Below are 55,152 nucleotides of genomic sequence, written 5' to 3' on the forward strand. Positions count from 1 at the left end.
GCTGGCCGACCTCAAGCGGACCGCTGAGGCCCCTTGCCACCGCTGAGGCACCCCAAGCGCCGAAGCACGTTGCCGCCGCCGAGCCACACCGGCCTCACGCAGACCACCGAAACCTGTTGCGGCCGCTGAACCACGCCGGCACCGAGCAGACCACCGAAACCCTGAGCACTGCTGAGCCCGCGACCTCACACAGACCGCGGAAACCTGCCACCGCCAAGTCTGCCGACCTCGCGCAGACCGCAAAAGCCCTTTGGCGCCGCTGAGCCGACCGCCGAAACCCTTGCCACCGCTGAGCCAACGAGGAGAACCCGATGACCACGACCACCGCCGACCCCGCCGTCACGCCCGCCCGCCGCACCTCGATCGCCGTGCTCGTCGCGGCGTGGGCCGTTCCCGTCATGGTGCTCGGCCAGTTCGCGTTCCTGGCCGTCATCCCCATCGCCGTCGTGCTGGTCGGCGCCCTGCGCGCGAAGAATTCCCTGCGCTGGTGGGCCTTCGGCCTCACCGCGGGCTACGCCGCACTGGTCGCGGCCTGGCTGCTGGGACCGAGCAGCGCGCCGAGCTTGTCGAAGTTCCTGAGTCCCGTCGCGACCGGGATCTTCGCCGCGGCCGGAGCCGCCGTGGCGATCGCCGCCCTGGTCAGCCGCCGGCGGACGCGCTGAGGTCGAGCCGCATCAGCCACCGGATCCGGCGGTCGGCCGCGTCACGAATGAAGACCACGCTCCAAGCCCAGGACGGGCGATATGTCGACTGTGGCACGGGTCACGGAATGCCCGTCGATCTTCGGCGCTACACCCCAAGAGAACCCGTTCGACCCCGAGGGAGCGCCATGTCCACCACCACCCCGGAAGAAGTCACCGCGCCGGCCGTGCCCGCGCTGGACGACTTCGACTTCGAGCTCACCGACGGCGCCGCCTGCCGGATCGACGACCCGGACTGCGAAGCCTGCCAGTGAGCCCGCGGCGCCGGCCGGGACGACCCGGCCGGCGCCGAACTCGTCACAGGTGCATGGCCAGCCACAACGCCATCCAGGCGAGGCACGCCAGCGCGCCGCCGACGCCGAACGCCAGCAGCACGCGTCGCAACCCCGCGATGACCCCGGCGCGGCCCGTCATTTCGGTGATTCCCGCATCAGCCATGGCCCACTGATGCCCCCGTCCCGGCGCGGCAAACATCGGCGCTACCCCGCGTCCCCCATGACCAGCCCTTCGATCGTGTGCTTCTGGGTGATCGGCCGCAGCTCGTCGACGACCGGGCAGTGCAGGTGCGCGCGCACGGATTCCGGCAGCGACGCCCGGAACCCCGGCGTCACGGCGGTGTCGTGGCGGGCGTCGTTGCCCGCGCCCGGCGCGTCGAGCCCGAGCACCAGCACCGGGCGGGACTTGGCCGAGTGGTTGGCCGTGCCGCGGTGGACGGTCAGCGCCGAGCGGATCGAGATGTCCCCCATCCGCGGGAACTTGCGCGCCGCGAGCTCCCGGTAACGCGGGTAGGCCTCGCGCGGCGGGAACATGCCGTGCTCGAAGGCGGCGCCGTCGTCCCAGTGCGTGCCGGGCGCGATTTCGAACGGTCCCATGTCCGCCTCGGTGTCGACCGCGGTCACGTTGACCGCCAGCGACGTCAGCCTGCGCTCGTGCGCGGTTTCCCGCGGCATCGGGAAGTCCCGGTGCCACGGCTGGTCGACCGCGCCGGCCAGCGGGACGTCGAACCCGACCTCGACGATCCGGTAGTCCGGCCCCAGCACCGCTTCGGCGACGGCGGTGATCCAGGGGTGGCCCGCCAGCTCGGCGAACCCGCGCAGCTGCTCCGGGTGGATCTCGACGTAGAAGCGGTTCGGCCCGCGGCCGACGGCACCGTCCGGCCGGGCGCGGGCCTCGGCGAACGCCGTGTCGATGTCCTCGCCGAGGCGGGCGACCCAGTCGCGGGAAAAGGCCTGCGGCAGGCCGATGATGCCGTCCCTCCGCAGGCGCTCGGTCAGCTCCGCGAGCTCGGTCTCGGACAGCGGGGCGGCGGTGGTCTGGTGCGCGGTCATCCTGGCCTCCTCGGGCACGACGGCGTGGCACCTCAGTTTGCAACGTGGCATGCCACGTTGCAAGAGGTACGCTGCGCGGGTGAACCCGAAACTGCGCGACGTGGCCGAACACGCCGGCGTGTCCGTGCGGACGGTGTCCAACGTGGTCAACGGGTTCCGCTACGTGGCCCCGGCGACCCGCGAGCGGGTGCAGGCGAGCATCGACGCGCTCGGCTACCGGCCCAACCTGGCCGCCCGGACGCTGCGGCGCGGCCGGACCGGGCTGATCGCGCTGGTGATCCCCGAGATCGACTCGCCGTACTTCGCCGAGCTCGCCGCGCGGACGGTGCGCATCGCCGAAGCCCGGGGCCTGACGGTGCTCATCGACCAGACCGACGGCGACGCCGAGCGCGAGAAGCAGCTGCTGCACGGGCAGCGCAGCCAGCTGGTCGACGGCGTCCTGTTCAGCCCGTGGGCGGTGGCGCCCGCGGAGCTGACCGCGCGCACCGACCCGGTCCCGCTGGTGCTGCTCGGCGAGCACGACGGCACGGCGGGCGTCGACCACGTCGCGATCGACAACGTCGCGGCGGCACGCGAAGCCACCGGCCACCTGCTGAGCGCGGGCCGCCGCCGCGTCGCGGCACTGGGCATCCAGCCGCGCTCCCTGAACGCGACGGCCCGCCAGCGCCTCACCGGCTACCGCGAGGCACTGGCGGCGGCGGGCCTGCCGGCCGTCCCCGAGCTGGAGATCCCGGTCCGGCGCCTGCACCGCGCCGACGGCCACGCGGCGATGCTGGACCTGCTGGAGCTGCCCGAACCACCGGACGCGGTCTTCTGCTTCACCGACGAGCTGGCCCTGGGCGCGCTGCGTGCGGCGGCCGACCGCGGGATCGCGGTACCGGACGAGCTGGCGCTGGTGGGCTTCGACGACATCGAGGACGGCCGCTACAGCGTCCCGGCGCTCACGACGGTGTCACCGGACAAGGACCGCATCGCGGAACTCGCCCTGGACCGGCTGACGCAGCCGACGACGGAACCACGCTCGATCGTCGCCCCGCACCGGCTGATCGTGCGCGGCACCAGTCCGAGCTAAGGCGCGAGGATCGCCTGGGCGTGCGCGGCGCCGACCCAGGACGCAAGCCCCCGCACCTCCCGGTCGCGCCGAGCGTGGCCGCCACCAGCCCGACCTGGACCGCGAGCGCCGCACCGCCTTGGTCGAGCACCGCGAGCACGGCACCGCCTGGCCGAGCACGGCACCGCCTGGCCGAGCACCGCACCAGACCGGAGCGCGAGCCCCGCACCGCCTGGCCGTCCACCGCACCGGCCTGCCTCAGAGCGCGAGCGCCACCCGGTCCCGGCCCGCTTTCTTGCCCTCGTACAGGGCGTCGTCGGCCGCGCGGATGATGCCGTCCAGGCCCGCTTCGAGCTCCGCCGGGTGCAGGGCCGCGCCGATGGTCGCCGACAGCGCGACCGGCTCCCCCGTCGGCGCGGTGATGCGCAGCGCCCGGATCCGCACGCGGATCCGCTCGGCGACGGCGCGCACCTCGGCTTCGTCGACGTCGGGCAGCAGCACGGCGAACTCCTCCCCGCCGTAACGTCCGACGGTGTCCCCGCGCCGGACGGTCTTCGCGAGCACAGTCGCCACCTCGGCGAGGACGTCGTCGCCGACCGGGTGGCCGTGGGTGTCGTTGATGCGCTTGAACCAGTCGAGGTCGATCATCAGCACCCCGGTCCGGCCGCCGGTGGCGCGGGCGCGCTCGAGCGCGCGTTCGGCCTGCTGGTGCCACGCGATCGCGTTGAGCAGCCCGGTGCGCTGGTCGGTGCGCGCGGCGAGCTTGAGCTGGTCGAGCTGGACGCACTGGTGCAGCGCGAACGTCGGGATGATCATCAGCAGCGCCGCGGGCGGCCACCACAGCAGGGCGAGCGCGACGAACACGCCGAGCGCCAGCTGGCTGACCTCGAGAAGGTTGTCGGAAGCGCTGCCCAGGAGCCGGCGGGGGTGGTCGACGGTGACCGTCCAGGCGATGACCGCGCCGACGAGCGCCGTGTTGACCGTCCACTGCACGGCACCCGCGCCGACCACGGCGGCGAGGTCGCCCCAGCCGGGCCGGGCGCCGTCGCCGAGGTGGGCCAGGTGCTCGTGGGCGCCGGTCGCCCGCAGCACCCCGGCCGCGGCGGCCGCCGCGAGGGCGAGCGTGGCGGCGGTGAACACCGTGCGGTGCGGCGGGCGGACCGGGTCGAAGCGGTTGACCAGCAGCCAGCGGTGGCCGTAGATCACCGCGACCAGCGCCAGCTCGAGCACCAGCGGCAAGGCCAGCACGCCGGCGAAGATCCAGACGCTGCAGAGGTCGACGTACGGCGAGCCGGAGCGGTCGCGACGCCGTTGCTCGATCAGGTGCGAAGCGTGCAGGTGCGGCAGCGCGGCCGCGGCGAGCCAGCCCGCCGTCGCCCAGTGCTGGGGTGTCGGCCCCGCCCGCGCCGACAGCACGAGGACGACGAGCGCCGCCACATCGACCGCCAGCACGAAGAAGCGCACCCGCCCGGGCAACGACCACAGCTTCCACCGCGGTGGTGCCCAGCCCCCTGGATCGCTCGTGCCTCCGCTCATCGCAGCGCCTCCCCGCCCTGCTCCGCCCCGGTGAACACCTGCTCGCCCAGGGTAGTCGCGTTGCGGTCGGGTGTCAGCCGTTTCCCCACGGCGCGACCCGACCGGGCCCCTGGGAGCATTCCGGGTATCCGAGACCGGACGAACCGCACGGAAAGGCGAGCCGATGAGCGACAAGGGCTGGTGAACCCGCACCGCGACCCCCATTCCCCCGGCGACCGAGAAGAGGAGCGCGTGATGAGCGACAAGGGCTGGTGAACCCCCACGACCGCACGCCCGTCCCCGACCACCGGAAAGGAGCAAGCGATGAGCGACAAAGGCTGGTGAACCCCACCACCACTCCCCCTGCCCGCCACCACCGACGAGGAGCACGCAATGCGCGACAAGGGCTGGTGAAACCCCAGGTCCGACCCCGCAACCCGGAGCACCGACGAGGAGCGCCCGATGAGCGACAAAGGCTGGTGAACCCGAGTCAGGCTTCGGCCGGCAGCGCGGCCGAGACCGCGTCCGGCCGCCGGCGTGACCACGCGGCGGCCGCGGCGAGCGCGACCAGCGCTCCCGCGGTGCCCGCCACGGCGATCGCCGTCGCCGCCCCGGCCAGCTGCGCGAGCACGCCGCCGAGCACGATCCCGAGCCCCTGCCCGGCGATCATCCCCGTCCGCGCGAAACCGAGGGCCCGTCCCCGCAGCGGCGGCGGGGACAGCTGGACGAACGTCGCGCCCGCGGTGACCTGGTACGCCGAGCAGATCCCGGACAGGAACAGCAGCGCCAGCGCCGTGCTCAGCGCGGGCTGGGCCCAGTAGGCCACGAGCGGCGCCGACGTCCCGACCGCGAGCACGCCCAGCGCGCGCACCCGCACCCGGCGCGCGACCAGCCGCAACAGCAGCGCACCGGCGACCGCGCCCGCAGGTTCCGCGGCGAGGAGCACGCCGATCCAACCGCCGCCCGCGCCGACTTCCCTGGCGAACGGCACCGCGAGCCCTTCGGGGACGACGGTGAACAACGCCAGCCAGCCCAGCCACACCAGCGTCGCGAGCGTCCGGTCGCGGCGGACGGCGAGCGCGCCCGCGGCGACCTGCCGCCACCACGACGTCCCGCTCCGGACCCGGCCACCCGGCGGCGGGTGGACGCCCAGCCCCGCGCGGATCAGCAGCGCGGAAACGGCGAAGGTGGCGGCGTCGATCGCCAGCGCGGTGTGCGCGCCGACCCCGGCGACCACGAACGCGGCCACCGCGAACCCCAGCACCAGACAGAGTTGCGTGGTCACCTGCTGCACCGCCTGGCCCGCTTCGTACCGCGCCCCCAGCAGCTCCGGCAGCACCGCGCCCTGCGCCGCGGAAAACGGCGCTTCGGCCAGTTGGACGAGCACCAGCAACCCGGCCATCAACGGCAGCGGTGTCGAAGGCACGGCCATCACGGCCACGAGCAGCGCCCGCACGACGTCGCACACCACCATGACCTGGCGCCGGGGAAACCGGTCGGCCAGCCACGAAAGCAGCGCACCCGAGACGAGCGCGGGCAGCATCGAAAGCGCGTACGTCGCCGCGCTCAACGCCGCCGATCCGGTGCGCTGGTACACGAGGATCGACAGCGCGACGCGCGCGAGCTGGTCCCCGGCCACCGAAAGCAGGCCCGCGAGCCACACCACCCGGAACCCGCGCACTGCGAACGCCGACCACGTTCCGGCCATCCCCCACCCCCAGGCTGTCACGGAGAGCGCCGCCTGAAACGCTCAGCGTAGTGCCTGGAGCCGTCTCTACGCCACCGGCGGAGTTCCGTGTGTGTGGAACGACTCGATCGTCTTCAGTCCCCACGCCTGCCCCTTGGCCCGCTCGGCTTCGGTCCAGGTGACCGGTTCCCAGTCCGGCGCGAAGATCAGCCGTCCGGTCGGGTTGCACAGCTCGATCCGGTTGCCGCCCGGTTCGTGGACGTAGAGGAAGAACGTCTGCTGGATCGCGTGCTTGTGCGGCCCGGTTTCGATGTGCACGCCGCTGTCGAGCGCGATGTCCGCCGCGCGCAGGATGTCTTCGCGGGTGTCGGTCGCGAAGGCGATGTGGTGCAGGCGCCCGCGCGAGCCCGTCCAGTCGGTGGTGTAGACGATGTCGTAGGACTTCTGCGCGAAGTGCGTCCACTGCCCGGAAATCACGCCGCTGTCCAGCTGGATCTGTTCGGTGACCCGGCCGCCGAGCGCGTCGCAGACGAAGCGCCCGTTGGCTTCCGCTTCCTTCGCCAGGTAGTTGACGTGGTCGAGGCGGCGGACCCCGACCCCGCGCCCGGGGTACGCCTGCGCCTGGTTCTTCAACGCGGGGCGCAGGTGTTCCGGCGGGGCGTAGCGCTCGGTTTCCCAGTACAGCTCGAGTTCGTGGCCGTCCGGGTCGCGGAACAGGTACGTCGGGCCGATCCCGGTGTCGCCGTCGACCCAGCCGACGCCGAGTCCGCGTTCCTCCAGCGCGACCACGCGGCGCTTGAGGGCTTCTTCGCTCGACGCGCGCAACGCCGTCCGGCCGACCCCGGACGTCTTCGCCGCGGTGAGCTTCAGGCTGTGGTGCTCGTAGTCGTCCCAGGTGCGCAGGTAGACCGAGTCGCCGTCGGCGCCGTTCTCGGTCAGGCCCAGCACGCGGACGAAGAAGTCGAGGCTCTTTTCCGGCTCCGGCGTGCGCAGCTCGACGTGGCCGAGGTGCGCGATTTCGTGGCGCAGCGAGGGGTCGGGCATGGCCGGCTCCTCAGGAACGCGGGAAAACGGTGCCGTCGAACAACTTCCGCGCGGTCCGGATGACCGTCGAGCGGCGGACGCGGGACCCGTCGAACTCGATCGCCACGGCGAGCTTGCCGCTCGGGTGCTCGATCTCGACCGGTCCATCGCCGGTTTCGAGCAGCTCGTGGCCGACGGCGCCGTCGAGCAGCAACGCCGTGACGACGCTGACGCCACCGAGCACGCCGATCGACGGGTGCGGCTTGACCGGGATGAACGTCCGGGTGCAGACGGCGCCACCGTCGCGGGGCGCGGCGACCAGCGTCGTCTTCGGGACCGAGCTGCCGCGGACGTCGCCGAGGCCCATCAGCTTCCCGGCTTCGACGCGCAGGGCGTCGATCCGCCCGGCGAGTTCGGCGCCGGCGAGCTCCTCGACCGGCTCGTACCCGGTGATGCCGAAGTCTTCGGCGCGTGCGACGACGACCGGCATCCCGTTGTCCACACAGGACACCGCGATGCCACCGACGTCGTCGCGGACGTTGCCGGTCGGCAGCAGGCTGCCGCAGACGGACCCTTCGGTTTCGGTGAAGTCCAGCTCGACCGGGGCGGCGGTGCCGGGGACGCCGGAAATGGCCGTGTCACCGCGGTAGTCGACCGCACCGCCGGGAGTGGCGAACGTCGAGACGGCAATGGTGCCGGTGTTGACCAGCCGCACGCGCACGGTGGTGCGTTCGTCGCCGGCGGGTACCAGACCCCGCTCGACGGCGAACTGCCCGACCCCGGCCAGGAGGTTGCCGCAGGTCTGCCGGTCGGAGACGGTCGCTTCTTCGACGCCGAGCTGCAGGAACAAGTAGTCGATGTCGTGCCCGGGATCGTCGGCGGCGGAGACGATCGCGACCTTGCTGGTGACCGGCTGGGCGCCGCCGAGCCCGTCGATCTGGCGCGGGTCGGGGGTGCCCATGATCCGCAGCAGCAGGTCGTCGCGGGCGGCGGGGTCGGCGGGCAGGTCGCCGGCGAGGAAGTAGGCGCCTTTCGACGTCCCGCCGCGCATGAGCATGCAGCGCACGCCGGTCATGCCTGCTCCTTTTCGTACTCCTCGGCGGTCAGGTACCGGACGCCGAGGGCGTCGAGCTTTTCGCGCAGGCCATAGCGATCCAGGCCGAGCTGACCGGTCGCGAAGGCCTCGCGGGCGGCGGCTTCCTTTTCCAGCCTTGCTTTCGCGGTGTCGAGTCCGGTTTGGACATCCTCGCGACGGACGCGCATGACGCCGTCGTCGTCGGCCAGGATGGCGTCCCCGGGGCGGATGAGCTGACCGCCGATGGCGACGGGGACGTTGACCGCACCGGCGGTGGCCTTGACGGTCCCCTGCGCACTGATGGCGGCCGACCACACGGGGAAGCCGAGGGCGCGCAGGTCGGCGACGTCACGGACGCCGGTGGTGGTGACCAGGCCGCGCACCCCGCGGTGGCGCAGCGCGGTCGCGAAGAGTTCGCCGAAGAGCCCGTCGCCGCAAGGTGAAGTGGTGGTGACGACGAGGACGTCGCCTTCACGGCACTGCTCGACGGCCGCGTGGATCATGAGGTTGTCCCCGGGCCAGCAGAGCGCGGTGACGGCGGTACCGCCGACGCGCACGCCGTCTTGGATGGGCCGCAGCCCGGGCCCGAGAAGCCCGGAGCGGCCGAGGGCCTCGTGCACGGTGGCGACACCGTAGTCAGCCAGGCGCGTCACTTGTTCGAGGTCGGCGCGCGGCGGGTCGGTGACGATGACGGGCTTCATGCTTGCCACCGTACGTTTCGGTCGCCAAGATTGTCAACAATTTTGGCGACGGTCTGTGTGGGGGTTTTGTGCAGGGCCTCGGTCGCGACTTCGGCGGAGGTATCCGGTCCACGGCTCAGTCGATAGCCCGGTCAGGGGCTCGGTTGTTGGCCTTGGCCAGCGACCTCGGCCAGGAGCCGCCGCCAGCGGCTCAGGCCGAAGCTTCGACCGGCGGACTCGATCAGCACCCCGGCGGCTGCCTCGGCCAGCGGCCCGGTCGAGCACCTCGATCGGCAGCCCCGGGTCAGGGGTGCAGCAGGGACACCTCGGCATCGGCCGCCTTGAGCGCTTCGATCACGCTGCCCAAGTGCACCCGCGCGGCTTCGGCGGCCCGCTCGGGATGGTGCGCGCAGATGGCGTCGATGATCGCGAGGTGCTCCGGCAACGAAACCTGCGGCCGCCCCGGTCGCATCGCCAGCCGGAACTGGTGCCGGACGCTCTGCCCGCGCAGCCGTTCGAGCACCTGCGCCGCGGTCCGCTGCCCGCTGATCTCGCGGACCCGCCGGTGCAGGCGCTGGTTGAGGCCGGAGTACCCGACGACATCCCCGCTTGCGACGGCCTGGTGCATGAGCTCGCCGAGTTCGCGCAGCTCCCCGACCTCGGCATCGGAAACGCGCTCGGCCGCCTTCGCCGCGCACAGCGATTCCAGCATCATCCGGACCTCGGAGATCTCGACAGCCTCTTCGAGCGAAACCGCCCGCACCCGGGCCCCGCGGTTCTGCACGCGTTCGACGAGCCCCTCGTTGGTGAGCTCGATCAACGCGGCCCGCACGGTCGCGCGGCTCGCGGCGAACTGTGCGGACAGGTCGGCCTCGACCAGCCGCTGGTTGGGCACGAACTCGCCGCGGACGATGGCGTCCCGAATGGCCGCCACCACCGAACGCTCCCCCGGCTGCCGGTCCGCAGCACTCTCGGTCATACCCTCGACTCCGATTTTGTTGACAATTTTGTCGAGCACATCGTGTACTCGATCGTAGCTGGCGAGGAGGATTCTGCTATGCCCGGAACCATCGCGGTACTCGGATTGGGTGAAGCGGGCGGCCATCTGGCCCGCGACCTGGCGGCCGCCGGAGCGGTGGTGCGCGCATACGACCCGGCGGTCACTGTCGCCTCGGCAGGCACCGCCACCAGCGGGTCGAGCGACACGGCCGCCCCCGAGCTGGGCACCACGGCCGCCGTCCCGGGTGCCATCGCCGACGCGACAGGGTCTGTCACCGACCCAGCGGTCGCCACCGCCAGTAGGCCGGGTGCCGCCGCACTTACCGGCGCTAGCGAACCAGGAGCCACCGTCAGTGGAGTGGCTGCCGCTACCGCTCCGCGGACCAGCAGGCCCGGCGCCACCACCGACACGACAGGTGCCACCGCCAGCGGAGCGGAGGCCAGTACCGCCCCGGCGAGCACCACCAGCAAGCCGGGCGCCACCACGGCCCCGGCAGGTGCCACTGCCGGTGGAGTGGGTGCCACCACCGCTCCGCCGGACATCACCCCCAGCAGGCCCAGCGCCACTACCGACACGACAGGTGCAACTGCCAGCGGAGCAGGTGCCAGTGCTGCCCCGGCAGGCATCACCACCAGCCGACTGGGCGCCGCTGCCGGCGAGGCGGGCGCCGGCGCCGCCATTGCGGGCGTCATCCTCACCGGGTCGGAAGCTGAAGCTGCCGATGGGGCCGATCTCGTCCTGAGCGTCAACAGCGCGTCCGCAGCGCTCGACGCCCTGCGTGCCGGGCTCGCCGGACTTAGGCCCGGCGCGGTCTGGGCCGATCTGAACACCGCCTCCCCCGGTACCAAACGCCGGCTGGCCGCCCTCGCCGCCGAGCATGGCGTCCCCTTCGCCGACGTTGCGATCATGGCTCCGGTCCCCGGCCGAGGCTTGAGCGTTCCCATGCTGACCAGTGGAAATGCCGCCGAAGCCGTCGCCGCCGCCTTGAACGGGTTCGGGGCCGCGGTCGACGTGCTCCCCGGGGAGGCCGGGGTCGCCGCCGAGCGGAAGCTGCTCCGCAGCGTCTTCTTCAAAGGCATGTCCGCCGCCGTGGTCGAAGCGCTTCAGGCCGCGCGGGCCGCCGGCTGTGAGGACTGGCTGCGTGACGTCATCGTCGGGGAACTGACCGCCGCCGGAGCCGGCACCGTGGATCGGCTCGTCACCGGCTCCTACCGGCACGCCGTCCGTCGCACAGCCGAGATGGCCGCCGCTGCCGAGATGCTCGGGGAACTCGATGTCCGGGCCGACGTTGCCGCCGCGGCTCGGGACCAGCTTCGGTTCATAGCTGGTTCACAGGATTGTTGACAGGTTCGGACGCCTTCGCTGCCGACCGCCGCCTCGGTGCGGCGTTCGGTCCCTGGCTCGGCGGCGTCCTGGTCACGAGTGGACTGTCCACTTCGGACTTCCTGGTCTTCGCGGTGGCGGGCCTGCTGAACACGGCGATGGTCGCGCTGGTCCGGCGGACGGCGCTGGTACCGACGGTCCCGCAGGCCGCCTGACCTGCGCTGACGCTCCCGCCGGACCGCACGGTGGAAGGTCGCCCCAGCCTGTCAGACGCCGGCGGGTTCGGCGGCGGTCGACTTGAGCCGGGCCTGGCGTGTCCGCGGCCCGAACAGCGCCAGCACCACCGCGCCGACCAGCCACGTTCCCGCGATGAAGAAGAACACGCTCTGGTAGCCGCTGCCGTTGTACAGCGACGCCACGATCAGCGGGCCGGCCGCGTTGGACAGGCGACCGAGGCCGTACGACACGCCTGTGCCCAGCGACCGGCCGCGGGTATCGAACAGCTCCGGCGAATACGCGTACCCGAGTGCCGTGTAGCCGCGCTCGAACATGTTGACCAGGAAGCCGAAGACCACGATCAGGACCGGGTTGAACGTCAGCCCGTAGAACAGGCCGCACAGCGCGATGATCCCGCCGAACGCGACCAGGCACCACTTGCGCTCGAAGCGGTCGGTGACGAGAGCCGCCAGGTACGACCCCAGCGGCGCGCCGATCGTCGTCAGCGCCACGTAAAACACCGACTTCTCGACGCTGAAGCCTTCCTTGGCCAGCAACGTCGGCGCCCAGCTCGAATACCCGAAGAACCCGATCGTCTGCGTGACCCACAGGACCGTGAGCAGCAGCGTCGGCAGCAGGTACTTCTTGCGCAGCAGCAACCGCAGCGGCGCCTTGGCCACCGGGGCTTCCTCGATCGGCGGCGCCGGCTCCGGCAGCGGGCCCTTCTCGGCCGCGACGAGCGTCTCGATCTCGCGCAGCACCGCGTCGGCCTTCGCGTGCTCGCCCCGGCTTTCGTACCAGCGCGGCGATTCCTTCAGCTGCCGGGTGAACAGCACGAGCAGGACGCCGAGCGCGCCCCACAGGTAGACCAGCCGCCACTCCCAGTTCCCGAGCGGCACGACGACGCTCGCGATCAGGTTGGTCACCGGCGTGCCGCAGATGCCGATCACGATCGCGTACGCCTGGTACTTGCCGCGGTTGGCCGCCGGGTAGAGCTCGTTGACGTAGATGACCGCGACGACGGTCATCGCCGAGAGGCCGGCCGAAGTGAGGACGCGGAACACGCCCAGCGACACGATGTCCCAGGAAAAAACTGCGGCAAAAGAGAAAATCCCGAACCAGACGGTCGTCCACATGAGAGCGTTCTTCCGGCCCCAGCGGTCGGCGAGCGTGCTCGCGACGATCGAGCCGAAGAACATCCCCACGAACGACAGCGAGGTCACGTAGGCGACCTGGTTGACCGTCACACCCCAGAGCTTGATGAGCTTGGGCGCGGTCGTGGCGAAGCTGTTGATGTCCGCGAACTCGAAGAAGTACGCGAACGAGACGGCGATCAGGGTGAGCTTGTGGAAGCGCGAGATCGGCAGGCGGTTCAGCCGGTTGAGCGCGTTGGCGTGCTGCATTGCATGCCCTTCAGGGGTTTCAGGCGGTTTCGCCGGGCCAGTAGAGGCGCATCGGGTTGTCGACGAGCAGCTTCCGCCGCGCTTCCGCGGTTTCCGCGATCAGCGGGACGTGGTCGACGAGGAGCCCGTCGTCGGGCATGTGGTTCTTGAGGTTCGGGTGCGGCCAGTCGGTCCCCCACAGCACCCGGTCGGGAAACTCGGTCACGACGCGGCGGGCGAACGGGACGACGTCGGTGTAGGCGTACCGTTCGCCGTCGAGTGCCGGGGGTCCGGTCACCGTGAGCCGTTCGGGGCAGCTCACCTTCACCCAGACGTCGTTGCGCTCGGCGAACTCCAGGAACCGGCCGAACTCTTTGCCCTGCAGAGGTTTTGCGACGTCCGGCCGTCCCATGTGGTCGATCACCAGCGGGACGGGCAGCGTGCCGAAGAAGTCTTCCAGTTCGGGCAGGTCGGCGGCTTCGAAGTACAGCACGACGTGCCAGCCGAGCGGGGCGATCTTCTTCGCGATCGCGGTGAGGTCTGCCGTCGGCGCGGCGTCCACCAGCCGTTTGACGAAGTTGAAGCGCACGCCCCGGACGCCCGCCGCGTGGAGCTCGCGCAGTTTTGCTTCCCCGATGTCCGGCCGCACGGTCGCGACGCCGCGTGCCCGCCCGCCGGCCGCCCGGACCGCGTCGAGCATCGCGGAGTTGTCGGCGCCGTGACAGGTGGCCTGCACGATGACGTTGCGGGACACGCCGAGGTGGTCGCGCAGCGCGAAGAGCTGGTCCCTGCTCGCGTCGCACGGGGTGTACTTGCGCTCGGGCGCGAACGGGAACTTCGCCTGCGGGCCGAAAACGTGGCAGTGCGCGTCGACCGTGCCCGGCGGCAGCGTGAAGTCCGGTGTGGACGGATCGGCGTACCAGTCCAGCCAGCCCGGCGTCTTCGGCGCGGTCACCGGCCTTGCCCCTTCAGCAGGGCGTCCAGGCGCGGGTAGACGGTGCGGGCGTTGTGCTCCCGGATCGCCGCCCAGTCCGTTTCGGACAGTCGCGAGGCTTCGGCGTAGCGGCGGGTGTCGTCGAAGTGGTGGCCGGTGCGCGGGTCGACGCTGCGGACCGCACCGATCATCTCGGACGCGAAGAGGATGTTGCGTGCCGGGATGACGTCGAAGAGCAGGTCCGACCCCGGCTGGTGGTAGACGCAGGTGTCGAAGAAGACGTTGCCCAGCACGTGTTCCTCGAGCTCCGGCTTGCCCAGCGCCATCGCGAGGCCGCGGAACCGGCCCCAGTGGTAGGGCACCGCGCCGCCGCCGTGCGGGATGATCAGCCGCAGCGTCGGGAAGTCGGTGAACAGGTCGCCCTGCACGAGCTGCATGAACGCGGTCGTGTCGGCGTTGAGGTAGTGCGCGCCGGTCGTGTGGAACGCCGGGTTGACGCTGGTGGAGACGTGCACCATGGCCGGGATGTCGTATTCGACCATCTTTTCGTAGACGGGGTACCACGACCGGTCGGTGAGCGGCGGGGCCGTCCAGTGGCCGCCACTGGGGTCGGGGTTGAGGTTCAGCGCGACAGCGCCGTACTCCTCGACGCAGCGGGTCAGCTCGGGGAGGCAGGTGGCCGGGTCGACGCCCGGGGACTGCGGGAGCATCGCCGCGGGGGCGAAGCGGTCCGGGTAGAGCGCGCTGACGCGGTGGCAGAGCTCGTTGCAGATGGCGGCCCACTCCGCCGACGTCTCGAAGCCGCCGACGTGGTGGGCCATGAACGACGCGCGGGGCGAGAAGATCGTCAGGTCGATCCCGCGCTCGTCCATCAGCTTCAGCTGGTTCGGCTCGATGGTCTCGCGCAGCTCGTCGTCGCTGATCCGCAAATCGGCGCGCAGGGGCGCGGTCGCGGAGCCGTCCAGTGCGGCGATCTGCTGGTCGCGCCACGCCGCGAGCGCGGGCGGTGCGGTGGTGTAGTGGCCGTGGCAGTCGATGATCAAGGTCAGTCCTCGTCGCTTCGCATGCTTGATGGTCGCACACTAATCGTCGATGAAATTGTTGACAATATCTGCGACGAAGTCGTGACCGTGGGCTGAGCACTGAGAACCGCTCGTGACGACCCACGAGAGCCACGCTGCTCGGCGCCCCGTCAAGCGAACCCGACCCGGCCTAGAAATTACCAAAGGTAAGTTCCGTCACCGTATTGACATGACCAATGGTCAAGAGGAAGGTACTGGCCACCCGATTCGTCTAGACCAATCGGCCTCCCCGCGGACGGCATCCCAGGAGGAGACCCATGTCCCGTACCACCCGGACCACCACCGCAGCCCTCACCAGCCTGGCCACCGTGGCCGCGACCGCCCTCATCCTCTCCGGTGGGGCCGACGCCGCCCCTGCGGCCGCCGCGGCAGCTGATTGTGGTGTGCTCTTCGACGACTTCCACTACGCCTCGCCCACCGACTCCGCCTTCAGCGGGGCCGGGTGGACGACCCGCAACGACGTCGGCAGCCCCGGTGTGCCCGGCGCGCGGTGGCTGACCGGCAACGTCAGCTTTCCCACCGTCAACGGCGAACGCGTCGCGCAGCTCAACGCCTCCACCGACGGCTCCGCGAACGGCACCACGCACGCCGAGATGTACCAGAACCAGTTGCGGTTCTTCGAAGGTACGTACGCCAGCCGGGTTCGCTTCACCGATACGCCGGACAGCGGTACCGACGGCGACCACGTCAACGAAACCTACTTCACGATCTCGCCGCTGCGGTACGACCGCGACCCGCTCTACAGCGAGCTGGACTTCTCCGAATACCTCCCCAACGGCGGCTGGGGCGGCTCGCAGGCGAACTACCAGACCAGCTGGTACACCTACTGGAACAACCCGACCTGGGACGGCCTGCGCACGTCCACCGCGCAGAACCGCAGCCTGGCCGGCTGGCACGACATCGTCACACAGGTCTCCGGCGGGCACGTCAAGTACTACATCGACGGCGTCCTGACCGCCGACCACACCACCGACGCCCAAGGGAACCCCGTCTACCCGCGCACGCCGATGTCGATCAACTACAACATGTGGTTCATCGACACCGCGGGCCACACGAGCGGGAACAGCGTCTACACCGAGCAGGTGGACTGGACCTACTACGCGGGCAACCAGGTCGTCGCGCCTTCCGACGCCACCGCGAAAGCCGCGCAGTACCGGACCGCCGGAACGTCCCATGTGGACACCGTCACCGGGTGCACCACCCCGACCGGCCCGCCGGCGACCACGACCACCAAGCCGACCACCCCGACGACGCCCACGACCCCGACCACGCCGTCGCAGCCCGCCGACTGCTCGACGGCGCCGGAATGGGCCTGGGGCACGGTGTACCTCGGCGGGCAGCGCGTGAAGCACAGCGCCCACCTCTGGCAGGCGAACTGGTGGACCCAGGGCTCCGAGCCCGGCCTCACCGCCCAGTGGGCCGACCTCGGCCACTGCTGACCCCCACCCCGTCGTGAGTGTTCAGGGCGGTCAGAACCGCCCTGAACACTCACGACGACCTGCACCGCACCCACCCACGCCTCCCGGGAATCCCCATGCGCAGACGCATCCTCGCCGCCGCACTGGCCGTCACCGCCCTGACCGCCGGCGCCTGCGGCACCGATACCCCCGCTCCCGCCGCCGGCGGGGGCACCCTGACCGTCTGGCTGATGAACGGCGACCTGAGCGACAAGGCCACCGCGGCGATCACCGCCGCGTTCGAGAAGGCCACCGGCGCGAAGGTCACCGTTCAGATCCAGGAATGGGACAACATCAACACCAAGATCAGCACCGCGCTGGCGCAGGACACCACGCCGGACGTCATCGAGATCGGCAACACGAACGTCCCGCTGTTCGCCGCCAACGGCGCGCTGACCGACCTCACCCCGCACCGCGCCGAGCTCTCCCAGGGCCAGACCTGGCTGCCCGGCTTGATCGGTCCGGCCACTGTGGACGATCACGTCTACGGCGCGCCCTTGTTCGCGGGCAACCGGTCGGTGATCTACGACAAGCAGGTCTGGGCCGACGCCGGCGTCACCGCCCCGCCCAAGACCTACGCCGAACTCACGGCCGCGCTCGACAAGATCAAGGCCAAGCACCCCGCGCCGGACTACTCGGTCTTCCACTTCCCCGGCAAGTACTGGTTCGGCGCGCTGCAGTTCGTCTGGGACGCCGGCGGCCAGATCGCCGTGCAGAAGGACGGCAAGTGGGCCGGTGCCCTCGAAAGCCCCGAGGCTCAGCGGGGATTGCAGGCCTGGAAGGACTTCCAGAACGCCTACTCCTCCGCCGCGTCCCGCAACGTCGACACCAAGGCACCCGACCAGGCCGCGATCTTCTCCGCCGGCGGCGCGGCGGCCATCCTCGACACGAGCGTCAACACCGTGGTCAAGAACAAGCCGGAGCTCAAGGACCGGCTGGGCACGTTCCCCTTCCCCAGCGCCACGCCCGGCAAGACGCAGCCGGTGTTCCTCGGCGGGTCCGACCTGGCGATCGCGGCCAAGAGCCGCAACCAGGACCTCGCGCTCGCCTACGTCAAGGCGGCCACCGACCCGGCCGTGCAGCGCGAAGCGATCTCCGGCATCGACGGCTGGACCCCGATCTCGACCGAGCTGATCGACCAGGTCACGCCGGCGCTCCCGCCGCTCAACGCCGCGTTCGCCACCGCGGCCAAGACGAGCGTCGCGACGCCGGCCGCGCCGGGCTGGGCGACCATCTAGAGCGACAAGTCGATCAACACGTTCTTCGCCGACATCGCGACCGGGCGCAAGCCGATCGCCCAGGCCGCCAAGGACTTCGACGCCCACCTCACCGAAGCGCTGAACGCCCATTGACCGGCGGGGTGGCCCGGCCGACCGCCGTCCCCGCCGGGCCGCCCCGCCCCTTTTCCGCTTCCGACAAGGAGTCCCCGTGTTGCTCGTGAAAGCGCGGCCGCGCGCGCCGGAAAGACCGGCGGCGCCCCGGCGGCGCCGGTCCCTGCTGCCGTACGGCCTGCTCCTGCCCGCGACCGCGCTGCTCGGGCTGGTGCTCGGCTACCCGCTGCTGCGGCTGGTCGTCATCTCCCTTCAGCAGTACGGTCTGCGGTCGCTGTTCACCGGCACGACGGGCTTCGCGGGCTGGGACAACTACGCCGCCGTCCTCGGCGACGACCAGCTGCTCCCGGTGCTCGCCCGCAGCATCGGGTTCTGCGTCGCACTGGTGCTCGGCACGCTCCTCATCGGCTTCGGGGTCGCGCTCATGCTGCGCAAACTGGGCCGCGGGATGCGCACGGCGGTGACGCTGTGCCTGATCGCCGCGTGGGCCCTGCCGAACGTGGCGTCCACTTTGGTCTGGCAGTGGCTCTTCCAGCCCGGGTACGGCGTGGTGAACTGGCTGCTGACCCGGCTCGGCTTCGGGGACTTCACCCAGCACGACTGGACGACGTCGCCGGCGTCGGCGTTCACCCTGGTGTGGCTGCTCGTCGTCTGGCAGTCGGTGCCGTTCGTCGCGCTCACGCTCTACGCCGGGCTTTCGCAGATCCCGCAGTCCTACTACGAAGCCGCCGCGCTCGACGGCGCCGGGGCGTGGCGGGCGCACCGCACGATCACGCTGCCGTTCCTGCAGCCGATCCTCGGCCTGGTCACCATCCTCTCGGTCATCTGGGACTTCACCGTGTTCAACCAGATCTGGATCCTCACCCAGGGCGGCCCGGACAGCGGCACCACGACGCTCGGCATCTGGACGTTCACCCGTGCCTTCAGCCGCAACGACTTCGGCCAGGGCGCGGCGATCGCCGTCGTCTCCGTCGCGCTGCTCGTCGGGATGACCGCGGTGTACGTGCGCCGGCTCGTCCGGTCCGGGGAGGACCTGTGATCCGCCGGGTGGGCCGAAACGCCGCAGCCGCCGTCTTCTGCCTCGTCTGGATCTTCCCGGTGTACTGGATGGTGCTCACGGCGTTCAAGCCGGCGGGCAAGATCCTCAGCCCCACGCCGGAGTTCCTGCCCTTCGACGTCACCTTCGACAACTTCGCCGGCGCGCTCGCCAAGCCGGGGTTCGTCCAGGACCTCCTCAACAGCGTCGTGGTCGTCGTCGCCGTCGTCGCGCTGTCCATCGTGGTCGCCTTCCTCGCGGCGACGGCGTTGACGCGGTTCCGGTTCTTCGGCCGCCGCAGCTTCCTCATCGGCGTGCTGGTGCTGCAGATGGTCCCGGTGCCCGCGCTGGTCATCCCGCTGTTCCTCAGCCTCAAGAGCGCGCACCTGCTCGACACGCTGTTCGGCCTCGTGCTGACGTACGTGGCGCTCGTGCTGCCGTTCACCATCTGGACGCTGCGCGGGTTCCTGCACGGCATCCCCGTCGAACTGGAGGAAGCGGCGATGGTCGACGGCGCGACGCGCGGGCGCGTCATGCGCTCGGTCCTGCTGCCGCTCGTGCTGCCCGGGCTGATCGCGACCAGCGTGTTCGCGTTCATCACCGCGTGGAACGACTTCCTGTTCGCCTACGTGATCATGAAGGACAGCTCGGGCTACACTCTGCCGGTCTGGCTGGTCTCGTTCAGCACCAGCACGGGCACCGACTACGGCGGCCTCATCGCCGCGTCGACGCTGTTCGCCCTGCCCGTCGTCGTCTTCTTCGCGCTGGTGCAGCGCCACCTGGTCGAGGGCATGACCGCGGGGGCGGTGAAGGGCTGATGGTCATCCCCCACCCCGCGCGGCTGACCCGCCACGCCGGTTCCTTCACACCCACCGGCGTCCAAATCGGACCGGGCACGCACGGACCCGCCCGGCTGCTCGCCGAGTACGCGGACCTCCCCGTCGTCCACAGTGGACCCGCCATCCGGCTCGCGCTGGAGCCCGGTTTCGGGTCCGAGGAATACGCGCTCGACGTCACCACGCGAGAAGCGAACCTCACCGCGTCCACCGAAGCGGGCCTGCTCGCCGGGGTGCAGACGGTCCGCCAGCTGCTCCCCCGGCTCGAGTGCCTGACGATCCGCGACGCGCCGCGGCTGCCGTGGCGCGGGGTGCTGCTCGACGTCGCCCGGCACTTCCTGCCCCTGGAGTTCCTGCGCGAGTTCGTCGACCTCCTGGCGCTGCACAAGTACAACGTCCTGCACCTGCACCTCACCGACGACCAGGGCTGGCGGATCGAGATCGACGGGTGGCCGCGGCTGACCGAGGTCGGGGCCTGGCGCGCGGAATCGATGGTCGGGGCCGCGGGCAGCGGCGTCTTCGACGGCGTTCCCCACGGCGGCTTCTACACCCGGCGGGAGCTGCGGGAACTCGTCGCCTTCGCCGCCGCGCGCGGAGTGCGGGTCGTGCCGGAGATCGATCTGCCCGGCCACGTCCGCGCGGCACTGGCCGCCTACCCCGAGCTGGGCAACCGGCCCGGCGTGCGGCTCCCGGTGTGGACGGAGTGGGGCATCAGCCCGGACATCCTCGGCGTCCACGACGGCGCGTTCGCCTTCTGCGAGGACGTGCTCACGCAGGTCGCCGACGTCTTCCCGGCCCCGTACCTGCACATCGGCGGCGACGAATGCCCGACGACGCAGTGGGCGGAAAGCCCGGTCGCCCGGGCGAAAGCCGCGGCGCTCGGGCTGGGCAGCACCGCCGAGCTGCACCCGTGGTTCCTCGGCGAGCTGCACCGCGTGGTCGCCGGGCTCGGCAGGCAGGCGGTGTGCTGGGACGAGACCGGCCACGCCGCCGGCCGGCTGCCCGCCGACCTGGTCGTCACCGCGTGGCGCGACGCCGCACACGGTGAGCTCGCCGTCGCCCGCGGCCACCAGGTCGTGATGGCCCCGCACCTGTCCACGTACTTCGACTACCGGCAGACCGAGGAGCCGGGCGAGCCGCCGCGCGAACCCATCACGACGCTGGAAGACGTCTACCGCTTCGACCCGCTGGCCGGCGGGCTCCCGGTCAGCGACGGCACCCGGCCGGGCGTGCTCGGGACGCAGGCTCAGCTGTGGACCGAGCACGCGCCGACCCCCGACCACGTGCGGCACCTCGCCTTCCCGCGGCTGTGCGCGCTCGCCGAGCGGGCGTGGTCGCCACCGGGCCGCGGTTATGCTGATTTCCACCAGCGGCTGGCCGGCCACCTCACCCGGCTGCGCGCGCTGGGTGCCCTGCCGAAGGAGCGCGTCCGGTTCGCCGGCGCGGTCCCCGTACCCGAAAAGACGGTGCCTTGACCGCTGAGCCATCCGGGGCTTCACCCCAGGCCGGGGGCTCCGCCACCCGGGGCCCCCGAAACGATGGTGGCGAGCCGGCGGACCGGCCGCCCACCGTGAAGCGCGACCGCGTCCGACGGCACCTGCTGAAGGTGATCGAGAACGTGGGCCCCGGTACCGGCCTGGCCTCCGAGCGGGATCTCGCCGCGGAGCTGGGCGTCTCGCGCCCGACCGTCCGGGCGGCGATCGACGAGCTGACCCGCACCGGGCTGCTGGTGCGCCAGCGCGGCCGCGGCACGTTCACCAGCCCGCAGAAGGTCACCCAGGAACTGGCCACCGGGCTCGCCGTCCCGCCCGCGGAAGGGCACTGGACCAGCCGGGTCGTCGCGTTCACCACGGCACCGGCGGCCCGCTCGCTCGCCGCCGAACTGGCGTGCGAGCCGGGCACGCCGGTCCTGCGCGTCACCCGGGTCCGGTACGTCGACGACGAGCCGATCGCGATCGAAAGCCTGGCGCTGCCCGCCGATCTCGTGCCCGGTCTGCTGCCCGCCGACCTCGAGACCGGAAACTTCTACCGGCTGCTGCGGGAGCGCTTCGGGATCGCCGTGCAGGACGCGGTGCAGACGATCGAGCCGGCCGTGACCAACCCGGACCAGGCCGAGCTGCTGGAAATCGCGGTGTACGCCCCGATCCTGCACATCGAACGGCTGACCCGCGACACGACCGGCCGCGTGGTCGAACTGACCCGCTCGGTCTACCGCGGCGACCGGTACCGCATCACGTCGAAACTCCGCTTCGACGCCGAATCCGGTTGATCGCGCATCCGGAAAATAAATCTTCGCCATCTGACGGAAACCGCGTTTCTTAGCGTGCCCTCGTTACCCGAACGAGTGACGCCGTGCCGACATCCGGGTGAGCACGCGTCGTGAAGAACCTTTTCACACCATGTACACACGAGTGCGCCGTGGCCACGAATTGCGCTGTTGGCATCGCCTTTTCGGCGCCCGGGTGAGAGCGCTTCAACGCACCGTGGCCGCGGCATAGGCTTTTCCTTCGGCCAGGAAAACGATTCCTGGAACCTCCACCGCGAAAGAATCGAGGACAGTTCATGCGAAGACGCATGCTGGGAGCGTTCCTGCCGCTGGTGCTCGTGGCGGCGACCGCCGCCCCGCTGCCCGCGGCCGCCGATCCCGCGCCCGCCGCGGTTTCCGCGCTGACGAAGTCCGTGCAGGGCACCGGTTCCCCCGCCGACCACGGCGCGACGGCGAACTGGGTCATCGGGTACGACGACCACGCGACGACGACGGGCGCCGCGACCGTCACCGACGCCGTCGGGGCGGGCCAGGCGTTCCAGTCCGGTTCCCTGCACGTCCCGCCCGGCTGGACCCCGCAGTGGTCCACCGACGGCAGCACCTTCACCGGCACCGAACCCGCGTCCGGGGTGACGGCCGTGCGCGCCACGAACCCGGACGCCGGGCCCGACGCGACCCAGCTGTCCGGCGCTCTCACCCCGCCCGTGCAGGCGGTCACGACGGCGACCGGCGGCGACGGCTTCTCGCCGATCCTGTACCGCACGCCGGGTGGCGTGCTGCAGGCGTGGAACATCTACCACCACCTGGGCGCCACTTCCCCGAAGGTGGTCTGCACCGACCTCGCCACCGGGCAGCGCTGCCCGGGCGGCCCGTGGCCGAAGGTGCTCAACACCGCACCCGGCCCGCTCGGCACCCTGGGCGCCGGCGACATCGCCAGCACCATGGTCGAGCAGTACGTGCGCGACCCCGCCGCGCCCGCGAAGGTCTACTACCCCGCGGTGACGGCGTCGTCGGTCGGCGTCGGCTGCCTCGACCTGGCCGCCGCGGCCAACTGCGGCTACTCGGCTTTGGCCAGCGTGGGTGGCTCGCCGCCGGTCAGCAGCATCACCGGGCTCGTCGAGAGCGGCGGCAACGTCTACGGCCTGATCAGCTCCGGCGCGGTGGTCTGCTGGACCATCGCCACGCAGAGCGCCTGCGGCGGCCAGCCGTACGCGCCGATCGTCCCGGCCGCCAACCAGCCCTACGTCTACGGCGCGCTGACCCTGGTGGGGAACAAGATCTTCGCGTCGACCTCGAACCCCGGCACCGCGCAGCAGCCTTCGCTGGGCTGCTTCGACCCGGCGACGGCCACGGCGTGCGCGAACTGGGCGTCGTCGCGGCCCACCGGACCGGCGGGCAGCTACAACTACAACTCCTACACGGCGTTCGGCACGAACGGTGCCCCGGTGGGCGCGTGCGCGACGACGACCGGCGGTACCGGCGGCACGACGTGCTACGCCCTCGACGGTTCCGCGCTCGCGGCCCCGCCGGGACCGGCCGCGCTGGGCGGTGGTGTCTACGCCTTCCCGCCGGAGGTCGTCACCGATCCGAACGGTCACGTGCGCAGCTACCTCCCGGTCTGGAACGGCGGCATCGCGGGCGCGGCGGTCTGCCACGACTGGACGACGGGGGCGGCGTGCGCGGGGCTGCCGGCCCTGATCACGCACCCCTCGGCGAACGGCGGGGCCACGCGGGACTACGGCTACTCCTACGACGCGCCGTCGGGCTGCCTGATCGGCCTCGGCGACGCGGGCGTGCTGTTCTCGATGGACCCGGCCACCGGCGCCACGCCGTGCGTCCGGTCCGGCGGGCAGGTCACGCTGAAACCGGGAGACTTCTACTGCGACGGCGGAAGTCACGTCCAGGGCTACACGGCGGCGCGGCTGACCGGCGTCGACCCGGCGAACGTCGACTTCGCCGCGTCCCGGGTGACGGTGACCGATCAGGACAACGCGGTCGTGCCGACGCCCGGCTTCGCCCCGGACGGTTCGGTCGACCTCACCGGCGTCTCCGTGGCGGCGCACCCGTCGATCACGGTGACGACGACGCTCGTGCTGCACAGCGCGGCGGGCTTCACCGGCTCTCTGGTGGTCGACTACGCCGGCGACGCGCCGCAGCTGTGCTTCCGCACGACGATCGCGGCGGACTGCGCGGTGTCGTCGGTGGCGAACACGGCCACCGGCACCGACTCGACGGGCTCGTTCACGTCGAACACCGTGACGCTGCCGGTCGCGCCGGGTGCGTCGTGCACGCCGAAGGTCAAGGTGGAGAAGGAGATCTGCACCTCGGCCACGGCGGCCAAGTGCGGGCCGGGCGGCTCCGGCCCGTGGGCGAAACAGGCCGGCGTCGGTCTGCTGGGCCTGCTGTTCGCGACCGCGTACTGGCGGATCACGGTGACGAACGAAGGTCCGGTCGGCATCACCTCGGCGCAGGTGGTGGACAGCGTGGAACCGTCGTGCCAGACGGGTCCGTTCACCCTCGCCCCCGGGCAGTCGCAGCAGGTCCACTGCTCGACGTACGCGCTGCTGAACCTGTTCCCGATCACCAACCAGGCGAAGGTGAGCTACGTGCCGGTGAACGTTCCGCCGGGGACGCCGCCTTCGCACACGAACTGGTCGTCGGCGAAGGCCTGTTCACTGCTGTGCGTTCTCTAGGATGACCGCCCGCGGGAGGCGTTCCGGCGTCTCCCGCGGGCCTTCCGGCGCGACCGCGGGGGCCATCAGGACCGCGCAGAGCGGGACCGCCATCGCGATCGCGGCGAGCACGAACACCGGGAACAGGAAGGAGAACACCTCGACACCCGCCGGGTCCGGGGCGGACATGTCCATGTTCATCCGCACCGCGGCCATGCCCGTGTAGTGCATGCCGGTGACCGCCGCGCCCATCACGAACCCGGCGAGCAGGCGCAGGGACAGCCGGTCGAGGAAGACGGCGAACCACAGCGCCGCCGTCGCCGCGACGATCGCGATCACCACCGACAGCGCGACGAGGAGGCCGTCGTAGCCGAAGTCACCCTTCACGCGCAGGGCCGACATCCCGGTGTAGTGCATGACGTTGACGGCGAGGCCGGTGATCACGCCGCCGAGCGCGAGCCGCCACCAGCCGAACTTCGCGCGGCCGCCGACGACCACCAGCCCGGCGAACACCGCGGCGATCGACAGCAGCGCCGACAGCACCGTGCGGAAGACGTCGTAGCGCACCGGCATCCCCGGCGTGCTGAAGCCCAGCATGGCCACGAAGTGCATGAGCCAGATGCCGACGCCGCCGATCGAGATCGCCGCCAGCACGAGCCACCGCAGGCGGTGCCTGCTGCTCACCGCGTGGCGGGCCTGCACCGCACAGGCGAGGCCGAGCGCGCAGCCGACCACCGAGGTCAGGTAGGCGAGCACGAGCAGCCAGTGCCCGAGCGCGAAGTGTTCCATGGTCGGTTCCTCTCTACAGGTCACGCAGACCGTGCAGCACGCGTTCCATCAAGTCGTGGCGCTCGTCCCAGCCGGCGTGCTCGCCGAGGGTGTCGCGGACGATCACCATGCCGTCTTCCACCAGGTCCGAGACGAGCACCCGGACCACCCCCAGCGGCAGCCGCAGCAGCGCGGCGACCTCCATCAGCGACCGCGGCCGCAGGCACAGCTCGGTGACCTGGTCGAACGCGCTGCTCGACTGGTAGCCGGCCGCCGCGCGACCCGCCGCCGTCGTCTCGACGAGCGCTTCCACCGCGAAGTCGACCGACGGCGCCGTCCGGCCCTCGGTCCAGGCGTAGGGGCGGGCCAGCGCCGGGCTCCGGCGTGGCTCCCCTTCGCCTGCGTAGCCGGTCACCGCCGGTCCTGGCCCACCGGCATCTCGCGCGCGGGCACGTCGACCTGTCGCCCCACCCGCTCGACCAGCATCGTCATCTCGTAGCCGACGAGCCCGATGTCGCAGCCGGTGGACGCGAGGACGACGAGGTTCGAGCCGTCGCCGACGCTCATCAGCAGCAGGAACCCCTGCTCCATCTCGATGACCGACTGGACGACCCGCCCCGCGGTGAACAGCTCCGCGGTCCCGAGCGAAAGGCTCGACAACCCGGCGGCGATGGCCGCGAGCTGGTCGGCGCGCTCCCGGGGCAGCGACTCGTCGGCCGCGACGAGCAGCCCGTCGGCGGAGACGAGCACCGCGTGCGCGACCCCCGAGACGTCCTGGACGAAGCCGTGGACGAGCCAGTTCAACGTAGCGGTCCGTTCGGGCGCCGTCACGGTGCCGGGAAAAGCTGCCAAGGTCCGCGCCGACGGTTCGGCGCCGGGCACGCGCCGCTGGTGCACGTCGGGGAGTTCGGTCATCGGGGTTCCACTCCGTCCTTTCCGGATTCGTCCGCGCTCGCGGCGGTCTGCCGCCGGGCCGCGCGCATGCCCTGGTAGTGCCGGGACAAGCTGTTGCGGACGGCGGTGGCGTCCCGGAACGCCGCCCCGTCCGGCTCCCGCACCCGCGGCAGGGCCGCCCCGGGGGCGAGCTGCGCACCGGGCCGCCGGGTCGGCAGGCCGGCGGAGCTGAGGTTCTGCACGGCGGCGGGCTGGAGAGCGCTTTCCGCAGCGTGCCGCGCTTCGTCGGCGGGGCTGGACCAGTCCGGCAGGGGTTGGGCGGCCGGGGGCCGCTCGCCGGAGCGCTCGGGCGGGGTGGCCGCGATCGTGGGCCGTTCGCCGGAGCGGTCGGCCGGGGTGGCCGGTTCCGCGCCCGAGCGCTCCGTTCGCGCCGCGGTTCCCGCGGCCGGAGTCGCGGAGCGGTCCGCTGAAGCGGCCGCGGCCGCGGGCCATTCGCCGGAGCCGGTGCGGTCGGCCCGTCCCGCGGTCTCGGCGGGGCGCTTGCCCGGACCGGAGTGGTCCGCGTGCCGGGCCCCGCCTGCCTCGCCGGCGCGATCCGCCCGCGCGGCCGTTTCCGCGGCCGCGCTCGCGGGCCACTGGCCACTTCCGGACCGATCGGCGCCACCCTGCTCGCCCGAACCGGAGCGGCCCGCCGAACCGGAGCGGCCCGCGGCCGGGATCGCCGGCCCAGCACCCGGACCGTGCCGGTCCGCCGAACCGGCGCGGTCCGCGGTCCGGGTCGCCGGCCGCTCGCCCGAGCCGGGCACGTCGGCCGCCGGGACCACCGGCCACTCGCCGGTTCCGGAGCGATCGGCCCGTGCTCCGGTCTCCGCGTCCGGGACCACCGGCCACTCGCCGGTGCCGGCGGTGCCGTTCGTGGCCGCGTCCGCCTCGGTGGGCCAGCCGGCCGGGACCGCCGGGGGTTCCGTGCGCGGCGTGCGGCGGTTCACCGGTTTCGCCACCGGCTCGGTGAACCAGCTCGTCACCACCTGCTCGAAGATCGGCGTCGACGCCTGTGCCGGCACCACCGCCACCGGGCGGGCGTGGCCGTTCTGCCTCGCCGCCCCCGTGCGGCCCGCGCCGATCGGGCGGGCCAGGTCCGCGATCACCAGTGCGCCCGGGACGTGGACGCTCGCCGTCACACCCGCGTGGCGGACGCCCGGGGCCGTCGCGCGCAAGCGGACCGTCACGCCGTGGAGGGCCGCCAGGCGGCCGACCACGAACAGGCCCATCCGCCGGGTCGTTTCCGGGCCGACCGTGGCCGCCGCGGCGAGGCGGGCGTTGGCCGTCGTCAGTTCCTCCGGGCTCATGCCGAGGCCCTGGTCGACCACCTCGATGAGGAGGCCGCCGTCGGCGCCGCGGTCCGCGGTCAGGGCGACCTTGTGCTCCGGCGGGGAGAAGCGGGTCGCGTTTTCCAGCAGCTCGGCCAGGATGTGGACGACGTCCGCGGCCGCCTCCGGCTGGACCGAACCACGCGGGGCGTTGCCCAGCGCGACGCGGCGGTAGTCCTTGACCTCCGAGGTCGCCGCGCGCAGCAGGTCGCGCGTCGGCACCGGCTCGCGGCCGTGGCGCACCGGGCGGCCGCCGGCCAGGACGTGCAGGTTCTCGCCGTTGCGGCGCAGCCGGGTCGCGATGTGGTCGATGCGGAACAGCTCGTCGAGCCGGCGCGGGTCCTGCTCGCCGGACTCGAGGTCCTCGATGATCGTCAGCTGCTGCTCCACCAGCGACTGGCTCCGCCGCGACAGCGTCATGAACATTTCGCTGACCTGCTTGCGGAGGTCGGCCTGCTCGACCGCCAGCCGCACGGCCTCGCGGTGCATGTCGTCGAACGCGCTGGCCAGCTGGCCGATCTCCTCGTTCGTCCGGACGCCGACCTCGGGTACCGCGCGCCAGTCGACCTCCGTGCCCTCGCGGACCTGCCGGACGGTTTCCGGGAGCGCCTCGTTCGCCGCGTGCAGCGCCGCCGCCCGCAGCCGGCGCACCGGCGTGACCAGCGAACGCACCACCAGCAACGCGATGGCGAGTGCGCCGAGCAGTGCGCCGAGCACCAGCGCGGTGTCGCGCAGCGAGTCCGACCGGGCGTCGTCGGCGGCCGCCGAAACATCCGAAGCCAGCTTCGCCGTGACGTCGTTCAGCACGGCCGTCACGCCAGTCGTCTCCTTGGCGATCGACGAGAGCGACGCCGCGGTGGGGTCGAGCCGGTCTTCGGCGCCCTCCGTCGCGGTCTTGAACCGCGCCAGCAGCGTGCCGGTGAGCTGGTGTTCGGCCTGTTCCGCGAGCACTTCCTGCTCCGCGGCGGTCTGGATGGCGGCCGGGCGCAGCGACGCGTCGGCGGGGCTGTTCAGCGCCGCCCGCACGTACGTCTCCTCGGTCGCCAGCTCGGCGCGCAGGTGCACCAGCACCCGGGCGACCTCCGCGGTGCCGGCGACGTCGTCCGGGACGGTCTCGGGCACGAGGTCGCCGAGCGTGGCGATGATGTCGTTGTAGCCGGCGGCTTTCGTGCGGGTGTCGCCGTTCGCGGCGCCGGCCGCGCGGATGCCGGCGAGCTTGCCCAGCGCGGTGTTCAGCGCGCGGCCGCTGTCGCCGGGCAGCGGCGCGAAGCCGGTGTCTCGCTGGATCGCGGCCACCTTCGCGTCCACCGCGGCGGTGATCGCGCTCGGCGCCCCGGCCGGGACGGCCACCGCGGCGACCATCTCCTGGCCCAGCGACTCGGTGAGGCCGATCGTGTCGTGCAGCACCGGCAGCCGGTCGCGGGCCGCGCTCAGCTGCGTGGCGCGATCGAGCTCGCCCTGGATCCGGATTTCCGCCAGCGCCACCGCGACCAGCACCGGCAGCAGCAGCACGACGCTGATCTTGGTGCGCACGCTCCAGTGCGCCGGCCACCACGCGGCGTCCGCCAGCCGGCGGGGCGTGGGTGTTCTTTCGTGCATGGCGGAACCGCTCGATTCCCAGCCGCGCGCGGCCGACGTCGAACTCGGACAGGAGAGGACCCCAGGGCCGGTCACCGACGTCCCGGGCCAACGGTGGAAATGCCTCTCTCCCGGCCGGGCGAGGACGTGACGATGATCGAGCCGACCAGCAGGGAACATCACGTCCGGCACCCGTGTCAACCCCGCGCACGGCGTTTCGCGAGGGACGGTGTCGAATTATTTCCCGGCTAACGCTTGGTGTTTCACCGGTCGCTGCTTGTACATCGTACAAGCTGTATTCGCGCAGTTCCAGCCGTTGCTGAGCTACGCGAACTGATGTCGGCAGATTTACCCACGCACGGCCGGTCAATGTCGTTCGTGGCGAACTCGGCCATTGTTCCAATGGTTTGTTATTCATTCTCACCCCCTCCGGGTGGGGCGCCCCGCACCGGACCCGGCAGAATCGCCGCCGTGACCGATGTGGACGACAGCGCCGGGGCCGCGGCGGGGCACGGCAAGCGGGTCGGCTGGGTCGAGCTGTACTTCGACCTGGTCTTCGTGTTCGCGGTGGGCCAGGTGGCGCACGGCATCGTGGCCGAGCCGCACTGGTCGCGGGTCGCCACCGCGCTCGGCCTGTTCGCGACGCTGTGGTGGACGTGGATCGGCTTCGCCGTGCTCTACAACCGCCGTGGCGACGACGGGCGCGCCGCCGACCGGCTCTTCGTGCTCGCCGGCACCATCCCGTGCGCGATCGCGGCCACGCAGGCGCACCACGTCTTCGAGGGGCACCCGGCGATCTTCGCGCTGGCCATGGCCGGGGTCCGGGTGATCCTGGCGGCCGCGCACCGCTGGCCCGCGCGAGAGGGGCTCGACCAGCGCCGGATCACCTGGGGCTACACGGCTTCGGCGGTGCTGTTCGCGGTTTCGGCGTTCGCGCCCCACACGTGGGCGTTCTGGGTGTTCGCCCTGCTCCAGGAGGCGGGGTTCCTGCTGCTCGGCGACCGGCCCCGCCGCCGGCGCGGCGAACGGCCCTCGCGCGCGACCCGCTGGCGTGAGCTGATCTCGTCCCCGCACGACCCCAACCTCGCGGTCGACTCGGCGCACCTCGCCGAACGCTTCGGGCTCTTCATGATCCTGCTGCTGGGCGAGCTGGTGTTCACGGTCGGCACGGCGGCGCTCGACCGCCCGGCCGACGACTTCGCGTACTGGCTGGCGATGGTCGGCGGCCTGGTGCTGGCCGGTGCGCTGTGGTGGCTGTACTTCACGTCGGCGGCGCGGATCTACGAGCGGATGCTCGACCTGTCGGGCGGCAACCCGGCGCTCGCGTATTCGCTGTACGCGGGGGGCCACCTGCCCCCGGCGTTCGCGCTGGTGCTCATCGCGGCGGGGGTGAACCTGTCGCTGCACGAGTCCCCACCGCACGCGGCGGCGTGGTTCACGACGGCGGGCCTGACGATCTACCTGCTCGGCACCCGGGTCTTCGCGGCCGGCTCCCACCGCTGGTACTTCGGCCTGGCCCGCACGGCAGCACTGGTGGCCACGGTGAACCTGGCCTTCCTGGACCGGCTCCTCCCGGCCCCGGCGGTGGTGGTGGCGATCGCGGTATGGGGCGTCGGGGCGGCGGCGATCGCATCGACGATCCGGCACCGGGCCCTGGACCGCATGGGCGACGACCCGCTGACCTTCCTGCGCGAGCGGGCCTGGCGGGGTGGCGACGACGGGTAGCGCGGGCTCAGCTGGTCAGGATCTGCGGTGAGAGCACCTTCAGCATCGCGTTCGTCCACTTGAGCTGCCGCAGCGTCCGCGGGTGGCCAGCAGCGGCAAACCCGGGCCGGACAACGCCGTCCTCGGCCAGGCCCAAGCCGTGGTCACGACCCGCGCGGGCCACCTCGCGGACGTGCGCGGCCGGCCGCCGCAGCCGAAGGACTCCTTCAGCGCGGTCGCCGTGCACAGCCGCGGGTTGCCGTCGAGGTGGTTGCGCCCGGGCCCCGCTCGGCCAGGAACTCCTTACCGCGCCGGACGATCAGCTCCATCGCCTCGTCCCGGCTCGCGAGGAGGTGGCCTGACCGGCGAAGAGCTCCTTCGGGTCGGGGCGCCCGTGGTGACGCAGTCGTCGGCGAGGCGGCTGCCCGCCCGAACCGGCCACGGCACCCCTGGCTCGTACGGCGTCCCAGTCACCCAGGGCACTTGATCCGGTGCCGGGTACCCGCCACGGGATCGGGCAAACGCCGTCGGCGCCGTTTTAAGTTGCGCGACGCAATGGTGACCGCGCATCCGATTCCTCCGCTTCGACCGCCGCGGCGAACCTCTCGAAAGCCTCGATCGCCGCATCGCGGGCGCCCGGGCCGAGGCGGTGCAGGACGCCCGCCAGCACGCGGCGGCGGTCGCGGTCGACGCGGTCCACGAGCTGGCGGCCCGCGCCGGTCGGCGCCAGCAGCGTCTCGCGGCGGTTCAGCGGGTTCGGGGCCTTTTCCAGCAGCGCGAGCGTGCCCAGCCGATCACACGCCCGGGTGACCGACGAGGGGTTGAGCGCCAGTTCGCGGGCGACCTTGCCCATCGTCACCGGCGTCCGGTCCACCACCACCCTCAGCGCGCGGAACTGGGTGAGCGTCAGCTGCTCGGTGTTCCGCTCGACGGTCGAATCCGCGATGGTCACCATCGCCCGCAGCACCGCCAGTGCCGCTTCGGTGCCATCGTCCGCCTGCCACGTTTGCGTCACGCAAGCATGATAGCCGCCGAAAGCGGGTACGCGCTCACCGAAGCGAAGCAAGGGAGTGCTCATGAGCCAGACAGTCGGCGACTACCTGCTCCAGCGCCTGCGCGAATGGGGCGTGGAGCAGGTTTTCGCCTACCCGGGTGACGGCATCAACGGCATCGTCGCCTCGTTCGGGAAAGCGGACAACCAGCCGCGGTTCGTCCAGACCCGGCACGAGGAGATGGCCGCGTTCGCGGCCGTCGGCTACGCGAAGTTCAGCGGCCGGCCGGGCGTGTGCCTGGCGACGTCCGGCCCGGGCGCGATCCACCTGCTCAACGGGCTGTACGACGCGAAGCTCGACCACGTGCCCGTGGTGGCGATCGTCGGGCAGACCGCGCGCAGCGCGATGGGCGGCAGCTACCAGCAGGAAGTCGACCTGCAGGCGCTGTTCAAGGACGTCGCGAGCGAGTACCTCGTCGAGGTCAACGTCGCCGAGCAGCTGCCGAACGCCCTCGACCGCGCGATCCGGACGGCCGAGTCGTCCCGCTGCCCGACCGCCCTGATCATTCCCGCGGACCTGCAGGAAGAGCCGTACTCGCCGCCGCAGCACGCGTTCAAGCAGGTGCCCTCCAGCCCGCCGAGCACGTCGTGGCCGCGCCCGGTGCCGCCCGAGGCCGACCTCGACGCCGCGGCCGAGGTGCTCAACGCCGGCGAGAAGGTCGCCGTCCTCGTCGGGCAGGGCGCGCGCGGCGCCGCCGAAGAGGTCCGTCAGCTCGCCGAGGTCACCGGCGCCGGGGTCGCGAAGGCGTTGCTGGGCAAGGACGTCCTGCCCGACGACCTGCCGTGGGTGACCGGCGCGATCGGGCTGCTCGGCACCCGGCCGAGCTACGAGCTGATGCGCGACTGCGACACGCTGCTGATCGTCGGCTCGAACTTCCCGTACAGCCAGTTCCTGCCGGACTTCGGCCAGGCGCGCGCGGTGCAGATCGACCTGGACGGCCGGTTCATCGGGATGCGCTACCCGACCGAGGTCAACCTCGTCGGCGACAGCGCGGCGACGTTGCGGGCGCTGCTGCCCAAGCTGGCGAGCAAGCCGGACCGGGCGTGGCGCGAGACGATCGAGAAGAACGTCGCTTCCTGGTGGGACACCGTCGAAAAGGAAGCCGCGGTCGAAGCGGACCCGGTCAACCCGATGGCCATCGTGTCCGAGCTGTCGCGGCGGATCCCGGAGAACGCGATCGTCACCGCGGACTCCGGGTCCTCGACCAACTGGTACGCCCGCAACCTCCGCATCCGCGGAGACATCCGCGGGTCCCTGTCCGGCACGCTCGCCACGATGGGCCCCGGCGTCCCGTACGCGATCGGCGCGAAGTTCGCCCACCCCGACCGGCCGGTGATCGCACTGGTCGGCGACGGCGCCATGCAGATGAACGGCCTGGCCGAGCTGATCACGATCGCGCGGTACCAGAGCCTGTGGAGCGACCCCACCTGCGTGATCTGCGTGTTCCACAACAACGACCTGAACCAGGTTACGTGGGAGCTGCGCGCGATGGGCGGCGCACCGAAGTTCGAGGAGTCCCAGAGCCTGCCCGACGTCGACTACGCGGGGTTCGCGCTGTCGCTCGGGCTCACGGCGGTCACGGTCGACAAGCCGGACCAGCTGGCCACGGCCTGGGACACGGTGCTGACCGCCGGCAAGCCCGCGGTGCTCGACGTCCGCTGCGACCCGGAGGTGCCGCCGATCCCGCCGCACGCCACCTTCGAGCAGATGAAGTCCGCCGCCCAGTCGGTGCTCAAGGGCGACCCGGACGCGTTCCACCTCGTGGTGCAGGGGGTCAAGACGAAGCTCCAGGAGTTCCTGCCGGGGAGCCGGTGACCCGGCCGGCGATGCAGTGATCCCGGAATTCCACGAGGGCATCAGCTGTGCGCCCCGGTCCCGCCGCGCGGGACCGGGGTTCGTCGTGCTCGGGCGAAGGCGGGCCTCAGCTCTGGCTGGGGATCTCCGTGGCCCGTTCCCAGCCCGACGGCAGGCGGCTGACGTTCAGGGCGTGGTCGAGGCCGCTGGCCGACAAGGCGCGGCGGACCACCCGGTTGTCGCCGGTGACGATGCGCAGGGTCGAGTTCTCGCGGACCGTCCTGGCCTGGATGCCGCCGAGGGCGGCGAGGCCGGCCGAGTCGAGGAGGTCGACCTCGGAGAGGTCGAGCACCAGGATCGGGAAGCGGCGGTGCGCCCACGTGCTCAGCGCCGAGCGGAGCTGAGCGGCGCTGTCTTCGTCGAGGGCGCCGCGGATCTTCACCATGACCGCGCCGAAGTACGGGCGGACGACCTGGATGTCGAAGGGGCTGCGCGCCTGGCGCGCCGACGGCACCACGGAGATCGCCGTCGCGGGGGGCTGGACGACTAACATTTCTCCACGCCTCATTCGAAGATGACGTGACGAACGGGTCTCACCGGCCCGCTCGAACGGCTGACAAATCGGGGGGCGGCTGTACTTTCTGAACCGCACTTCGCAGCGTAGCCCTTGATCCAAACGGCGCAACCCCGCCAACGGCCGAACCGGGCACCCCCGCATGCGACGGCCGTCTTCGCAGCTCAAACCACCCATCCGGGTGAAGTTTTCGTCGTGCCGCCGCACTCTTGACAGCGGTGCGTGTACTCCGCATCCTAGGTGCATATCAGGTTTCCTTACATCCAACGCCGAGGCATCTACGCAGAGCGCCACACTTAGCCACCGTCCGTAGCAGGAACCCTGTCACCGGTGACAAGGAGACGAACGCCGTGACCCGATCCCCCGGCCCGGCCGATTTCGGCCTGGGCAGCTGGCCCGCGCGGCGGGCGCGGATCTCGCCGGACCGCACCGCGCTCGACGGCGGCGGCGGGCAAGACCGCACGCTGACGTACGCCGGCCTCGCCGAGCGCGTCGAGCGGCTGGCCGGCGCGCTGACCCGGCTGGGGGTGCGCCCCGGCGACCGGGTGGCCTACCTCGGCGTCAACGCCACCACCGTCTTCGAGGCGCTCTTCGCCACCGCCCGCTGCGGCGCGCTCTTCGTCCCGCTCAACTACCGGCTCTCCGGCACGGAAATCCGGTACATGCTCGACGACAGCGGCGCCTCGGTCCTGGTGCACAGCCCCGACACCGACGCGCTCGTCGCCGCGGCCGGCCCGCTGCCGGTGCGGCACGTGCTGGCGACGGACCCGGCGTCGTGCCCGGCGGGCGGGCTGGACTTCGAGGCCGAGCTCGCCGCGGGCGGTCCCCCGCCGGGCACCGGGATCGCGCTCGACGACCCGTGCCTGCTGCTCTACACCTCCGGCACCACCGGCCGCCCGAAGGCCGCCGTCCTCACCCACGGCAACCTCACCTGGAACACCGTCAACCAGCTGGCCCACCTCGACGTCCCGGGCACCGACAAGGCGCTGTGCATCGCGCCGCTGTTCCATTGCGTCGGGCTGGGCCAGATCACGCTGCCGACGCTGTTCAAGGGCGGCAGCGTGGAACCGGTCGCGAAGTTCGACGCGGGCGCGATTCTCGGCCGGATCGGCGCGGCCGGCATCACGAGCTTCTCCGCCGTCCCCACGATGCTGGAAATGCTCTGCCGCCACGAAAGCTGGGCGAGCACCGACCTCAGCTCCCTCACCTGCGTCCTCTACGGCGGCTCGCCGGTGGCCGAGCGGGTGGCCCGCGCGTGGCTCGACCGCGGCGTGCAGCTCCTGCAGGGCTACGGCATGACCGAAGCCGCGCCGGGGGTCTCGATGGCCACCCACGAGGGCACCCCCGCCCACCCGGTCGCCGCCGGGGTGCCGCACTTCTTCACCGACGTCGCCGCGCTCGGCCCGGACCTCGCCCCGGCGCCGCTGGGGGCCGAGCCCGCCGAGCTGCTGGTGCGCGGCCCGCACGTCTTCGCCGGCTACTGGAACCGGCCCGAAGAGTCGAAGGCGAGCTTCGTCGAGGATGACTGGTTCCGGACCGGCGACGTCGTCCGCGTCGACGACGACGGCTGGGCCCACGTCGTCGACCGGGTCAAGGACGTGATCATCTCCGGCGGCGAGAACGTCTACCCCGCCGAGGTCGAGGCGGTCGCCACGCAGCTGGACGACGTCGAGGCGTGCGCCGTGGTCGGCGTGCCCGACGCGCGCTGGGGCGAGGTCGGCGCCGCCTTCGTCGTCCCGCGCCCCGGGTCCCGGCTCGACGAAGCGGCCTTCCGCGCCCACCTCGAACAACACCTCGCCCGCTACAAGATCCCCAAGCACGTCGAGTTCACCGAAGCCCTGCCCCGCAACGCCACCGGCAAGATCCGCCGCGTCGAACTGCGCGCGCGAGCCGCCGGCGCCTTCCCGAACGGACCCGCATGACCACCGCCCTGCTGCCCCCTTCCCTGCGCGTCGACCGGCACGACGAGGTCGCCGTGCTGCGGCTGTGCCGCCCGGAGAAGCGCAACGCCCTCGACGACGCCACCGTGCTCGGCCTCGAAGCCTTCTTCGGCGCGCCGCCGTCCGGGGTCAAGGCGGTCGTGCTCGACGCCGCGGGCGACCACTTCTCGGCCGGGCTGGACCTGGCCGAGCTCACCGAGCGCGACGCGTTCGAGGGCCTGGAGCACTCGATGATGTGGCACCGCGCGTTCGAGCGGCTCGAACGCGGGCGCGTGCCGGTGGTCGCCGTGCTCAAGGGCGCGGTCGTCGGCGGCGGCCTGGAACTGGCGGCCGCCGCGCACATCCGCGTCGCCGAGCCCTCCGCGTTCTACGCGCTGCCGGAGGGCCAGCGCGGCCTGTTCGTCGGCGGTGGCGCGTCGGTGCGGGTGCCGCGGCTGATCGGCGCGCACCGGATGGCCGACATGATGCTCACCGGCCGCGTGCTCGACGCCGACGAAGGCCACGCCGCCGGGCTTTCGCACTACCGCGCCGAAAACGGCTTCGAGCACGCCATGGACCTGGCCCGCAAGATCGCCGCGAACTCGCCGATCACGAACTTCGCCGTCCTCCAGGCGCTGCCGCGCATCGCCGAGGCCAACCCGGCGGAGGGCTACCTGATGGAAGCGCTGATGGCGGCGGTCGCGAGCGGCAGCGCCGAGGCGAAGGAGCGGATGCAGGCGTTCCTCGAGAAGCGCGCGGGGAAGGTCGGCCGATGACCGAGATCGGCCGGTACCTGGCGTGGCTGGCCGGCCGCGGCCACGCGTTCGACGACTACGCCGCACTGCACCGCTGGTCCGTCACCGACCTCGACGGCTTCTGGTCGTCGATCAAGGACTTCTTCGGCGTCCGCTTCCACTCCCCCGCGACGGCCGTCGTGCCCGACCGGCGGATGCCCGGCACCGCGTGGTTCCCCGGCGCGACCCTGAACTACGCCGAGCACGCGCTCGGCGGTCCGGCGGACGAGATCGCCGTCATCGCGTACTCCCAGACGCGCGAACGCGCCGAGCTGACCTGGGACGAGCTGCGCGACCAGGTCGCCCGGGCCCGCGCCGGGCTGCGCCGGCTCGGGGTCCGAAGCGGTGACCGGGTCGTCGCGTACCTGCCGAACACCCCGGAGACCGTGGTCGCCTACCTCGCCGTCGCGAGCCTCGGCGCGGTCTGGGCGTCCTGCGCCCCGGAGTTCGGCGCCCGCTCGGTGGTCGACCGGTTCGGCCAGATCGAGCCGCGGGTGCTGCTCACCGTGTCCGGCTACCGCTACGGCGCCAAGGACGTCGACCGCCGCGGCGAAGTCGCCGAAATCCGCGCCGGCCTGCCGACCGTGGAGCACGTCGTGCACGTCCCCTACGGCGAGCACGGCCTCCCCGGCACGACCGCCTGGGCCGAGCTGCTCGCCGAGCCCGAGCCCGGGTTCGAGCCCGTCGGGTTCGCGCACCCCCTGTGCGTGCTGTTCTCCTCGGGCACCACCGGGAAGCCGAAGGCGATCGTGCACGGCCACGGCGGGCTCCTGCTCGAACACCTCAAGAACCACGGCCTCAGCTGGGACCTGCGCCCCGGCGACCGGATGCTGTGGTTCTCCACCACCGCGTGGATGATGTGGAACGCGCTCGTCTCCGGGCTGCTCACCGGCACGTCGATCGTGCTCGTCGACGGCAACCCGCTGCACCCGGACCTCGCGTGGCAGTGGCGGCTGGCCGCCGAAACCCGCGCGACGCTGATGGGCGCGAGCCCGGGTTTCCTGATGGCGTGCCGGAAAGCGGGCCTGAACCCGGCGACGGAGTACGACCTGTCGGCGTTGCGGCAGCTCGGCGCGGCGGGCAGTCCGTTGCCGGCCGAGGGCTACCACTGGGTGCGGGACGTCTTCGGGCCGGACGTGCTGCTCAACGTCGGCAGCGGCGGCACCGACGTCTGCAGCGGAATCGTCCAGGGTGGCCCGCTGCAGCCCGTCATCGCCGGCGAGATCTCCGGGCCCTGTCTCGGCGTCGACGCGAAGGCGTTCGACGAGCACGGGAAGCCGGTGGTCGGCGAGCTGGGCGAACTGGTCATCACCGCGCCGATGCCGTCCATGCCGGTCGGGTTCTGGGGCGACGACACCGGTGAGCGCTACCGCGAGACGTACTTCGGCACCTACCCCGGCGTCTGGCGCCACGGCGACTGGATCCGGTTCTCGCCCGGGGGCAGCTGCGTGATCGCCGGCCGCTCGGACGCCACCCTCAACCGCGGCGGCGTCCGGCTCGGCACGGCCGAGTTCTACGCCGTCGTCGAGGAACTACCGGAGGTCGAGGACTCGCTCGTCGTGCACCTCGAAGACCCAGCGGGCGGCAACGGCGACCTCCGGCTCTACGTCGTCCTCCGTGACGGCGTCCTGAACGCCCCGCTGCGCACGAAGATCGCGACGGCGTTGAAGAGCGCGCTGTCGCCGCGGCACGTGCCGGACGCGATCACCGCCGTGCCGGCGATCCCCCGCAACCGCACCGGGAAGAAACTGGAGGTGCCCGTGAAGAAGCTCCTGCTCGGCGCCCGCGCCGAAGACGTCGTCGGCCGGGACGTCCTGGCCGATCCCACCGCGCTGGACCACTTCGGGGCGCTCGCATGAGCGAGCTCGCGAGCGAATCATCCAACACTGCGTTTCCGGCTCAGGCGGCACCGAGCGCCAGCGAGGTGTGCGCATGAGTACCGTCGCGGTCGTCGGCACCGGCGTGATCGGCGCGAGCTGGGCCGCCCTCTTCCTCGCCAACGGCCTCGACGTCGTCGCCACCGATCCGGCGCCCGGCGCCGAAGAGCGGCTGCGGAGCGTCCTCGAAGGCACGCCGACGGACCGGCTGCGGTTCGTCACCGACGCCGGCGAAGCCGCGGCCGCCGCGGACTTCGTGCAGGAGAACGGCCCCGAGCGCGAAGACGTGAAGCACGCCCTGTTCGCCGTCCTCGACGAGGCCGCGCGCCCGGACGTGATCCTGGCCAGCAGCTCGTCCGGGCTGCTGCCGAGCGTCATCGCGCGCGGCTGCCCGCAGCACCCGGAGCGCGTCGTCGTCGGGCACCCCTTCAACCCGCCGCACCTGATCCCGCTGGTCGAGGTCGTGCCCGGGCAGGACACCGCGCCCGAGGTCGTCGACCGGGCCGTGGCGTTCTACGCCTCGGTCGGGAAGCGGCCGATCCGGCTGACGCGGGAAGTGCCCGGCCATCTCGCGAACCGGCTGCAGGCCGCGCTGTGGCAGGAGGCGTATTCGCTGGTGGAGCGCGGCATCGCGACCGTCGCCGACATCGACACCGCCATCGCGTACGGCCCCGGCCTGCGCTGGGCCGTGCTCGGGCCGTTCCTCAACCAGCACCTCTCCGGCGGCGCGGGCGGCCTGGCCCACGTCCTCGAACACCTCGGCCCGCCCACCGAGCGGTGGTGGCGCGACCTCGGCCGCGTCCACCTCACGCCCGAGCTCGCCGAGACGCTGGTCGCCGGCGTCGACGCCGAGCTGGCCGGCACCGATCGGCAGTCCCTCGTCGCCGCGCGCGACGCCGTCCTCGAGCGCCTGCTGGCCGCCAAGGCCGCCCAGCCCGACCTGCCCTGAGTGGAGTTTTCCGTGGACCTTTCCGCACTGACCGCCATCGACGTGCACACCCACGTCGAACAAGACGGCCACGGCTGTTTCGCCCTCGACCAGGAGCTCCTGGACGCGTCCGCGAAGTACTTCCGGGCCGGCCAGGACCGCACCCCGACGGTGACCGCGATCGCCGAACACTACCGGGCGCGGAACATGGCCGCCGTCGTCTTCACGGTCGAGGCGCCCTCCGCCACCGGGCACCCGGCGCTCTCGAGCGAGGAGATCGCCGACGCGGCCCGCGAACACCCGGACGTGCTCATCCCGTTCGGCTCGGTCGACCCGCACGCCGGCAAGGCCGCGGTCACCCGCGCGCGGCGGCTGGTCGGCGAGCACGGGGTGCGCGGGTTCAAGTTCCACCCGAGCCTGCAGGCGTTCGAGCCGAACGACGTGCGGTTCTACCCGCTGTACGAGGCGATCGGGGAGCTGGGCGTGCCGGCGCTGTTCCACACCGGCCAGACGGGGATCGGCGCGGGACTGCCCGGCGGGCACGGCATCAAGCTGCGCTACTCGAACCCGATGCTGCTCGACGACGTCGCCGCGGACTTCCCGGACCTGACGATCATCCTGGCCCACCCGTCGGTGCCGTGGCAGGACGAGGCGATCTCGATCGCGACGCACAAGGCGAACGTGTACATCGACCTGTCGGGCTGGTCGCCGAAGTACTTCCCGCCGCAGCTGGTGCGCGCGGCGAATTCGCTGCTGAAGCGGAAGGTCCTGTTCGGCTCGGACTTCCCGGTGCTCACCCCGGACCGCTGGCTCGCCGACTTCGCCGCCCTCGACCTCAAGGACGAAGTCCGGCCGCTGATCCTCAAGGACAACGCGATCAGGGTGCTCGGCCTGGCCTGACGTTTGCCGGCGCCGCACCGGGGCACCCGTTCCGTCCGGACTCTTTCGATCGGAGGGCGTCGTGGCGGTCGGGGACGTGCACACCTACTTCGAGGACGGCCTGTGGAAGAACCGGATCGAAGGGGGTGCGCGGGCGTCCAACACGTCCCCCCGCCGGGTCGACGCCGTGCTGGCCGGACGGCAGATCGCGAAGAAGCGCCGCGTCGGCCACGTCGTGCACACACCACAGGGTGAAGTGGAGACCGAACGCGACTACCGGCCCCGGCCCTGACCGTCCACAACGGACTGATCAGCGTCGGGCCAGCACCGCCCAAACGACCTTGCCGCCGGAGCGCAGCCGGCTGCTCCCCCACCGCTTCGCGACTTTGGACACCAGCCGCAGGCCGAGCCCGGTCTCGAGGACGTCCAGTCCCTCGCGCAGCACGGCGGGCCGCTCGCTCCCGTCGGAGACCGAGACACCCAGCCCGTCGCGGCGCAGCTCGATCCGCAGCCGGAGCGCGGAATCGGTGTGCCGGAGCGCGTTCTCCACGAATTCCGTGGCGACCAGGACGGCGTCCTCGGCCAGTTCGGGCACCAGCCACTCCGCGCACACGCCCTCCACGAACCCGCGCGCCCGCACCGAAGTGCGCGGCGACCGGTCGAGCGCCTTCCCCGCCCGCCGCCGCGACGGTCGTGCCAGCGCGGCTTGGGCGGCGGCGTGATCGCGGTACACGGGCACGTTCCGGTCGGCTCGCGCGGTCAGCACCGCGCGCTGCTCCGGCCGGTCGGTCACCAGCGCGAAGGGAACCGCCGGCCAGTCACCGGCCCGGAGGGCGACGAGCGCGAACACGCGCACCAGCGCCGGGTCACGCAGTTCGAGGCGGTCGATGTCGATCACCACGCCGTCGCGAGCGTCGGCCGCGAACTCCAGCAGCCGGTCGCGCAACCTCGAATAGGTCGTGCAGTCGAGCACCCCGCCGACCGAAGCTGTGGCGACCGTGCCGTGCCGCGGGATGAGCCACACCGATGAATGGCGGGCGAGCATCGCGGACCACCTCCTCGCCATCGTCTCGACTGATCGGGTAACCGCTGCGGAACCCGTCAAACGCGACGATCCCGTTCCACCCGGCGTGTAGATCGAACCGGGCGGGGGTACCCGGAGGAACTCATCGACGTGAGGAGCCTGCCATCGCCACCGCGGTCCTGTTCGACGTCGACGGCACGCTCGTCGACTCCAATTACCTGCACGTCCACGCCTGGCACCGCGCGTTCGCCGAGCTCGACCGCGCCGTCGACTCGTGGCGCGTGCACCGGGCGATCGGCAAGGGGTCCGGCAAGCTGCTGAGCACGCTGCTGGGCGAGGAGGACGCCGACCGCATCGGCGACCGGGCGAAGGAGCTCCACAGTCGCTTCTACCTGGAGACGGCGGAGCTGCTGCGCCCGTTCGACCGCGCCCCCGAGCTGCTCCGCACCCTGGCCGGCCGCGGCGTGCGCGTGGTGCTGGCGACGTCGGCGGGCTCGGACGAACTGTCGGTGCTGCGCAAGGTCCTCGACGTCGACGACGTGGTCACGGGCATCGTCTCCGGCGCGGACGTCGACGCGACGAAACCCGACCCGGAGCCGGTGTTCGCGGCCCTCGAGCGCGCCGGAACCCGCCCGGAGGAGACGGTGTTCGTCGGCGACGCGGTGTGGGACGTCCACGCGGCCACGAAGGCGGGCGTGCGCACGGTCTCGGTCCGCTCGGGCGGCGTGAGCGCGGCGGAACTGACGGAGGCCGGCGCAGTCGCGGTCTACGACGACGCTGCTGCGCTGTTGGAGGAGCTGGAGGAGAGCGTGCTGCTCGGCTGAGCTTGCGGGCGGCGCGTTACGAAAGTGGGGTAGGACACCACGTCCTGCCCCCTCGGCTTCCCGACCAGAGCAGAACCTGCACGACTCAGCCGTTTTCGCTGTGCTAATCTGGTCGCAGTTCGGGCATTGGTGTGCCCACCAGCCCCGGCCGATCCGGCCGGGGCTTTTTTTCTGCCCATTTCCGCCGGGTGAGTCCGGCGATTTCGTCGTGCCCGGAGGTCGCCATGCTGACGCTGCTCATCTACCTGTCACCGATGCTGCTGCTCATCGCGATCTTCGGCGTGGTGTCGATCGTGGCCCTGTGCCAGGCACGATCTGAAGACGTGCCGAAGATCTTCACCGAGGCGACCCAGGTTTTCCGCAGGCTGAACAGCCGCCGTGCGCCTCGGCTCAGAAGCGATGCTGAAGACGACGAGCAGGAGGCACAGCCATGACGCGCCGACGGGTGACCGTGGTCGACGGGAGCCGCCGCCTCGACGCGGTCCTCGCTCTGGAGCAGCTCAAGTCCGCCCTGGCCACGTTGTCGGCAAGGCAGGCCGAAATCATCGTTCTGCGGTTCGGCCTGCGCGACAACATTCCCCGTTCCCGTGCCGAGGCAGCGGCGATCCTTTCCCTGCGCCTGGCCGACGTGTCGCGCCTTGAAGCAGCAGCCCTCCGGCAACTGCGCCACCCGTCGCGCTCCGGCGTTCTCCGTGACTACCTCGACTCGGATCAAGCTGTCGTTCCGGACCGGGTGCGAGGGGAGATCATGGGAGGGACCGAAGCCGTGGAGCTCGGTCACTGTGCGCGTCACGGCTACTTCGAGCTGGCCCCGGGGTCGATGCTCTGCTCGATGTGCCCGTGCCCCGTCACGCCGACACGTTCAGCGACGTCCGACCTCGGCCGGCCGCGCCACTACTGCTCCAACGCGTGCCGCCAGGCCTCGTACCGCCTGCGGAAGGCGATCAGCTGACCTTCCTCGCCACCAGCCGCTCCACCAAGCCCAGCTTGAACCGCTCCTGCCGCTCCACCGTCAGCCCGGCCGCCGCCACCAGCACCAGCGGCCGCCGCCGGAAGTGCTCGCCTGCCAAGGGAACGCTCGCCAGCTCCAGGAGCCACTGCACCACCCGCACCGGCCACGACGTCGACACCACGTGGTCGGCCAGGATCAGCCGGCCTCCCGGGCGCAGGACCCGCGTCATCTCCGCCACCGCCGCCGCGGGGTCGGGGATCGCGCAGAGGCCGAACGTGCAGACCACCGTGTCGAAAGACGCCTCGGCGAACGGCAGCCGGTGGGCGTCACCCTGGCGCAGCGTCACCGGGCGGGCCGGTTCGCGGGCGCGGGCCATCGCGAGCATGCCCACGCTGAGGTCGAGGCCGGTGAGCCGCACCCCCGCCGGGTAGTGCGGGAGGTTGAGGCCGGTGCCGACGGCGACCTCCAGCACGTCGCCGCCAGCCTGGCCGCACGCCCACTCGCGCGAGTCGCCGAAGAGGCGGCGGTCCCAGCCGGCCATCTCCGCGTCGTACGTCGCGGACTTCCGGTCCCAGTACCGCCGCCACCGCTGCGTCTTCGCCATGCCCCTCAGCGAAGCACGAACGCGTCAGCCGAACATGCCGGGCTCGTACGAGCCGCCCTTCCGGTGCACGATCACGGCGAGCCGGTTGGCCGAGTTCATCTGCGCGATGAGGGCGACCAGCGCGGCGGTCCGGTCGTCGTCGTAGTGCTTGCGCACCCGTTCCCAGGTGTCGTCGGAGACGCCGGGCGCGCCGTCGGCGATCCGGGTGCCCTCCTCGGCCAGCGCCAGTGCCGCCTGCTCGGCCTCGGTGAACACGGTGGCTTCGCGCCAGGCGGCGACCAGGTTGACCCGGACCGCCTCCTCGCCGGCGGCGGCGAGCTCCTTGGTGTGGACGTCGACGCACCACCCGCAGCCGTTGATCTGGCTGACGCGCAGCGACACCAGCTCCTGGGTGGTCTTCGGCAGCGGCGACCGGAGGATCGCCTGGCTCGCGGCGCCGAACCGCCGGGCGAACTCGGCGCCGATCTCGTTGTCGGTCAGGCTGAAGCGGGGTTCCATGGTCTCGTCCTTCCGTCGGAACCGGACGACCAGGAGATGCCGGGGCCGCCGGTCCCGTGACAGTGACGACCGTCACGGTCACACCTCGGCCCCGGCGAGCATCCGGTGGGAAAGCGAGCGAAAGGAGGAGCCGCATGGCCGACGCCGCCACCGAGGCGTTCCTCGCCCACCGGAACCTGCTGTTCACCGTCGCCTACCAGCTGCTGGGGTCGGCGGCCGACGCCGAAGACGTGCTGCAGGAGACGTGGCTGCGCTGGGCGGGCGTGGACCTGGCCGGGGTGCGCGACCGGCGCGCGTACCTGGTGCGCGTCACCACCCGCCAGGCCCTGATGCGGCTGCGGACGCTCGGCCGGCGCAAGGAGTCCTACGTCGGCCCGTGGCTGCCGGAGCCGCTGCTGACCGCGCCCGACGTCGCCGAAGACGTCGAACTCGCCGACAGCGTCTCGATGGCGATGCTGATGGTCCTGGAGACGCTGACGCCGGCCGAGCGCGCGGTGTTCGTTTTGCGCGAGGTGTTCGACCTGGGCTACGAGGAGATCGCCGCAGCCGTCGGCAAGACCGCGCCGGCGGTCCGCCAGATCGCGCACCGCGCCCGCGCGCACGTCGCCGCCCGCCGGCCGCGCGGCCCGGTCTCCCCCACGACGTCCCGCGACGCCCTCGACGCGTTCCGGCACGCGGTCGAGACGGGCGACCTCCGGCGGCTGCTGGAGATCCTGGCCCCGGACGTGGTCTTCCTCGGCGACGGCGGCGGCGTCGTCCAGGCCGTCCCGGCCCCGGTGACGGGTGCGGCCGCGGTGGCCAGCCTGCTCACGGCGGAGATCGGCAACTTCGCGACAGGAACGCTGAGCGCGGCGCAGGTCAACGGCCACCCGGCCCTGGTCCTGCGCCGCGCCGGCGAAGTCGACACGGTCCTGGCCCTGCGCATCGACGACGGCCTGATCACGGGCCTGTACGCGGTGCGCAACCCGGCGAAACTGTCCCGTTTGGACGAAGAGACCACGTTGCGCCGCTAGCGGTGCTTCTCCTTGAGGTCCGCGGCCTTCACCCCGGCCAGCAGCACCCCGACCGCCAGCAGCACGATCCCCGAGCTGATCACCAGCCCCAGCGACAGGCTCCCCGTCGCCGACTGGATGAAGCCCAGCAACGACGGCGAAGCCGCGGCCGCGAACGAGCCCATCGACGTCACCACCGCGATGCCCGTCGCGGCCGCGCGGTCGGTCAGGTAGATCGACGGGATCGAGTAGAACACCGTCAGGCCCGAGTAGTGGGCCGCCGCCATCACCGCGAGCAGGATGACCACCACCAGGACGCTGCCGCCGGAGAACGCGAGCGCCAGCATCGCCACCGCCGCCACCAGCCAGCTGACCGCCGCGTGCCAGCGGCGTTCCAGTGTCCGGTCGGAGTGGCGGCCGACCAGCAGCATCACCGCGATGCCGAGCAGCGGCGGGATCGCCGAAAAGAAGCCGAGGTTCAGCACGTCGCCGACGCCGGCCTCGGCGATGATCCGCGGCGTCCAGTACGAGACGGCGTTGGCCAGCGTGTAGGCCCCGCAGGCGCACAGCCCGAGGATCCAGACCTTCGGGTCGCGCAACGCCGAGAGCATGCCGCCGTGCCGTTCCGCCGTGTCCGCCTTCGCGGTCCGCTCGGCTTCGAGGTCGGCCTGCACGAGCGCCTTCTGCGCCGGCGTCAGCCACTTCGCCCGCTCGGGCCCGTCGGCGAGGAAGAACGCGACCGCGACGGCCAGCAGGATCGGCGGGATGCCCTCGATCAGGAACAGCCACTGCCAGTCGGCCAGGCCGCCGACGCCGCCGAGCGAGTGCATGATCCAGCCGGAGACGAGCGAGCCGAGCACCCCGGAAACCGGGACGCCGATGAAGAACACAGCGGTCATCCGGGTCCGGCGCGCGGACGGGAACCACCGCGACAGCAGGTAGAGCGCGCCCGGGAAGAAGCCCGCTTCGGCCACGCCGAGCAGGAACCGCGCGAGGTAGAACGTCAGCTCGTCCTGGACGAACAGGGTCGCGATCGTGACCACGCCCCAGGTGGCCATGATCCGGACCAGCGTCTTGCGGGCGCCGATCTTCGCCAGCAGCGCGTTGCTGGGGACCTCGAAGAGGATTAACCCGACGAAGAACAGCGTGACGCCGAGCCCGTAGACCGCCGAGCCGAAGCCGAGGTCGCGCTTGAGGCCCTGCTGCGCGATGCCGATGTTCGTCCGGTCGATGAAGCTGACCACGTAGCAGACCACGAGCAGCGGCATGACCCGCAGGGCGATGGTCCGGTAGGTCGACGCGCGTTCGGCGTCACCCACCGCGGGGGGCCGTCCGGTGACGGCGGGTTGTTCGGCCATCGCTACTCGACTCCTTCGTCAGGCGGGGCGTGCGGCAGCAGTGTCGGCATCCAGTGTTGAGTTTGTCAACACCTGGTCGGCAACGGCTACGATGACCGGCATGGCGGAACGCGCGGACGGCCGAGACCTCGTGCCCATTTCGGGACTCCTTTCCTACCGGCTCTCCCGCACGTCGTCGGCGATGTCGCGCAGCGCCGCGCTGCGCTACCGGCGGGAGTTCGACGTCAGCCTCGGCGAATGGCGGGCGATCTCACTCATCGCCGCCGACCCCACCCTCACACTCAACCGGCTCGCCCGCCGCGCCGGGCTCGACAAAGCGCAGATGAGCCGGGTGGTCAGCCGCCTGACCGAGCGCGGCCTGGTGGACCGGACGGCCGGGTCGGGCCGCACGTCGCAGCTGGCCCTGACCACCGAAGGCACCCGCGTCTACCGCGGCCTGATCACCGCGGCCAACGAGCGCGACGCCGAGTTCCTGGCCGCGCTGACCCCGGAAGAGGCGGCGACGCTGAGCGGCGCGCTGGACAAGCTCGCCGACCTCGCACTGGCCGTCGAGGAGCGTGAGCGCGCCCACCCCGGCGACACCAACTGTTGACTTTGTCAACACGGCCGCGTAGATCTGGGGCCACCGAACGAAAGGTGGCCCGATGTCCGACGCCGTCACGCTCTGCGAGTGCTTCGCCCGCGACGGGCTGCAGCACGAGCCGGAGTTCGTGCCGACCGCGACGAAGGTCGCGCTGCTCGATTCCTTCGCGGACGCGGGGTTCCGGCGCATCGAGGCGACCAGCTACAGCCATCCCGGGCGGGTGCCCGGCTTTTCCGACGCTTCCGAGGTCCTGACGCGGATCCGGCGCCGCCCCGGCGTCCGGTTCAAGGCGACCTGCCCCAACCCGCGCGCGGTGCGGCGCGCGCTGGCCGACCTCGACGCCGGGCACGGCGCCGAGGAGCTGAGCCTGCTGGTCTCGGCCAGCGAAAGCCACACCGAACGCAACCTGCGCACGTCGAGAGCCGGGCAGTGGGAGCGCGTCACCGAGATGGTCGAACTGGCCGGCGGCCGCTTCAAGCTGGTCGGCGTGGTGTCGGTGGCGTTCGGCTGCCCGTTCGAGGGCGCGGTCGACCCCGGCCGCGTCGCCGAGGACGTCGCCCGGTTCGCCGACCTCGGCGCCGGCCTGGTCACCTTGGGCGACACGACCGGCGTCGCGACCCCGCCGTCGGTCCGCGCGCTGTTCGCCCGGCTGGACCCCGCGGTGCCGGTGGTCGCGCACTTCCACAACACGCGCGGCACCGGCATCGCCAACGCCGTCGCGGCCCTCGACGCCGGCTGCCGGAACTTCGACACCGCGATGGGCGGCGTCGGCGGCCACCCGTCGGCCATCTCCTACGGCGCCGGCCTCACCGGGAACGTCTGCACCGAGGACCTGGTGAGCCTGTTCGACGCGATGGGCGTAGACACCGGCATCGACCTCGACCAGCTCGCCAAGGCGTCCGCCGCCTGCGAAGAAGCTCTCGGCCGTCCCCTGCACAGCATGGTCGCCCGCGCCGGCTTCACCCCGACCCCGAACCAGGAGACCCCGTGACCGTCATCGCCGAGGACCACGGCGCCGTCCGCGTCCTGACACTGAACCGGCCCGAGAAGCTCAACGCCCTCAACACGGCCCTCACCCGTTCGCTGAGCGAAGCCTTCTCAGCGGCCGACGCCGACCGCGACATCCGCGCACTGGTGCTCACCGGCGCCGGCCGCGGCTTCTGCGCGGGCGCCGACCTCGGCGAGTTCTCGGAGCTGACGCCCGAGCACGCCGACGCCGTCCTGGAACGCGCCGCGCTCACCGCGAAGCTGCAGGTGCAGGCGCGACAGCTGCGGATCCCGGTGGTCGCGGCCGTGCGCGGTGCCGCGGTCGGCGGCGGCGCCGGGCTCGCCATCGGGGCCGACATGGTCGTCGCCGGCACCGACCTCAAGTTCGGCTACCCCGAGCTGAAGCACTCGATCGTCCCGGCGCTGGTGATGACCGGGCTCGTGCACCACCTCGGCCGCAAGCTCGCGTTCGAGCTGGTCAGCACCGGGCGCCTGCTCGCCGCCGCCGAAGCCTTCGAGCACGGCCTGGTCAACCGGGTCGTCGACCCCGCCGAAGTGCTGCCCGCCGCGCTGGCGATCGCCGAGCACTGGGCGAAGGTCGAACCGCGGGCGATCGCCGCCGCGAAGGACCTCTTCTACCGCGTCGCCGACCTGCCGGCCGACGCCGCCATGCGCGCCGGGCAGGACGTCAACGCGCTGATGCGGGGGTTCCGCCGATGACCGGCCCGCTGGCCGGGATCACCGTCCTCGACTTCTCCCGCGTCCTCGCCGCGCCGCTGGCCACGCAGATCCTCGCCGAGCTCGGCGCGACCGTCGTCAAGGTCGAACGCCCGGGCACCGGCGACGAGACCCGCGGCTTCGAACCCCGGCTGCCGCACGGTGAAAGCGCGTACTTCTTCGCCTTCAACCGGGGCAAGAAGTCCGTGACGCTCGACCTCAAGGACCCGCGCGGCCAGGAGGTCGCGCGGAAGCTGGCGGCCGAAGCCGACGTCGTCGTCGAGAACTTCCTGCCTGGCGCGATGGACCGCATGGGCCTCGGGTACGCGGACCTGGCGCGCCCGGACCTGGTCTACGTGTCCGCGACCGGGTTCGGGCAGACCGGCCCGGACCGCGACCGCAAGGGCTACGACACCGTCTTCCAGGCGCTGTCCGGCGTGATGGCGATGACCGGCGAGCCCGACGGGCCGCCGTCGAAGACCGGGATCCCGGTGGCGGACCTGACTTCGGGGCTCTGGGTGGTCATCGCCGTGCTGTCCGGGCTGGCCGGGCGCGCGGCGACCGGGCGGGGCCGGCACCTCGACGTGTCCATGATGGACGTCCAATTGAGCCTGCACGCGCTCAACGCCGCCCGGCTCTTCGCGCTCGGCGAGGACCCGGTGCGCACCGGCACCGAGCACCCGGGCCGCGTGCCGTCGGCGGCGTTCCAGGCCGGGGACGGGGAATGGCTGCACATCAGCGGCAGCGACCAGCACTGGGGTCCACTGTGCACGGTCCTCGGGCTCGACGACCTGGCCGCGGATCCGGTGCTGCGGGGCAACTCCGGCCGCGTCGAACAGCGCGCCCGCGTGATGAAGGCCCTGCGTGGCGCGATCGCCCGGCACGACCGGGACGCGCTCGTGAAGGAGCTGCGCGCGGCCGAGGTCCCGGCCGGTGCGGTCCGCTCGGTGCGGGAAGCGCTCGCCGATCCGCACGCCGTCGCGCGGGGCGTCGTCGGCGAGTTCACCCACCCGGCGGAGGGGACGTTCCCGGCGCTGCGGACGCCCCTGCGTGAGACTGGCGGTGAGCCGACGTCGGTGGGCACGCCGCCCCGGCTCGGCGCCGACACCGACGACGTCCTGGCCGGCCTGGGGCTCGCCCCGGCCGAAATCGAGGGCCTGCGGGCCGCGGGGGTGATCCGATGACCGAGCGCGTGCGCGTCACCGTCGAAGACGGGATCGCGCGGGTCGAGCTGACCCGGCCCGAGGCCCGCAACGCCGTGGACCTGCCGATGTGCCACCAATTGCGCGAGGCCTTCGAGGCGCTCGACGACGACGTCCGGGTGGTGCTCCTGAGCGGGCGCGGGCCGGTGTTCTGCGCGGGAGCCGATCTCAAGGAACGCACCGGCAAGGACGCCGCCTGGGTGCGGCGGCGCCGCGTCGCTTCCTTCGCCGCGTACGCCGCCATCGAGCAGTGCCGGGTGCCGGTCGTGGCCCTGGTGCAGGGCGCGGTCGTCGGCTCGGGCGGCGAAATCACGCTCGCCGCCGACTTCGCGCTGGCCGCGTCGGGGACGGTTTTCCGGTTCCCGGAGCCGCACTGGGGTACCGTCGGCGCGACCCAGCGCCTGCAGCGCGCCATCGGCAAGCGCCGGGCCAAGGAACTGCTGTTCACCAACCGCCCGCTCGGTGCGGAAGAGGCCGCCGACCTGGGCGTCGTCACCCGCGTCGTCCCGGCGGACGCGCTCGCCGAGACCGGCGACGAAACGGCCGCGAGCATCGCGAAAGCGCCGCCGCTGGCCATCTCGCTCACCAAGCGCGCGGTCGACCTCGGCTCGGAAACCGACCTCGACCGCGGGATCCGCATCGAGCTGGCGGCGATCGAACAGTGCCTCGCCGACGGCGGCTGGCGCGACGGCGTCGCCCGCTTCACCGCCGGGAACGGAGAACCGCGATGACCGACCTGCGCACCGCCTGCCCGCTGACCACGCACGAGGTGCTGGCGCGCGCGGCCCTGCTCGCGCCGGACGTCGAAGCCGTCGTCATGGACACCGAGCGGATCACCTACGGCGAGCTGGCCGAGCGGGTCACGCGGGTCCGCGCCGGGCTTGCCGCCGCCGGGATCGGCCGCGGCGACCGCGTCGGCATCTGCCTCGGCAACGGCCCGGACTGGGTGGCGCTGTTCCTGGCGATCGGGGCGGCGGGCGCGGTCGCGGTGCCGGTCAACACCCGGTTCACCGCCGGCGAAGTGCGCTACACGCTCGAGCACGCCCGTGTCCGGATGCTGTTCGTGGCGTCCCGGGTGCTCAACGTGGACTTCGCCGCGATGCTGCGGGAAATCGGCGTCGAGTCCCTCCCCGCGCTCGAGAAGGTCGTCGTGCTCGGCGACGACGTTCCTCCCTTCGCTTCTTCGTGGGACGAGTTCCTGGCCGCGGCTTCGGCGGCTCCCGCACCGGTCGGCTCTCCCGACGACGTCCTGCTGGTGCAGTACACGTCCGGCACGACGTCGCGGCCGAAGGGCGTCCTGCTCACCCACCGCAGCATGTGCGCGGACGCGTTCTTCTCCGGCGCGCGGATGGGCCTGCGCCCCGGCGACCGGTTCCACTCCGCGCGGCCGTTCTTCCACGTCGCCGGCAGCACGCTGTCCGTGCTGGCGTCGATCCAGCACGCGACGACGCTGGTGACGATGCCGAAGTTCGAGCCGGAAGAAGCCTTGCGGCTGCTGGAAGCCGAGCGCTGCACGCACTTCTCGGGCAACGACACCATCGCGCTGCTGCTGCTCAACCACCCCTCGCGGCCATCGCGGGAGTTGTGCTTGCGCGGCGCGTGGGTGGCCGCGTCGCCGACCGTGATCCGGCGGGTCATCGACGAGCTCGGCGCGCGCGAATGCGTTGCGGGGTATGGGCTTTCGGAGGCGTCGCCGAACGTCGCCCAGTCGGCCTGGTGGGAGCCGGAAGAGCTCCGCGCGTCCGGCGCGATGGCCGTCGAACCCGGCGTCGAGGTGCGGATCCGCGACTTCGCCGGCGACCGCGACTGCGCGCCCGGCGAACCCGGTGCGGTGCTGGTGCGCGGCTGGAACGTGATGGTCGGCTACCTGGACGACCCGGTGAAGACGGCCGAGACGATCGACGCCGACGGCTGGCTCGCCACCGGCGACGTCGGGCTGCTCGACGAGACCGGGCGGTTCCACTTCACCGGCCGCACCAAGGACATCATCCGCGTCGGCGGCGAGAACGTGGCCCCGGCCGACATCGAAGACACCCTGCACCGGCACCCGATGGTGCGCCAGGCGGCCGTCGTCGGCGTGCCGGACGCGCGGCTGGTCGAGGTGCCGTTCGCGTTCGTCGTGCTGACCGGCCCCGGCGTCTCCGAGGAGGAATTGCTGGGGTGGGCGCGGGCGCGGATGGCGGGCTTCAAGGTGCCGCGGCACCTGCGGATCGTCGAGGGCTTCGAGGGGATCGGGATGACCGCGAGTTCGAAGGTGCAGAAGAACCGGCTCGCCGCGCACGCGCGTTCCCTGCTGGAGCGGGCATGACCCGCATCTCGACGTCGGTCACCGGACTGCTGGGGATCGACCTGCCGATCGTGCAGGCCGGGATGTCGTGGGCGTCGTCGTCTTCGGCGCTCCCGGTGGCGGTTTCGAACGCGGGCGGGCTCGGCGTGGTGGCGGCGGGGCCGATGCGGCTGCCCGACCTGGCCCGGGTGCTGACCGAGGTGGCCGCGGGCACGCCCCGGCCGTGGGCGGTCAACCTGCCGCTGTACCGCGCGGGCGTCGACGAGGTCATCGAACTGGTGCTGCGGCACCGGCCGCCGGTGCTGATCGCGTCGCAGGGCGGGCCGCGCCGGTACCTCGAACGGTTCCACGGGATCGGGACGCGCTGCCTGCACGTGGTGGCCGGGGTGCCGCACGCGCTGAAGGCGGCCGCCGCCGGCGTCGACGGCCTGGTCGTCGTCGGCGCCGAGGCCGGCGGCCACCCGCCGCCCGCGATGGTGACGACGTCGGTGCTGGTCCGCGCGGTCGCCGCGGCGGTGCCCTCGACGCCGGTGATCGCGTCCGGCGGGATCGCGGACGGTGCCGGGCTGGCCGCGGTGCTCGCCCTCGGCGCCGGCGCCGCCCAGTTCGGCACGCGGTTCCTGGCCAGCACGGAGGCGTCGGTGCACCCCGCGTACAAGGAGGCGGTGGTCGCGGCCGGGGTGGACGGCACCCGCACGGTCGGGCACGGGCTGGGCGTGATCCGCGCCCTGGACAACGACTTCACGGCACGGATGCTGGCCCTGGAGGAGTCCGGCGCCGAGGAAGACTCGCGGCGCAAGGCTTTCCAGGCGGCCACGCTGCGCGATGCGGCGTTGCACGGCGAGGTCGCCGAGGGGAAGCTCGAAGCGGGCCAGTCGGCCGGGCTGGTGGATTCCGTGCTGCCCGCGGCCGACATCGTGGCCCGGATCGTGCGGGAGTACCGGGCGGCGCGCGCCGGACTCCCGCCGATCACCTGAGCGTCACTCGGCGGCGGCCGCCAGGATGACCTCGGCGACGACACCGGGCTGCGACACCGCGACGGCGTGCGAGGCGTCGATCCGCCGGACCGTCGACTTCGCGCGCTCGGCCATGAACTCCTGAGCGGCGGCCGGGATGGCGTTGTCCTGGTTGGCGATCAGCGTCCACGAAGGCAGCTTCGACCAGGCCGGGGTGCCCTCGAACGGCGCGGCGAGCGCCTGCTGCGCGACGGCCCGCTGGGTGACGGCCAGTACCGCGGCGGTCTCGGCGGGTACGTCGCCGGCGAAGACCTCGGCGAAGTCTTCCGGCTTGATCGACAGCTCGGGGTTGCCGTCGTGCACCAGGACGTTCGTGGTTTCCGGGCCGAGCTTGGCGCCCGGGTAGCGGCCGGACAGCTCGAAGACGCTCTCCCCCGCGTCGGGCTGGAAGGCGGCGATGTAGACGAGGGCGCGGACGTTCGGCGTCTCGGTGGCGGCGCGGGTGATCAGGGCGCCGCCGTAGGAGTGGCCGGCCAGGACGACGGGGCCTTCGACGCCGTTGACGACGTCCGCGACGTAGGCCGCGTCGGACTCGAGGCCGCGGAGCGGGTTGGCCACGGCGACGACCGGATAGCCGTTCTCCTGCAGCTTCGACACGACGCCGGTCCAGCTGGAGGAGTCGGCGAAGGCGCCGTGGACCAGGACGATGGTGGGCTTGCTCATGGCTGGCTCCTTGAGAGAGAACGATCAGTCTTTCTGCCCCCCGAACTTTGCCTCGTTCCGAGAGCGGGCGCAATGTGACGAAGCCGATCTGGCAGAACGATCGGTCTTTCTTTATGCTGGCCGGATGACGTCTGCCCCAGTGCACCCGAAGGACCGGCTGCTCGCGACCGCGTCCCGGCTGTTCTACGCGGAGGGCATCCACGCGGTGGGCGTCGAGCGCCTGGTGTCGGAGGCCTCGGTGACGCGGGCGACGTTCTACCGCCACTACCCGACGAAGGACGACCTGGTGGCGGCGTACCTGACGGAGACGAGCCACCGCATCCGCGCGGCGGTGGACGCCGCACGAGCGGGCAAACCCCCACGCGAAGCCCTGGCGGCGGCGTTGTCGGTGGTGGGCGACGCGACGTGCGGCGAAGACTTCCGCGGCTGCCAGTTCCTCAACGCGGCGGCGGAGTACCCGGATGCGGAGTCCCGGGTCCGCCGGGTGATCGAGGACCACCGGCGGTGGTTCTTCGAGGTCCTCCGGGATGAGGCGGCGGCGTTGGGGCACCCGGAGCCCAGCCACGCGGCGCGGGTGTTGGTGCTGTTGCGGGACGGCGCCTTGCACGGCGGCGAGCTGGACGACGCGGAGACGGTCCGGGTGACCTTGCGGCGGGCCGTGGAGGAGTTCTTCCCGGCCTGACCCGCCACGAGGGCACCCCGCACCCCCGGAGGCCACC

At 72.1% G+C, this 55,152-nt stretch carries 56 protein-coding genes (1 of these 56 only partly in view); 33 read left to right on the top strand and 23 right to left on the bottom strand.

Features of this window, described 5'->3' with window-relative positions:
* The 3 genes from ACLJQM_RS26865 to ACLJQM_RS26875 all read left to right on the top strand — a co-directional run.
* On the top strand, positions 1–46 hold the 3' end of the coding sequence (locus ACLJQM_RS26865; RefSeq protein WP_360784475.1) for an SRPBCC family protein. Its footprint begins 569 nt before the window's first position; the window shows 46 of its 615 coding nt (coding positions 570–615); the start codon falls outside the window, past its left edge; the stop codon is at positions 44–46.
* Between the two features lie 265 nt (positions 47–311).
* Positions 312–662, top strand: a complete 351-nt coding sequence (locus ACLJQM_RS26870) for a hypothetical protein (RefSeq protein WP_360784479.1) — start codon at positions 312–314, stop codon at positions 660–662.
* A gap of 167 nt (positions 663–829) precedes the next feature.
* The gene (locus ACLJQM_RS26875; RefSeq protein ID WP_264086312.1) at positions 830–955 is read left to right on the top strand and encodes a hypothetical protein; all 126 of its coding nucleotides are present in this window, start codon (positions 830–832) and stop codon (positions 953–955) included.
* 43 nt (positions 956–998) lie between these two features.
* On the opposite strand, the gene ACLJQM_RS26880 is transcribed toward ACLJQM_RS26875, so the two are convergent.
* A complete protein-coding gene (locus ACLJQM_RS26880) occupies positions 999–1,139 on the bottom strand; it encodes a hypothetical protein (protein WP_247024323.1) in 141 nt (46 codons plus the stop codon).
* A gap of 41 nt (positions 1,140–1,180) precedes the next feature.
* Entirely contained in the window at positions 1,181–2,029 is an 849-nt protein-coding gene (locus ACLJQM_RS26885) for a phytanoyl-CoA dioxygenase family protein (RefSeq protein WP_410633203.1), read from the bottom strand.
* Positions 2,030–2,108: 79 nt separating this feature from the next.
* Between ACLJQM_RS26885 and ACLJQM_RS26890 the strand changes: the two genes are divergently transcribed.
* Positions 2,109–3,101, top strand: a complete 993-nt coding sequence (locus ACLJQM_RS26890) for a LacI family DNA-binding transcriptional regulator (RefSeq protein ID WP_410633204.1) — start codon at positions 2,109–2,111, stop codon at positions 3,099–3,101.
* A 237-nt stretch (positions 3,102–3,338) separates the two neighbouring features.
* On the opposite strand, the gene ACLJQM_RS26895 is transcribed toward ACLJQM_RS26890, so the two are convergent.
* The 6 genes from ACLJQM_RS26895 to ACLJQM_RS26920 all read right to left on the bottom strand — a co-directional run bounded on the left by ACLJQM_RS26895 (position 3,339) and on the right by ACLJQM_RS26920 (position 10,039).
* Positions 3,339–4,616 carry a diguanylate cyclase gene (locus tag ACLJQM_RS26895; RefSeq protein WP_410633205.1) on the bottom strand — a complete coding sequence of 426 codons (1,278 nt, stop codon included), beginning with the start codon at positions 4,614–4,616 and terminating at the stop codon, positions 3,339–3,341.
* A 469-nt stretch (positions 4,617–5,085) separates the two neighbouring features.
* On the bottom strand, positions 5,086–6,303 hold the full coding sequence (locus ACLJQM_RS26900) for an MFS transporter (RefSeq protein ID WP_247024327.1): 1,218 nt from the start codon (positions 6,301–6,303) through the stop codon (positions 5,086–5,088).
* A 66-nt stretch (positions 6,304–6,369) separates the two neighbouring features.
* Complete coding sequence (locus ACLJQM_RS26905; RefSeq protein WP_410633206.1) at positions 6,370–7,326, bottom strand: catechol 2,3-dioxygenase; 957 nt, start codon at positions 7,324–7,326, stop codon at positions 6,370–6,372.
* A 10-nt stretch (positions 7,327–7,336) separates the two neighbouring features.
* Positions 7,337–8,380 (bottom strand): 4-oxalomesaconate tautomerase, encoded by a 1,044-nt coding sequence (locus ACLJQM_RS26910; protein ID WP_360784496.1) that lies wholly within the window; start codon positions 8,378–8,380, stop codon positions 7,337–7,339.
* Positions 8,377–9,081, bottom strand: coding sequence for a 4-carboxy-4-hydroxy-2-oxoadipate aldolase/oxaloacetate decarboxylase (locus ACLJQM_RS26915; RefSeq protein ID WP_410633207.1), 705 nt, complete (start codon positions 9,079–9,081; stop codon positions 8,377–8,379). Before ACLJQM_RS26915 ends, ACLJQM_RS26910 begins: the two co-directional genes overlap by 4 nt.
* A 283-nt stretch (positions 9,082–9,364) precedes the next feature.
* Positions 9,365–10,039, bottom strand: coding sequence for a GntR family transcriptional regulator (locus ACLJQM_RS26920; protein WP_247024331.1), 675 nt, complete (start codon positions 10,037–10,039; stop codon positions 9,365–9,367).
* A gap of 78 nt (positions 10,040–10,117) precedes the next feature.
* On the opposite strand from ACLJQM_RS26920, the gene ACLJQM_RS26925 reads away from it, so the two are divergent.
* Both ACLJQM_RS26925 and ACLJQM_RS26930 read left to right on the top strand, forming a co-directional pair.
* Entirely contained in the window at positions 10,118–11,404 is a 1,287-nt protein-coding gene (locus ACLJQM_RS26925; protein ID WP_410633208.1) for a DUF1932 domain-containing protein, read from the top strand.
* Positions 11,401–11,598, top strand: a complete 198-nt coding sequence (locus tag ACLJQM_RS26930) for a hypothetical protein (RefSeq protein ID WP_410633209.1) — start codon at positions 11,401–11,403, stop codon at positions 11,596–11,598. Before ACLJQM_RS26925 ends, ACLJQM_RS26930 begins: the two co-directional genes overlap by 4 nt.
* Before the next feature lie 51 nt (positions 11,599–11,649).
* On the opposite strand, the gene ACLJQM_RS26935 is transcribed toward ACLJQM_RS26930, so the two are convergent.
* Genes ACLJQM_RS26935 through ACLJQM_RS26945 form a run of 3 tightly spaced genes read right to left on the bottom strand, consistent with a single transcriptional unit; the run spans position 11,650 to position 14,958 of the window.
* A complete protein-coding gene (locus ACLJQM_RS26935; RefSeq protein ID WP_360784508.1) occupies positions 11,650–13,002 on the bottom strand; it encodes an MFS transporter in 1,353 nt (450 codons plus the stop codon).
* Positions 13,003–13,021: 19 nt separating this feature from the next.
* Positions 13,022–13,936 (bottom strand): amidohydrolase family protein, encoded by a 915-nt coding sequence (locus tag ACLJQM_RS26940; protein ID WP_410633210.1) that lies wholly within the window; start codon positions 13,934–13,936, stop codon positions 13,022–13,024.
* Positions 13,933–14,958 (bottom strand): amidohydrolase family protein, encoded by a 1,026-nt coding sequence (locus tag ACLJQM_RS26945; protein ID WP_410633211.1) that lies wholly within the window; start codon positions 14,956–14,958, stop codon positions 13,933–13,935. Before ACLJQM_RS26945 ends, ACLJQM_RS26940 begins: the two co-directional genes overlap by 4 nt.
* Positions 14,959–15,254: 296 nt before the next feature.
* Here ACLJQM_RS26945 and ACLJQM_RS26950 point away from each other — a divergent pair, with 296 nt between their 5' ends.
* The 7 genes from ACLJQM_RS26950 to ACLJQM_RS26980 all read left to right on the top strand — a co-directional run bounded on the left by ACLJQM_RS26950 (position 15,255) and on the right by ACLJQM_RS26980 (position 24,616).
* Complete coding sequence (locus ACLJQM_RS26950) at positions 15,255–16,436, top strand: carbohydrate-binding protein (RefSeq protein ID WP_410633212.1); 1,182 nt, start codon at positions 15,255–15,257, stop codon at positions 16,434–16,436.
* A gap of 95 nt (positions 16,437–16,531) precedes the next feature.
* Entirely contained in the window at positions 16,532–17,692 is a 1,161-nt protein-coding gene (locus ACLJQM_RS26955; protein WP_410633213.1) for an extracellular solute-binding protein, read from the top strand.
* 190 nt (positions 17,693–17,882) lie between these two features.
* Positions 17,883–18,824, top strand: coding sequence for a carbohydrate ABC transporter permease (locus ACLJQM_RS26960; RefSeq protein WP_410633214.1), 942 nt, complete (start codon positions 17,883–17,885; stop codon positions 18,822–18,824).
* On the top strand, positions 18,821–19,639 hold the full coding sequence (locus tag ACLJQM_RS26965) for a carbohydrate ABC transporter permease (RefSeq protein ID WP_360784107.1): 819 nt from the start codon (positions 18,821–18,823) through the stop codon (positions 19,637–19,639). The genes ACLJQM_RS26960 and ACLJQM_RS26965 overlap by 4 nt, the downstream gene beginning before the upstream one ends.
* On the top strand, positions 19,639–21,132 hold the full coding sequence (locus ACLJQM_RS26970) for a beta-N-acetylhexosaminidase (RefSeq protein ID WP_410633215.1): 1,494 nt from the start codon (positions 19,639–19,641) through the stop codon (positions 21,130–21,132). The genes ACLJQM_RS26965 and ACLJQM_RS26970 overlap by 1 nt, the downstream gene beginning before the upstream one ends.
* Positions 21,133–21,227: 95 nt before the next feature.
* Positions 21,228–21,926: a GntR family transcriptional regulator gene (locus tag ACLJQM_RS26975; RefSeq protein ID WP_247024343.1), complete on the top strand. Its 699-nt coding sequence runs from the start codon at positions 21,228–21,230 to the stop codon at positions 21,924–21,926.
* 293 nt (positions 21,927–22,219) lie between these two features.
* On the top strand, positions 22,220–24,616 hold the full coding sequence (locus ACLJQM_RS26980) for a hypothetical protein (RefSeq protein ID WP_410633216.1): 2,397 nt from the start codon (positions 22,220–22,222) through the stop codon (positions 24,614–24,616).
* Here ACLJQM_RS26980 and ACLJQM_RS26985 read toward each other — a convergent pair.
* From ACLJQM_RS26985 to ACLJQM_RS27000, 4 genes are read right to left on the bottom strand one after another with little or no spacing between them, the layout of a single operon-like run.
* Positions 24,596–25,384, bottom strand: coding sequence for an MHYT domain-containing protein (locus tag ACLJQM_RS26985; protein WP_360784097.1), 789 nt, complete (start codon positions 25,382–25,384; stop codon positions 24,596–24,598). The two genes, ACLJQM_RS26980 and ACLJQM_RS26985, sit on opposite strands and share 21 nt — an antisense overlap.
* Positions 25,385–25,397: 13 nt before the next feature.
* Positions 25,398–25,778 carry a DUF742 domain-containing protein gene (locus tag ACLJQM_RS26990; protein ID WP_247024346.1) on the bottom strand — a complete coding sequence of 127 codons (381 nt, stop codon included), beginning with the start codon at positions 25,776–25,778 and terminating at the stop codon, positions 25,398–25,400.
* The gene (locus ACLJQM_RS26995; protein ID WP_360784094.1) at positions 25,775–26,278 is read right to left on the bottom strand and encodes a roadblock/LC7 domain-containing protein; all 504 of its coding nucleotides are present in this window, start codon (positions 26,276–26,278) and stop codon (positions 25,775–25,777) included. Before ACLJQM_RS26995 ends, ACLJQM_RS26990 begins: the two co-directional genes overlap by 4 nt.
* Positions 26,275–29,226, bottom strand: a complete 2,952-nt coding sequence (locus tag ACLJQM_RS27000) for an ATP-binding protein (RefSeq protein WP_410633217.1) — start codon at positions 29,224–29,226, stop codon at positions 26,275–26,277. The genes ACLJQM_RS26995 and ACLJQM_RS27000 overlap by 4 nt, the downstream gene beginning before the upstream one ends.
* Positions 29,227–29,676: 450 nt before the next feature.
* On the opposite strand from ACLJQM_RS27000, the gene ACLJQM_RS27005 reads away from it, so the two are divergent.
* Positions 29,677–30,930, top strand: coding sequence for a low temperature requirement protein A (locus ACLJQM_RS27005; protein WP_410633218.1), 1,254 nt, complete (start codon positions 29,677–29,679; stop codon positions 30,928–30,930).
* 7 nt (positions 30,931–30,937) lie between these two features.
* Here the strand turns inward: ACLJQM_RS27005 and ACLJQM_RS27010 are convergent, their stop codons facing one another.
* Positions 30,938–31,156, bottom strand: a complete 219-nt coding sequence (locus ACLJQM_RS27010) for a hypothetical protein (protein WP_410633219.1) — start codon at positions 31,154–31,156, stop codon at positions 30,938–30,940.
* Positions 31,157–31,447: 291 nt separating this feature from the next.
* Positions 31,448–31,924 carry a MarR family winged helix-turn-helix transcriptional regulator gene (locus ACLJQM_RS27015; protein ID WP_410633220.1) on the bottom strand — a complete coding sequence of 159 codons (477 nt, stop codon included), beginning with the start codon at positions 31,922–31,924 and terminating at the stop codon, positions 31,448–31,450.
* A gap of 61 nt (positions 31,925–31,985) precedes the next feature.
* Here ACLJQM_RS27015 and ACLJQM_RS27020 point away from each other — a divergent pair, with 61 nt between their 5' ends.
* Entirely contained in the window at positions 31,986–33,776 is a 1,791-nt protein-coding gene (locus ACLJQM_RS27020; protein WP_410633221.1) for a thiamine pyrophosphate-requiring protein, read from the top strand.
* A gap of 106 nt (positions 33,777–33,882) precedes the next feature.
* On the opposite strand, the gene ACLJQM_RS27025 is transcribed toward ACLJQM_RS27020, so the two are convergent.
* Entirely contained in the window at positions 33,883–34,308 is a 426-nt protein-coding gene (locus ACLJQM_RS27025; protein WP_410633222.1) for an STAS domain-containing protein, read from the bottom strand.
* A 371-nt stretch (positions 34,309–34,679) separates the two neighbouring features.
* Between ACLJQM_RS27025 and ACLJQM_RS27030 the strand changes: the two genes are divergently transcribed.
* The 6 genes from ACLJQM_RS27030 (at position 34,680) to ACLJQM_RS27055 (ending at position 41,018) form a co-directional block, all read left to right on the top strand.
* Positions 34,680–36,251, top strand: a complete 1,572-nt coding sequence (locus ACLJQM_RS27030) for an acyl-CoA synthetase (RefSeq protein WP_410633223.1) — start codon at positions 34,680–34,682, stop codon at positions 36,249–36,251.
* On the top strand, positions 36,248–37,024 hold the full coding sequence (locus ACLJQM_RS27035) for a crotonase/enoyl-CoA hydratase family protein (RefSeq protein ID WP_247024352.1): 777 nt from the start codon (positions 36,248–36,250) through the stop codon (positions 37,022–37,024). Before ACLJQM_RS27030 ends, ACLJQM_RS27035 begins: the two co-directional genes overlap by 4 nt.
* Complete coding sequence (locus ACLJQM_RS27040; protein ID WP_410633224.1) at positions 37,021–38,901, top strand: acetoacetate--CoA ligase; 1,881 nt, start codon at positions 37,021–37,023, stop codon at positions 38,899–38,901. Before ACLJQM_RS27035 ends, ACLJQM_RS27040 begins: the two co-directional genes overlap by 4 nt.
* A 73-nt stretch (positions 38,902–38,974) precedes the next feature.
* Complete coding sequence (locus tag ACLJQM_RS27045; protein WP_410633225.1) at positions 38,975–39,868, top strand: 3-hydroxyacyl-CoA dehydrogenase NAD-binding domain-containing protein; 894 nt, start codon at positions 38,975–38,977, stop codon at positions 39,866–39,868.
* A 12-nt stretch (positions 39,869–39,880) separates the two neighbouring features.
* Positions 39,881–40,747 carry a 4-hydroxyphenyl-beta-ketoacyl-CoA hydrolase gene (couO, locus tag ACLJQM_RS27050; RefSeq protein WP_410633226.1) on the top strand — a complete coding sequence of 289 codons (867 nt, stop codon included), beginning with the start codon at positions 39,881–39,883 and terminating at the stop codon, positions 40,745–40,747.
* A 61-nt stretch (positions 40,748–40,808) separates the two neighbouring features.
* The gene (locus ACLJQM_RS27055) at positions 40,809–41,018 is read left to right on the top strand and encodes a DUF2188 domain-containing protein (protein ID WP_410633227.1); all 210 of its coding nucleotides are present in this window, start codon (positions 40,809–40,811) and stop codon (positions 41,016–41,018) included.
* A gap of 18 nt (positions 41,019–41,036) precedes the next feature.
* Here ACLJQM_RS27055 and ACLJQM_RS27060 read toward each other — a convergent pair whose 3' ends face one another.
* Positions 41,037–41,771, bottom strand: coding sequence for an ATP-binding protein (locus tag ACLJQM_RS27060; protein WP_410633228.1), 735 nt, complete (start codon positions 41,769–41,771; stop codon positions 41,037–41,039).
* A 158-nt stretch (positions 41,772–41,929) separates the two neighbouring features.
* Here ACLJQM_RS27060 and ACLJQM_RS27065 point away from each other — a divergent pair, with 158 nt between their 5' ends.
* The 3 genes from ACLJQM_RS27065 (at position 41,930) to ACLJQM_RS27075 (ending at position 43,526) form a co-directional block, all read left to right on the top strand.
* Positions 41,930–42,574 (top strand): HAD family hydrolase, encoded by a 645-nt coding sequence (locus ACLJQM_RS27065; RefSeq protein WP_410633261.1) that lies wholly within the window; start codon positions 41,930–41,932, stop codon positions 42,572–42,574.
* Between the two features lie 224 nt (positions 42,575–42,798).
* Positions 42,799–43,008, top strand: a complete 210-nt coding sequence (locus tag ACLJQM_RS27070; protein ID WP_410633229.1) for a hypothetical protein — start codon at positions 42,799–42,801, stop codon at positions 43,006–43,008.
* On the top strand, positions 43,005–43,526 hold the full coding sequence (locus ACLJQM_RS27075; protein WP_410633230.1) for a sigma factor-like helix-turn-helix DNA-binding protein: 522 nt from the start codon (positions 43,005–43,007) through the stop codon (positions 43,524–43,526). Before ACLJQM_RS27070 ends, ACLJQM_RS27075 begins: the two co-directional genes overlap by 4 nt.
* Here ACLJQM_RS27075 and ACLJQM_RS27080 read toward each other — a convergent pair.
* Together ACLJQM_RS27080 and ACLJQM_RS27085 are read right to left on the bottom strand one after the other, a co-directional pair.
* Complete coding sequence (locus ACLJQM_RS27080; protein ID WP_410633231.1) at positions 43,519–44,130, bottom strand: class I SAM-dependent methyltransferase; 612 nt, start codon at positions 44,128–44,130, stop codon at positions 43,519–43,521. The two genes, ACLJQM_RS27075 and ACLJQM_RS27080, sit on opposite strands and share 8 nt — an antisense overlap.
* Before the next feature lie 24 nt (positions 44,131–44,154).
* Positions 44,155–44,628, bottom strand: a complete 474-nt coding sequence (locus tag ACLJQM_RS27085) for a carboxymuconolactone decarboxylase family protein (RefSeq protein ID WP_360784049.1) — start codon at positions 44,626–44,628, stop codon at positions 44,155–44,157.
* A 134-nt stretch (positions 44,629–44,762) separates the two neighbouring features.
* Between ACLJQM_RS27085 and ACLJQM_RS27090 the strand changes: the two genes are divergently transcribed.
* Positions 44,763–45,641 carry an RNA polymerase sigma-70 factor gene (locus ACLJQM_RS27090; RefSeq protein ID WP_410633232.1) on the top strand — a complete coding sequence of 293 codons (879 nt, stop codon included), beginning with the start codon at positions 44,763–44,765 and terminating at the stop codon, positions 45,639–45,641.
* On the opposite strand, the gene ACLJQM_RS27095 is transcribed toward ACLJQM_RS27090, so the two are convergent.
* Positions 45,638–46,978: an MFS transporter gene (locus tag ACLJQM_RS27095; RefSeq protein WP_410633233.1), complete on the bottom strand. Its 1,341-nt coding sequence runs from the start codon at positions 46,976–46,978 to the stop codon at positions 45,638–45,640. The two genes, ACLJQM_RS27090 and ACLJQM_RS27095, sit on opposite strands and share 4 nt — an antisense overlap.
* A gap of 100 nt (positions 46,979–47,078) precedes the next feature.
* Between ACLJQM_RS27095 and ACLJQM_RS27100 the strand changes: the two genes are divergently transcribed.
* The 7 genes from ACLJQM_RS27100 to ACLJQM_RS27130 are packed head-to-tail and all read left to right on the top strand — an operon-like array spanning position 47,079 to position 53,731.
* The gene (locus ACLJQM_RS27100) at positions 47,079–47,570 is read left to right on the top strand and encodes a MarR family winged helix-turn-helix transcriptional regulator (RefSeq protein WP_360784040.1); all 492 of its coding nucleotides are present in this window, start codon (positions 47,079–47,081) and stop codon (positions 47,568–47,570) included.
* A gap of 52 nt (positions 47,571–47,622) precedes the next feature.
* A complete protein-coding gene (locus ACLJQM_RS27105; RefSeq protein ID WP_410633234.1) occupies positions 47,623–48,552 on the top strand; it encodes a hydroxymethylglutaryl-CoA lyase in 930 nt (309 codons plus the stop codon).
* Positions 48,549–49,268 carry an enoyl-CoA hydratase/isomerase family protein gene (locus ACLJQM_RS27110; protein WP_410633235.1) on the top strand — a complete coding sequence of 240 codons (720 nt, stop codon included), beginning with the start codon at positions 48,549–48,551 and terminating at the stop codon, positions 49,266–49,268. The genes ACLJQM_RS27105 and ACLJQM_RS27110 overlap by 4 nt, the downstream gene beginning before the upstream one ends.
* A complete protein-coding gene (locus tag ACLJQM_RS27115) occupies positions 49,265–50,449 on the top strand; it encodes a CaiB/BaiF CoA transferase family protein (protein WP_410633236.1) in 1,185 nt (394 codons plus the stop codon). Before ACLJQM_RS27110 ends, ACLJQM_RS27115 begins: the two co-directional genes overlap by 4 nt.
* The gene (locus tag ACLJQM_RS27120) at positions 50,446–51,198 is read left to right on the top strand and encodes an enoyl-CoA hydratase/isomerase family protein (RefSeq protein ID WP_247024365.1); all 753 of its coding nucleotides are present in this window, start codon (positions 50,446–50,448) and stop codon (positions 51,196–51,198) included. The genes ACLJQM_RS27115 and ACLJQM_RS27120 overlap by 4 nt, the downstream gene beginning before the upstream one ends.
* Positions 51,195–52,775 carry an AMP-binding protein gene (locus ACLJQM_RS27125; RefSeq protein WP_410633237.1) on the top strand — a complete coding sequence of 527 codons (1,581 nt, stop codon included), beginning with the start codon at positions 51,195–51,197 and terminating at the stop codon, positions 52,773–52,775. The genes ACLJQM_RS27120 and ACLJQM_RS27125 overlap by 4 nt, the downstream gene beginning before the upstream one ends.
* The gene (locus ACLJQM_RS27130) at positions 52,772–53,731 is read left to right on the top strand and encodes an NAD(P)H-dependent flavin oxidoreductase (RefSeq protein ID WP_410633238.1); all 960 of its coding nucleotides are present in this window, start codon (positions 52,772–52,774) and stop codon (positions 53,729–53,731) included. The genes ACLJQM_RS27125 and ACLJQM_RS27130 overlap by 4 nt, the downstream gene beginning before the upstream one ends.
* Positions 53,732–53,734: 3 nt before the next feature.
* Here ACLJQM_RS27130 and ACLJQM_RS27135 read toward each other — a convergent pair whose 3' ends face one another.
* A complete protein-coding gene (locus ACLJQM_RS27135; protein WP_086864918.1) occupies positions 53,735–54,433 on the bottom strand; it encodes an alpha/beta fold hydrolase in 699 nt (232 codons plus the stop codon).
* 124 nt (positions 54,434–54,557) lie between these two features.
* Between ACLJQM_RS27135 and ACLJQM_RS27140 the strand changes: the two genes are divergently transcribed.
* Complete coding sequence (locus tag ACLJQM_RS27140) at positions 54,558–55,115, top strand: TetR/AcrR family transcriptional regulator (protein WP_247024369.1); 558 nt, start codon at positions 54,558–54,560, stop codon at positions 55,113–55,115.
* Positions 55,116–55,152: the final 37 nt, after the last annotated feature.

Origin of the sequence: Amycolatopsis sp. cmx-4-83, from assembly GCF_046548815.1 — a bacterium.
GTDB lineage: Bacteria > Actinomycetota > Actinomycetes > Mycobacteriales > Pseudonocardiaceae > Amycolatopsis > Amycolatopsis pretoriensis_A.

Coding starts and splice junctions, on each gene's coding strand:
- ACLJQM_RS26905 (WP_410633206.1), bottom strand. CDS start 7,326: ATGCCCGACCCCTCGCTGCGCCACGAAATCGCGCACCTCGGCCACGTC.
- ACLJQM_RS27130 (WP_410633238.1), top strand. CDS start 52,772: ATGACCCGCATCTCGACGTCGGTCACCGGACTGCTGGGGATCGACCTG.
- ACLJQM_RS26980 (WP_410633216.1), top strand. CDS start 22,220: ATGCGAAGACGCATGCTGGGAGCGTTCCTGCCGCTGGTGCTCGTGGCG.
- ACLJQM_RS26885 (WP_410633203.1), bottom strand. CDS start 2,029: ATGACCGCGCACCAGACCACCGCCGCCCCGCTGTCCGAGACCGAGCTC.
- ACLJQM_RS27060 (WP_410633228.1), bottom strand. CDS start 41,771: ATGCTCGCCCGCCATTCATCGGTGTGGCTCATCCCGCGGCACGGCACG.
- ACLJQM_RS27080 (WP_410633231.1), bottom strand. CDS start 44,130: ATGGCGAAGACGCAGCGGTGGCGGCGGTACTGGGACCGGAAGTCCGCG.
- ACLJQM_RS27035 (WP_247024352.1), top strand. CDS start 36,248: ATGACCACCGCCCTGCTGCCCCCTTCCCTGCGCGTCGACCGGCACGAC.
- ACLJQM_RS27020 (WP_410633221.1), top strand. CDS start 31,986: ATGAGCCAGACAGTCGGCGACTACCTGCTCCAGCGCCTGCGCGAATGG.
- ACLJQM_RS27115 (WP_410633236.1), top strand. CDS start 49,265: ATGACCGGCCCGCTGGCCGGGATCACCGTCCTCGACTTCTCCCGCGTC.
- ACLJQM_RS27075 (WP_410633230.1), top strand. CDS start 43,005: ATGACGCGCCGACGGGTGACCGTGGTCGACGGGAGCCGCCGCCTCGAC.
- ACLJQM_RS26895 (WP_410633205.1), bottom strand. CDS start 4,616: ATGAGCGGAGGCACGAGCGATCCAGGGGGCTGGGCACCACCGCGGTGG.
- ACLJQM_RS26880 (WP_247024323.1), bottom strand. CDS start 1,139: ATGGCTGATGCGGGAATCACCGAAATGACGGGCCGCGCCGGGGTCATC.
- ACLJQM_RS27045 (WP_410633225.1), top strand. CDS start 38,975: ATGAGTACCGTCGCGGTCGTCGGCACCGGCGTGATCGGCGCGAGCTGG.
- ACLJQM_RS27140 (WP_247024369.1), top strand. CDS start 54,558: ATGACGTCTGCCCCAGTGCACCCGAAGGACCGGCTGCTCGCGACCGCG.
- ACLJQM_RS27040 (WP_410633224.1), top strand. CDS start 37,021: ATGACCGAGATCGGCCGGTACCTGGCGTGGCTGGCCGGCCGCGGCCAC.
- ACLJQM_RS27095 (WP_410633233.1), bottom strand. CDS start 46,978: ATGGCCGAACAACCCGCCGTCACCGGACGGCCCCCCGCGGTGGGTGAC.
- ACLJQM_RS26910 (WP_360784496.1), bottom strand. CDS start 8,380: ATGACCGGCGTGCGCTGCATGCTCATGCGCGGCGGGACGTCGAAAGGC.
- ACLJQM_RS26935 (WP_360784508.1), bottom strand. CDS start 13,002: ATGCAGCACGCCAACGCGCTCAACCGGCTGAACCGCCTGCCGATCTCG.
- ACLJQM_RS26915 (WP_410633207.1), bottom strand. CDS start 9,081: ATGAAGCCCGTCATCGTCACCGACCCGCCGCGCGCCGACCTCGAACAA.
- ACLJQM_RS27070 (WP_410633229.1), top strand. CDS start 42,799: ATGCTGACGCTGCTCATCTACCTGTCACCGATGCTGCTGCTCATCGCG.
- ACLJQM_RS27100 (WP_360784040.1), top strand. CDS start 47,079: ATGGCGGAACGCGCGGACGGCCGAGACCTCGTGCCCATTTCGGGACTC.
- ACLJQM_RS27135 (WP_086864918.1), bottom strand. CDS start 54,433: ATGAGCAAGCCCACCATCGTCCTGGTCCACGGCGCCTTCGCCGACTCC.
- ACLJQM_RS26955 (WP_410633213.1), top strand. CDS start 16,532: ATGCGCAGACGCATCCTCGCCGCCGCACTGGCCGTCACCGCCCTGACC.
- ACLJQM_RS27025 (WP_410633222.1), bottom strand. CDS start 34,308: ATGTTAGTCGTCCAGCCCCCCGCGACGGCGATCTCCGTGGTGCCGTCG.
- ACLJQM_RS27090 (WP_410633232.1), top strand. CDS start 44,763: ATGGCCGACGCCGCCACCGAGGCGTTCCTCGCCCACCGGAACCTGCTG.
- ACLJQM_RS26870 (WP_360784479.1), top strand. CDS start 312: ATGACCACGACCACCGCCGACCCCGCCGTCACGCCCGCCCGCCGCACC.
- ACLJQM_RS26950 (WP_410633212.1), top strand. CDS start 15,255: ATGTCCCGTACCACCCGGACCACCACCGCAGCCCTCACCAGCCTGGCC.
- ACLJQM_RS27120 (WP_247024365.1), top strand. CDS start 50,446: ATGACCGAGCGCGTGCGCGTCACCGTCGAAGACGGGATCGCGCGGGTC.
- ACLJQM_RS26925 (WP_410633208.1), top strand. CDS start 10,118: ATGCCCGGAACCATCGCGGTACTCGGATTGGGTGAAGCGGGCGGCCAT.
- ACLJQM_RS26875 (WP_264086312.1), top strand. CDS start 830: ATGTCCACCACCACCCCGGAAGAAGTCACCGCGCCGGCCGTGCCCGCG.
- ACLJQM_RS27000 (WP_410633217.1), bottom strand. CDS start 29,226: ATGCACGAAAGAACACCCACGCCCCGCCGGCTGGCGGACGCCGCGTGG.
- ACLJQM_RS27125 (WP_410633237.1), top strand. CDS start 51,195: ATGACCGACCTGCGCACCGCCTGCCCGCTGACCACGCACGAGGTGCTG.
- ACLJQM_RS26970 (WP_410633215.1), top strand. CDS start 19,639: ATGGTCATCCCCCACCCCGCGCGGCTGACCCGCCACGCCGGTTCCTTC.
- ACLJQM_RS27105 (WP_410633234.1), top strand. CDS start 47,623: ATGTCCGACGCCGTCACGCTCTGCGAGTGCTTCGCCCGCGACGGGCTG.
- ACLJQM_RS26920 (WP_247024331.1), bottom strand. CDS start 10,039: ATGACCGAGAGTGCTGCGGACCGGCAGCCGGGGGAGCGTTCGGTGGTG.
- ACLJQM_RS26985 (WP_360784097.1), bottom strand. CDS start 25,384: ATGGAACACTTCGCGCTCGGGCACTGGCTGCTCGTGCTCGCCTACCTG.
- ACLJQM_RS26900 (WP_247024327.1), bottom strand. CDS start 6,303: ATGGCCGGAACGTGGTCGGCGTTCGCAGTGCGCGGGTTCCGGGTGGTG.
- ACLJQM_RS26995 (WP_360784094.1), bottom strand. CDS start 26,278: ATGACCGAACTCCCCGACGTGCACCAGCGGCGCGTGCCCGGCGCCGAA.
- ACLJQM_RS27085 (WP_360784049.1), bottom strand. CDS start 44,628: ATGGAACCCCGCTTCAGCCTGACCGACAACGAGATCGGCGCCGAGTTC.